At 66.0% G+C, this 56,452-nt stretch carries 53 protein-coding genes and 1 tRNA gene (1 of these 54 cut by a window edge); 35 read left to right on the top strand and 19 right to left on the bottom strand.

What is annotated here, in order from left to right; translation table 11 throughout:
* The 3 genes in view from D6860_RS21650 to D6860_RS21640 are tightly spaced (at most 20 nt apart) and all read right to left on the bottom strand, a layout consistent with a single transcriptional unit that may run on beyond the window.
* Positions 1-1,212 carry the 5' portion of a sensor histidine kinase gene (locus tag D6860_RS21650; protein ID WP_076623375.1) on the bottom strand. Its footprint begins 171 nt before the window's first position, so 1,212 of the gene's 1,383 nt are visible here — the first part of the coding sequence; the start codon lies at positions 1,210-1,212; its stop codon lies beyond the left edge, outside the window.
* A gap of 20 nt (positions 1,213-1,232) precedes the next feature.
* The gene (locus D6860_RS21645; RefSeq protein WP_076623374.1) at positions 1,233-2,651 is read right to left on the bottom strand and encodes a dihydrolipoyl dehydrogenase family protein; all 1,419 of its coding nucleotides are present in this window, start codon (positions 2,649-2,651) and stop codon (positions 1,233-1,235) included.
* 3 nt (positions 2,652-2,654) lie between these two features.
* Positions 2,655-3,425 carry a TVP38/TMEM64 family protein gene (locus tag D6860_RS21640; protein ID WP_076623373.1) on the bottom strand — a complete coding sequence of 257 codons (771 nt, stop codon included), beginning with the start codon at positions 3,423-3,425 and terminating at the stop codon, positions 2,655-2,657.
* A 271-nt stretch (positions 3,426-3,696) separates the two neighbouring features.
* Here D6860_RS21640 and rpmH point away from each other — a divergent pair, with 271 nt between their 5' ends.
* From rpmH to yidD, 3 genes are all read left to right on the top strand, one after another.
* Entirely contained in the window at positions 3,697-3,831 is a 135-nt protein-coding gene (gene rpmH, locus D6860_RS21635; protein WP_076623372.1) for a 50S ribosomal protein L34, read from the top strand.
* Between the two features lie 94 nt (positions 3,832-3,925).
* Complete coding sequence (gene rnpA / locus D6860_RS21630; RefSeq protein WP_076623371.1) at positions 3,926-4,276, top strand: ribonuclease P protein component; 351 nt, start codon at positions 3,926-3,928, stop codon at positions 4,274-4,276.
* A complete protein-coding gene (gene yidD / locus D6860_RS21625) occupies positions 4,273-4,515 on the top strand; it encodes a membrane protein insertion efficiency factor YidD (RefSeq protein WP_076623370.1) in 243 nt (80 codons plus the stop codon). Before rnpA ends, yidD begins: the two co-directional genes overlap by 4 nt.
* 16 nt (positions 4,516-4,531) lie before the next feature.
* Here the strand turns inward: yidD and D6860_RS21620 are convergent, their stop codons facing one another.
* Positions 4,532-5,065, bottom strand: coding sequence for a superoxide dismutase family protein (locus D6860_RS21620; RefSeq protein ID WP_076623369.1), 534 nt, complete (start codon positions 5,063-5,065; stop codon positions 4,532-4,534).
* Between the two features lie 99 nt (positions 5,066-5,164).
* On the opposite strand from D6860_RS21620, the gene ttcA reads away from it, so the two are divergent.
* From ttcA to D6860_RS21580, 8 genes are all read left to right on the top strand, one after another.
* Positions 5,165-6,040, top strand: coding sequence for a tRNA 2-thiocytidine(32) synthetase TtcA (gene ttcA, locus D6860_RS21615; RefSeq protein ID WP_076623368.1), 876 nt, complete (start codon positions 5,165-5,167; stop codon positions 6,038-6,040).
* A gap of 63 nt (positions 6,041-6,103) precedes the next feature.
* Complete coding sequence (locus tag D6860_RS21610; RefSeq protein ID WP_076623367.1) at positions 6,104-7,645, top strand: putative bifunctional diguanylate cyclase/phosphodiesterase; 1,542 nt, start codon at positions 6,104-6,106, stop codon at positions 7,643-7,645.
* 126 nt (positions 7,646-7,771) lie between these two features.
* On the top strand, positions 7,772-9,592 hold the full coding sequence (yidC, locus tag D6860_RS21605; RefSeq protein WP_076623366.1) for a membrane protein insertase YidC: 1,821 nt from the start codon (positions 7,772-7,774) through the stop codon (positions 9,590-9,592).
* Entirely contained in the window at positions 9,589-10,329 is a 741-nt protein-coding gene (locus D6860_RS21600; protein WP_076623365.1) for an MOSC domain-containing protein, read from the top strand. The genes yidC and D6860_RS21600 overlap by 4 nt, the downstream gene beginning before the upstream one ends.
* Complete coding sequence (gene yihA, locus D6860_RS21595; protein WP_076623364.1) at positions 10,326-10,979, top strand: ribosome biogenesis GTP-binding protein YihA/YsxC; 654 nt, start codon at positions 10,326-10,328, stop codon at positions 10,977-10,979. The genes D6860_RS21600 and yihA overlap by 4 nt, the downstream gene beginning before the upstream one ends.
* 131 nt (positions 10,980-11,110) lie before the next feature.
* On the top strand, positions 11,111-11,998 hold the full coding sequence (gene argB, locus D6860_RS21590) for an acetylglutamate kinase (RefSeq protein ID WP_017468541.1): 888 nt from the start codon (positions 11,111-11,113) through the stop codon (positions 11,996-11,998).
* A gap of 3 nt (positions 11,999-12,001) precedes the next feature.
* Positions 12,002-12,685 (top strand): ferredoxin, encoded by a 684-nt coding sequence (locus D6860_RS21585; protein ID WP_076623363.1) that lies wholly within the window; start codon positions 12,002-12,004, stop codon positions 12,683-12,685.
* The gene (locus D6860_RS21580; protein WP_076623362.1) at positions 12,682-13,182 is read left to right on the top strand and encodes a SixA phosphatase family protein; all 501 of its coding nucleotides are present in this window, start codon (positions 12,682-12,684) and stop codon (positions 13,180-13,182) included. Before D6860_RS21585 ends, D6860_RS21580 begins: the two co-directional genes overlap by 4 nt.
* Before the next feature lie 11 nt (positions 13,183-13,193).
* On the opposite strand, the gene D6860_RS21575 is transcribed toward D6860_RS21580, so the two are convergent.
* Genes D6860_RS21575 through D6860_RS21550 form a run of 6 tightly spaced genes read right to left on the bottom strand, consistent with a single transcriptional unit; the run spans position 13,194 to position 19,171 of the window.
* Positions 13,194-13,580: a Na+/H+ antiporter subunit G gene (locus D6860_RS21575; protein ID WP_076623361.1), complete on the bottom strand. Its 387-nt coding sequence runs from the start codon at positions 13,578-13,580 to the stop codon at positions 13,194-13,196.
* 12 nt (positions 13,581-13,592) lie between these two features.
* A complete protein-coding gene (locus tag D6860_RS21570) occupies positions 13,593-13,862 on the bottom strand; it encodes a K+/H+ antiporter subunit F (protein ID WP_076623360.1) in 270 nt (89 codons plus the stop codon).
* Entirely contained in the window at positions 13,859-14,350 is a 492-nt protein-coding gene (locus tag D6860_RS21565) for a Na+/H+ antiporter subunit E (protein ID WP_076623359.1), read from the bottom strand. The genes D6860_RS21570 and D6860_RS21565 overlap by 4 nt, the downstream gene beginning before the upstream one ends.
* 3 nt (positions 14,351-14,353) lie before the next feature.
* On the bottom strand, positions 14,354-15,937 hold the full coding sequence (locus D6860_RS21560) for a monovalent cation/H+ antiporter subunit D (protein WP_076623358.1): 1,584 nt from the start codon (positions 15,935-15,937) through the stop codon (positions 14,354-14,356).
* Positions 15,934-16,281, bottom strand: coding sequence for a Na+/H+ antiporter subunit C (locus D6860_RS21555; protein WP_076623357.1), 348 nt, complete (start codon positions 16,279-16,281; stop codon positions 15,934-15,936). The genes D6860_RS21560 and D6860_RS21555 overlap by 4 nt, the downstream gene beginning before the upstream one ends.
* Before the next feature lies 1 nt (position 16,282).
* Positions 16,283-19,171 (bottom strand): monovalent cation/H+ antiporter subunit A, encoded by a 2,889-nt coding sequence (locus D6860_RS21550; RefSeq protein ID WP_076623356.1) that lies wholly within the window; start codon positions 19,169-19,171, stop codon positions 16,283-16,285.
* A gap of 230 nt (positions 19,172-19,401) precedes the next feature.
* On the opposite strand from D6860_RS21550, the gene D6860_RS21545 reads away from it, so the two are divergent.
* The 9 genes from D6860_RS21545 (at position 19,402) to D6860_RS21505 (ending at position 30,785) form a co-directional block, all read left to right on the top strand.
* Positions 19,402-20,292 (top strand): LysR family transcriptional regulator, encoded by an 891-nt coding sequence (locus D6860_RS21545; RefSeq protein ID WP_076623355.1) that lies wholly within the window; start codon positions 19,402-19,404, stop codon positions 20,290-20,292.
* A gap of 93 nt (positions 20,293-20,385) precedes the next feature.
* Positions 20,386-20,853 (top strand): formate dehydrogenase subunit gamma, encoded by a 468-nt coding sequence (locus tag D6860_RS21540; protein ID WP_076623354.1) that lies wholly within the window; start codon positions 20,386-20,388, stop codon positions 20,851-20,853.
* Complete coding sequence (locus tag D6860_RS21535) at positions 20,850-22,370, top strand: formate dehydrogenase beta subunit (RefSeq protein WP_076623353.1); 1,521 nt, start codon at positions 20,850-20,852, stop codon at positions 22,368-22,370. Before D6860_RS21540 ends, D6860_RS21535 begins: the two co-directional genes overlap by 4 nt.
* A 96-nt stretch (positions 22,371-22,466) precedes the next feature.
* Entirely contained in the window at positions 22,467-25,388 is a 2,922-nt protein-coding gene (gene fdhF / locus D6860_RS21530) for a formate dehydrogenase subunit alpha (protein WP_076623352.1), read from the top strand.
* Entirely contained in the window at positions 25,385-26,212 is an 828-nt protein-coding gene (gene fdhD / locus D6860_RS21525) for a formate dehydrogenase accessory sulfurtransferase FdhD (RefSeq protein WP_076623351.1), read from the top strand. Before fdhF ends, fdhD begins: the two co-directional genes overlap by 4 nt.
* Positions 26,202-26,423, top strand: a complete 222-nt coding sequence (locus D6860_RS21520; RefSeq protein ID WP_076625338.1) for a formate dehydrogenase subunit delta — start codon at positions 26,202-26,204, stop codon at positions 26,421-26,423. Before fdhD ends, D6860_RS21520 begins: the two co-directional genes overlap by 11 nt.
* 60 nt (positions 26,424-26,483) lie before the next feature.
* The gene (locus D6860_RS21515; protein WP_076623350.1) at positions 26,484-27,191 is read left to right on the top strand and encodes an ABC transporter ATP-binding protein; all 708 of its coding nucleotides are present in this window, start codon (positions 26,484-26,486) and stop codon (positions 27,189-27,191) included.
* Positions 27,185-29,548, top strand: coding sequence for an ABC transporter permease (locus tag D6860_RS21510; protein ID WP_076623349.1), 2,364 nt, complete (start codon positions 27,185-27,187; stop codon positions 29,546-29,548). The genes D6860_RS21515 and D6860_RS21510 overlap by 7 nt, the downstream gene beginning before the upstream one ends.
* A gap of 4 nt (positions 29,549-29,552) precedes the next feature.
* Entirely contained in the window at positions 29,553-30,785 is a 1,233-nt protein-coding gene (locus tag D6860_RS21505; RefSeq protein WP_076623348.1) for an efflux RND transporter periplasmic adaptor subunit, read from the top strand.
* Positions 30,786-30,787: 2 nt separating this feature from the next.
* Here D6860_RS21505 and D6860_RS21500 read toward each other — a convergent pair whose 3' ends face one another.
* Together D6860_RS21500 and D6860_RS21495 are read right to left on the bottom strand one after the other, a co-directional pair.
* On the bottom strand, positions 30,788-31,438 hold the full coding sequence (locus D6860_RS21500) for a GntR family transcriptional regulator (RefSeq protein WP_076623347.1): 651 nt from the start codon (positions 31,436-31,438) through the stop codon (positions 30,788-30,790).
* Positions 31,439-31,471: 33 nt separating this feature from the next.
* Entirely contained in the window at positions 31,472-32,164 is a 693-nt protein-coding gene (locus D6860_RS21495) for a M48 family metallopeptidase (RefSeq protein WP_076623346.1), read from the bottom strand.
* A 106-nt stretch (positions 32,165-32,270) separates the two neighbouring features.
* On the opposite strand from D6860_RS21495, the gene D6860_RS21490 reads away from it, so the two are divergent.
* Positions 32,271-32,591 (top strand): TIGR02300 family protein, encoded by a 321-nt coding sequence (locus D6860_RS21490; RefSeq protein WP_076623345.1) that lies wholly within the window; start codon positions 32,271-32,273, stop codon positions 32,589-32,591.
* 99 nt (positions 32,592-32,690) lie between these two features.
* Positions 32,691-32,766: transfer RNA gene (locus D6860_RS21485), tRNA-Ala, on the top strand.
* A 396-nt stretch (positions 32,767-33,162) separates the two neighbouring features.
* Here the strand turns inward: D6860_RS21485 and D6860_RS21480 are convergent.
* The 3 genes from D6860_RS21480 to D6860_RS21470 are packed head-to-tail and all read right to left on the bottom strand — an operon-like array spanning position 33,163 to position 37,488.
* Positions 33,163-34,203 (bottom strand): siderophore-interacting protein, encoded by a 1,041-nt coding sequence (locus D6860_RS21480; protein WP_076623344.1) that lies wholly within the window; start codon positions 34,201-34,203, stop codon positions 33,163-33,165.
* Complete coding sequence (locus D6860_RS21475) at positions 34,196-35,416, bottom strand: MFS transporter (protein WP_076623343.1); 1,221 nt, start codon at positions 35,414-35,416, stop codon at positions 34,196-34,198. The genes D6860_RS21480 and D6860_RS21475 overlap by 8 nt, the downstream gene beginning before the upstream one ends.
* A complete protein-coding gene (locus tag D6860_RS21470; protein WP_076623342.1) occupies positions 35,416-37,488 on the bottom strand; it encodes a TonB-dependent siderophore receptor in 2,073 nt (690 codons plus the stop codon). Before D6860_RS21470 ends, D6860_RS21475 begins: the two co-directional genes overlap by 1 nt.
* Before the next feature lie 219 nt (positions 37,489-37,707).
* Between D6860_RS21470 and D6860_RS21465 the strand changes: the two genes are divergently transcribed.
* The 13 genes from D6860_RS21465 (at position 37,708) to D6860_RS21405 (ending at position 53,772) form a co-directional block, all read left to right on the top strand.
* Positions 37,708-38,541: an arsenate reductase/protein-tyrosine-phosphatase family protein gene (locus tag D6860_RS21465; protein WP_076623341.1), complete on the top strand. Its 834-nt coding sequence runs from the start codon at positions 37,708-37,710 to the stop codon at positions 38,539-38,541.
* Positions 38,538-39,536, top strand: a complete 999-nt coding sequence (locus D6860_RS21460; protein ID WP_076623340.1) for an ArsJ-associated glyceraldehyde-3-phosphate dehydrogenase — start codon at positions 38,538-38,540, stop codon at positions 39,534-39,536. Before D6860_RS21465 ends, D6860_RS21460 begins: the two co-directional genes overlap by 4 nt.
* Complete coding sequence (gene arsJ, locus D6860_RS21455; protein ID WP_017468236.1) at positions 39,533-40,798, top strand: organoarsenical effux MFS transporter ArsJ; 1,266 nt, start codon at positions 39,533-39,535, stop codon at positions 40,796-40,798. Before D6860_RS21460 ends, arsJ begins: the two co-directional genes overlap by 4 nt.
* Complete coding sequence (gene arsB, locus D6860_RS21450) at positions 40,795-41,811, top strand: ACR3 family arsenite efflux transporter (protein WP_076623339.1); 1,017 nt, start codon at positions 40,795-40,797, stop codon at positions 41,809-41,811. Before arsJ ends, arsB begins: the two co-directional genes overlap by 4 nt.
* Positions 41,812-42,393: 582 nt before the next feature.
* Positions 42,394-43,296: an AEC family transporter gene (locus D6860_RS21445; protein WP_076623338.1), complete on the top strand. Its 903-nt coding sequence runs from the start codon at positions 42,394-42,396 to the stop codon at positions 43,294-43,296.
* A gap of 331 nt (positions 43,297-43,627) precedes the next feature.
* Positions 43,628-44,083: a hypothetical protein gene (locus D6860_RS21440; protein ID WP_131815005.1), complete on the top strand. Its 456-nt coding sequence runs from the start codon at positions 43,628-43,630 to the stop codon at positions 44,081-44,083.
* A 219-nt stretch (positions 44,084-44,302) separates the two neighbouring features.
* A complete protein-coding gene (locus tag D6860_RS21435) occupies positions 44,303-44,797 on the top strand; it encodes a hypothetical protein (RefSeq protein ID WP_076623337.1) in 495 nt (164 codons plus the stop codon).
* Complete coding sequence (locus tag D6860_RS21430; protein ID WP_076623336.1) at positions 44,794-45,696, top strand: MBL fold metallo-hydrolase; 903 nt, start codon at positions 44,794-44,796, stop codon at positions 45,694-45,696. The genes D6860_RS21435 and D6860_RS21430 overlap by 4 nt, the downstream gene beginning before the upstream one ends.
* A gap of 555 nt (positions 45,697-46,251) precedes the next feature.
* The gene (locus D6860_RS21425) at positions 46,252-47,772 is read left to right on the top strand and encodes a type I restriction-modification system subunit M (RefSeq protein WP_076623335.1); all 1,521 of its coding nucleotides are present in this window, start codon (positions 46,252-46,254) and stop codon (positions 47,770-47,772) included.
* Between the two features lie 38 nt (positions 47,773-47,810).
* Positions 47,811-49,076: a restriction endonuclease subunit S gene (locus D6860_RS21420; protein WP_083697788.1), complete on the top strand. Its 1,266-nt coding sequence runs from the start codon at positions 47,811-47,813 to the stop codon at positions 49,074-49,076.
* The gene (locus tag D6860_RS21415; protein WP_076623334.1) at positions 49,073-49,519 is read left to right on the top strand and encodes a hypothetical protein; all 447 of its coding nucleotides are present in this window, start codon (positions 49,073-49,075) and stop codon (positions 49,517-49,519) included. The genes D6860_RS21420 and D6860_RS21415 overlap by 4 nt, the downstream gene beginning before the upstream one ends.
* Before the next feature lie 9 nt (positions 49,520-49,528).
* Positions 49,529-50,680, top strand: coding sequence for a DUF4268 domain-containing protein (locus D6860_RS21410; protein ID WP_076623333.1), 1,152 nt, complete (start codon positions 49,529-49,531; stop codon positions 50,678-50,680).
* Complete coding sequence (locus D6860_RS21405; RefSeq protein WP_076623332.1) at positions 50,680-53,772, top strand: type I restriction endonuclease subunit R; 3,093 nt, start codon at positions 50,680-50,682, stop codon at positions 53,770-53,772. Before D6860_RS21410 ends, D6860_RS21405 begins: the two co-directional genes overlap by 1 nt.
* A gap of 254 nt (positions 53,773-54,026) precedes the next feature.
* Here D6860_RS21405 and D6860_RS21400 read toward each other — a convergent pair whose 3' ends face one another.
* From D6860_RS21400 to D6860_RS21385, 4 genes are all read right to left on the bottom strand, one after another.
* Positions 54,027-54,233, bottom strand: a complete 207-nt coding sequence (locus D6860_RS21400; protein ID WP_076623331.1) for a hypothetical protein — start codon at positions 54,231-54,233, stop codon at positions 54,027-54,029.
* A 77-nt stretch (positions 54,234-54,310) separates the two neighbouring features.
* Entirely contained in the window at positions 54,311-55,108 is a 798-nt protein-coding gene (locus tag D6860_RS21395; RefSeq protein WP_076623330.1) for a hypothetical protein, read from the bottom strand.
* A 178-nt stretch (positions 55,109-55,286) separates the two neighbouring features.
* Positions 55,287-55,727, bottom strand: coding sequence for a hypothetical protein (locus D6860_RS21390; RefSeq protein ID WP_076623329.1), 441 nt, complete (start codon positions 55,725-55,727; stop codon positions 55,287-55,289).
* Positions 55,724-56,041: a hypothetical protein gene (locus tag D6860_RS21385; protein ID WP_076622277.1), complete on the bottom strand. Its 318-nt coding sequence runs from the start codon at positions 56,039-56,041 to the stop codon at positions 55,724-55,726. Before D6860_RS21385 ends, D6860_RS21390 begins: the two co-directional genes overlap by 4 nt.
* Positions 56,042-56,452 lie beyond the last annotated feature (411 nt).

Here is a 56,452-nt window from a genome sequence, read left to right as displayed (position 1 = left end):
GCGCGCCTTGGGCGGCAGACCGGGCCCGGTGTCGGTCACGTCGATCACCCAGTCGTCGTCCTCGATACGGGCCGAGACACTGATTTCTCCCGCTTCGCCCGAGCCGATGATCGCCTGCCGCGCGTTGCGCACGAGATTCCCGATCATCCGGTAGATCTGTTCCGGATCGCCGCGAATCTGCATGCCGCCCGGGATGTCCTCGGACAGGCTGAGATCGTGGTCGCCGATTGCCAGCCGCTCAGCATCGAGCACTTCCCCGACGAGCGCTGCGAGGTTGAACTGGGTCAGCACCGGCGCCGGCTCCTCGGCGCGGCCGAACGCCAGCGTGTTCTCGCAGAGCGACACCGCGCGGGTGATCGAGCCGACCAGCTTCGGCGCCATGCGCTTCACGGCCGGATCCTCGGACACCTCGATGCGGTCGGTGAAGAGCTGCGCCGAGGTGAGGATGTTGCGCAGGTCGTGGCTGACCCGCGCCACTGCCCCCCCCAGCTGCGCAAGGCGCTCCTTCTGCCGCAGCGAGGCGGAGAGCTGCGTCTCGAGCGACTGCAGCGCCTCCTCGGCCTCGCGCAGCTCGCGCACGCCGGCAGAGGGCTTGATGATGCGCCGGGCGTCCTCGGGAGCCTCGGCGTAGCGCTGCATCTGCCCGACCACGCGCTTGATCGGCTTCACCAGCAGGCGGCGGACGGCGAGAAAGAGCAGCAGCGCGGTGATGACAGAGATCACCGCCGACAGCAGGAACACACGCAGCCCGTATTCCAGCATGGCATTGCGCAGCGGGGCGCTGTCCATGGTGACCTCGATGAGCTGCCCGGCCTCGCGCGACGGATAGCCGAGCACCCGGATGGTGCGCGGCTCCGGATCGAGCAGCCGACGAAGCGCGTCGTGGATCAGGGTCACCGGCCCGGCCTCGCGCAGATCGAAGCTGTGCGACACCTGCCCCGGCACCGGAGAGGACAGCATGAGCTCGCGCGCGGCGTTGCGCTGCAGTGCGACGTTGTAGACGCCCGCGTTGGCCAGCAGCTCGCGCTCCAGATCGGGGTCGATCATGTCATCGGCCAGAAGCGCCAGCGAGGCAATCTGCGCCCGTTCGAGACGGTCGTTCAGGTAGTCGGCACGGAACCGCGCGACGGAGGGCACGAAGATCAACACCTCGGCCAGCATCACGAAGACGGTCGTGAGGATGAGGAAACGGCCGGATAGCGAGTTGAGCATTCGGATTCAGTCTTGTCCCGTCAGGGCAGCCAGCGCTGCACCACTCTTACAATTCTCTTCACTGTTTCGTTTTCAAACAGACGTGGACTGAAATAGGTTCCCGCAACGCGTTTGTTAAGTTCTGCAATCGTCGGATACGGCACGACCATGCCGGCGATCTGGCTCATTTTCAGGCCAGCCGACAGGGCAAGCGCCCATGTCGCGATCAATTCGCCCGCCTGCGCGCCGACGATCGACGCCCCCACGGGCCGCCCGCGCACCACCATCACCTTGAGCAACCCGGTGGTCGCCCGCTGCGCAACGGCGCGGTCATTGTGCTGCCAGGGCTGGCGGATGACCTCGAGCCGGTCGCCGTGAACCTGTCGGGCCTCGGCCTCGGTCAGGCCGACCTGTGCCAGTTCCGGCGCGGTGTAGGTCGCCCTCGGCAGGATCTGCGGCTTCACCCGCACCGGCAGCCCGAAGAGCGCGTTCCGCACCACCAGCCCCGCGTGATAGCCCGCGACATGTGTGAACTGCGGCCCGCCCGCCACGTCGCCGATGGCATAGACCCGGCGGTTGCTCGTGCGCAGCCCCGCGTCGACGGTGATGCCCTGCCCGGTCGCGGCGATGCCCCCGGCCTCGAGCCCGAGACCGTCCGTGTTCGCGCGCCGCCCGACCGCCACGAGAAGATGCGTGCCGCGATGACAGCGGCCATCCGCCGTCTCGATCTCGATGGCTCCAGCGGTGCCGCGCACAGCGCGGGCGGGCGTGTCCTCGTGGATCTCGACGCCCTCGGTTCGCAGATCCTCGAGCACGATGGCCGCCATCTCGGGATCCTCGCGGCCAAGCGCGCGCTCTGCCTCGATCACCGTCACCCTGCTGCCGAGCCTCCGGTGCGCCTGCGCCATCTCGAGCCCGATGGGACCGCCGCCGACGATCAGCAGATGCTCGGGCCGCTCGCGCAGATCCCAGAGCGTTTCGTTGGTGAGATAGGGCACCTCGCTCAGCCCCGGAATCAGCGGCACGAAGGGCGACGAGCCGGTTGCCACCACGATTCGCCGCGCCCTGATGACATGAGCACCGGCCTGCACCTCGCGCGCAGAGATGAAGCGGCCCGCCTCGCGGATGACGGTCACGCCGAAGCCCTCGAAGCGCTCGGGGCTGTCCATCGGGGCGATGCGGGCGATGGTCTCGGCGACGTGGTCCTGCGCCGCCGCGTAGTCGACCTGCGGCGCGTTCGGGCCAACGCCGAAGGCTGCCGCCCCCGTCATGCCGTGCGCCCGCTCTCCCGCCGCGATCAGCGCCTTCGACGGCACGCAGCCATGGTTGAGGCAATCGCCGCCCATCTCTCCGGGTTCGAGCAGCACCACGCGGGCGCCCATCTGCGCCGCTCCGGCCGCGACCGACAGCCCGCCGGAGCCCGCACCGATCACGAGAAGATCCGTCTTGAGGGTCTGCATGGCTCAGATCTCCCGCCGGCCACGGATCGCGCGAATGACCATCGGCAGAGCGGCAAGCGCCGCGAGGCCGAGCAACGGCCCCAGCACCTGCGGCGCCCAGAGCAGGCTCAAGTCGGGCGTTTCGCCCCGGTCGAAGACCTCGCCGACACCGACGCCGATCGAGGTGAACACCAGTGCGCCCGGGATGATTCCCAGCGCGGTCGTCCAGAGGAAGCTGCGCAGCTTCACGCCCACCAGCGCCGGCAGCAGATTCGCCACGAAGAACGGCACCACGGGCACGAGCCGCAGCAGAAGCAGCACGCTGACTTCGTTCTCGCGCAGCCCGGCCTTGAGCTTGCCCAGCCGCCCCTCCGAGGCGTCCATGCGCGTCGCAAGCGTCTGGCCGAGACCGGCACGCGCGGCAAGGAAGATAAGCAGCGCCCCCACGGTGGCCGCCACCACGTTGAACACCGTGCCGGCGGCAAGACCGAAGAGAAAGCCCCCGGTCACCGAGGTCACGGCGGCACCGGGCAGCGAGAAGGCGACGATGGCGACATAGATCAGCAGGAAGGCGCCCGCGATCAGCACGTAGTGCGCGTCTCGCAACGCCAGCAGCGCCTCGCGGTGCTCGGCAAGCGTCTCGAAGCTGATGTAGTCGCGCAGGGTCACGAACCCCGCGACGGCTGCCAGCAGGATGACGGCAAGCGGCAGATGCCGGACGATGCCGCGACCGGGCCGGTCGGTCGGCTGGCCCGTCTCGCGCGGGCGGGAAAGATCGTGGTGCGTATCGGTCATGTCTTCCAAGATGCGCGAGCGCGCGGCATCGCAACAGCCCTATCACGCGGCCTTGATCCGAGGTGACGCGTTCGGGCCGCATTGCCCTTCCGGCAAGGCCTCCTGTAACAATGCGCCCGCAAACCTGCCCGGAAATGTTGCAGCGGGGCACGACAGCCTTTCCTACGACAAGAGGTTTGACATGAGGCCCATGCCTCCCTATAGGACGGGCTTCGAATGACACCGGCCCGGCGAATCCGTCCCGGGCTGCCCGAAAACGGAGTAGAGCGCGATGAAACGCACCTTTCAGCCGTCGAACCTGGTTCGCAAGCGCCGTCACGGCTTCCGCGCCCGCATGGCGACCAAAGCGGGCCGCAAGGTCCTGAACGCGCGCCGCGCCCGCGGCCGCAAGCAGCTCAGCGCCTGAGCTGCGCGCTTCGCCCATGGCGGAGCGGGACACGCATACCCATGAAAAGGCCGCCCCGGATACGTCCGAGGCGGCCTTTCCTCATGGCCGTCCGATGCCCGTGACCCTGCGCAAGCGCAAGGATTTCCTCGCAGCCGCCCGCGCGCGCCGACAGCCCGCGGGCTCTATGCTCGTGCAGGCGCGGCGGCGCGATGACGACGATCCGACGATTCGCGTGGGCTTCACCTGTTCGAAAAAGGTGGGCAATGCGGTTGCGCGCAATCGTGCCAAGCGCCGCCTGCGCGAGGTCGCGCGGCTCAGCCTGCAGGGCCTTGGCCGGCCGGGCTGGGATTACGTGCTGATCGGTCGCCGGGATGAAACCGCCGCGCGACCCTTCGAACTTCTGCGGGAAGACTTCGAGACCGCGCTGCGCAAGATCCACGCGCCCCGGAAACCCCGGACATGAGCCCGCTCGCGCATGTCGTGGCCTTGCCGGTGCGTGCCTACCGGCTCTTGGGATCTGCGTGGGTGGGGCACGGCTGCCGCTTCCAGCCGACCTGCTCGGCCTATGCGCTTGAGGCGCTGGAAAAACACGGTGCTTTGAGGGGCAGCTGGCTGGCCGCCCGCAGGATACTCCGCTGCCACCCCTGGGGCGGCAGCGGCATAGACAACGTCCCGGAGCACAAGAGGCGCTCCCGGGACTGAGGCTTCAAGGCCGTTATCAGGATGCGGCCTCGACCACGCCGCAGGCGATGCGCGGGCCCGCGCCGGCCTCTTCACCGTAGCTGTCGGGGCCCTGGTGGATGATGAAGGCCGAGCCGTCGTCGTCCATCATCGGCGCCGCATCTCCATCAACGGTCAGCGCAACACTCGTCACGTCAGCGGCAACTTTGCCCTCGGCATCCGCATGAACGTTCGGCAGGTCACCGGCATGGGGCGCGTTGTCCGTCAGCGTGCCGTGCGCCTTGCCGTCCGGCGCGTAGTGGCTTCCTGCCGACGAGAAATCGACAGCCGAGCAGTCGCCGGTCTCATGCAGATGGAAGCCGTGCCAGCCCTCGTCGATACCTTCGGCGGTGACGCGGATCAGCACGCCCTCGGCCGCCTCGAAGACCTTCACTTCGCCAACGTTCTGCCCATCCGAGTTGGCCAGCGTGGCGGTTGCGGCAGGATTCTCCGTCATGTCCGACTGCGCGAGCGCGGGTCCGGCGAGACATGCTGCGGACACGGCGGCGATGAGAGCGGTTGCCTGTTTCATGGGTATCTCCTCTATCAATCTCCCGTCAAACGTGCGGCCACGGCATCACGTTCCTGCCGGCTCTTGCCGATTCCGTGATCCGCGCGTATTGCGCAGCCCATGCTCGACGACAGCGACGACATCCATCCGCTCTTTCACGGCGCTCCCAAGAGCACCGAGTTCAAGAAGCTGCGCAAACGCATCGTGCAGAACGCGCGCGAGGCGGTGGAGCAGTATGGCATGGTGGAACGTCGCGAGGATGGCAGCATGCCGAAGTGGCTCGTCTGCCTGTCCGGCGGCAAGGACAGCTACACGCTGCTCGCGGTGCTGCACGAGCTGAAGTGGCGCGGGCTGCTGCCGGTCGAGCTTCTGGCGTGCAACCTCGACCAGGGCCAGCCGGGGTTTCCGGCAACGGTTCTGCCCGAGTTCTTGGAGCGGATGCAGGTGCCCCACCGCATCGAGTATCAGGACACCTATTCCGTCGTCGTCGACAAGGTGCCGCAGGGGCGCACCTTCTGCGCGCTCTGTTCACGCCTGCGCCGCGGCAATCTCTACCGCATCGCACGCGAGGAAGGCTGTTCGGCGGTCGTGCTGGGGCATCACCGCGACGACATCCTCGAGACCTTCTTCATGAACCTCTTCCACGGCGGACGCCTCGCGACCATGCCCCCGAAGCTGGTCAACGAAGAGGGCGACCTTTTTCTCTACCGTCCGCTTGCCCATGTGGCCGAGGTCGACTGCGATAAATTCGCGCGTGCGATGAACTACCCGATCATTCCCTGCGATCTCTGCGGATCGCAGGACGGGCTGCAGCGCCAGCAGGTGAAGCAGATCCTCGACCAGTGGGAAAAGAACAGCCCCGGCCGCCGTCAGGTGATGTTCCGGTCGCTGATGAACATCAGGCCCTCGCACATGCTCGATCCGAAGCTTTTCGATTTCGTCGGCCTGATGCGCGAGGCAGCGGGCGAGAAGTCCGATATTCCCGACCTGCGTTAAGTTTCGGGTTACCTCCATGTTCTAGTCCTGTTCCCGTCTGCAACGGCAGCATGGGGGCGGACGATGACATCACGGATACGGGCTGATCTCATCCGCCAGCGGGCACGCCTTTCGCGCTGGCTGCACGGGCCCCACATGATCGCCTTCCTGCCGGCAATAACGCTCTCCGGCTTCTGGATCGGTGGCGAACTGGCTCTGGTCGCCATCGCGCTCGGGATACCAGTGCTCTACGCGCTGGGCTCGGCCCCGGGGGGCGGGTTGCTTGACCTCGATCGGCCCCTTCCCGACCTCATCGACGGCGCCACTGCCGGGGATCTCGCCCAGAAGATGCTGGAGAACGCGGCAGACGCGAAACTTGCCACCGCCTGCGTCATGGTCGAGGCGGAAGGCCTGAACGACCTCCGCCGCCGCACCGGCGATGACGTGATCGAAGCCCTTCGGGCGGTCATGTTGCACCGCCTGCAGGGTCTGCTGCGCCGCGGCGACCGTGTTGCCCGGCTGGGAGACGCAAGGTTCATGGTGCTTCTCGGCCCCTCCGTACGGCTTGATCTCGAGGCGCTGCTTACGCTCTCGGACCGGATTCAGCGCGCGCTCGAGGAACCCGTCGAGACTGACGCCGGCACCCAGTTCGTATCGGTCGCCATCGGGTTCTGTGGTTCGAACCGCCTGCGTGGCAAGGCCAGCGGGGATGCCCTCACGGAAGCCGCCCGCACCGCGCTCACCGAGGCGCTCGGCAACGGTCCTTCGTCGATTCGGGCGTGGTCGGACACCATGCAGGCGGAACGCAACGCGCGGAAATCCCTGATGAGCGAGGTCGAGCGCGCGATGGCCAAGGGCCAGATCCGACCGTGGTTCCAGCCGCAGCTCTGCACCTCCACCGGTGCAATCAGCGGCGTAGAGGCGCTGGCCCGCTGGCTGCACCCGGAACGGGGAATCGTCCCCCCGCTCGAGTTCCTGACCGCGCTCGAGGACGCCGGCCAGATGGACCGGCTGAGCGAAGTGATCCTCGAACACAGCCTGACTGCCCTGCGCGAGTGGGACCGGCAGGGCCTCGAGATCCCCAGGGTCAGCATGAACCTGTCGGACGTGGAGCTGCGCAGCGCAAAGCTGGTGGACCGGATCCGGTGGGAGCTCGACCGCTTCGACATGCCGGCTGAGCGCCTCGGCGTCGAAGTGCTCGAAACGGTCATCGCGGACTCGCCGGCGGGCCGCGTCGCCCAGAATATTACCGCACTGTCCCGGCTTGGCTGCCAGATCGACCTTGACGACTTCGGCACCGGGCATGCTTCCATCACGGCGCTCAGGCGCTTCACGGTCCACCGGCTCAAGATCGACCGAAGCTTCGTGACCCGCGTCGACCGCGACGAGGAACAGCGCAGAATGCTCGCCGCGGTGCTCGGTCTGGCGGACAGACTGGGGCTCGAGACGGTCGCAGAGGGTGTCGAAAGCGTGGCCGAGCATGCACTTCTGGCACAGCTCGGCTGCGACCACGTCCAAGGCTTCGGCATCGCGCGCCCGATGCCGCAGGAGCAGCTCGTCGACTGGGCGCACCGCCATGCTGAACGGATCGCCTCTGCACAGAACATCGGCCGCGGCGCCGGCTGACGAAAGCCCGCAAAACCCTGCGCAGCATGGTCACAAAAGCCCGATTCACCCGGAATCGGCTTGACCTTTGCAGGCCCTGCCTGTTGAACCCGCGGTGACTTTCCAAGGACAGGGCGGCGGTCACGCATGGACGATCAGAACAAGAACCTGCTCATCGCAACCGGGCTGAGCTTCGTGGTGATCCTCATCTGGTTCGTACTCTTCCCTCCACCGGAAGAGCCGGCCCAGGATCAGGCCGACCCTGCCGCCATCACGCAGACCGAGGGCCAGCCCGCGACGACCCCGTCAACGGCGCCCGGCTCGGCGTCCGGCGACACAGCCAGCCCGGCGCCAGACACCGCCGCGACCGACACACCGCGCGTGCCGATCGACACGCCGCGCCTCGAGGGCTCGATCGCCCTCGCCGGCGGCCGGATCGACGCGCTCACCCTCAAGGACTACACCGTCGACATCGACGAGGACTCGCCCAATGTCGAGATCCTCGAGCCGGTCGGGACGGGCCATGCCTATTACACGCTGTTCGGCTGGGCCCCCGGCTCGGGCCTGTCGGCCTCCGACGTGCCGGGCCCGAACACCGAGTGGCAGGTCGCCGAGGGCGACACGCTGACCAGCGACAGCCCCGTCACGCTCAGCTGGGAAAGCCCCGCGGGGCTCGTCTTCCGTCGCACCGTCTCGGTCGATGAAGACTTCATGTTCACCGTCACCCAGTCGGTCGAGAACACCGGCGAGAGCGAGATTTCGGCGGCACCCTACGGCATCATCGCGCGCCATGGCGAACCGGTCGACCTCAAGAATTTCTTCGTCCTGCACGAAGGCGTGGTTGCCATGGCCGACGGCAAGCTGAACGAGATCGACTACTCCGACATGCCCGACATGGACATGCTCCCGAGCGAGGGCGCGCGCGCCGAGGTGACGCAGGTCTCCGAGACCGGCTGGATCGGCTTCACCGACCACTACTGGATGACCACGCTGATCCCCGGCGACACCGGCTTCAAGCAGGTCTCGAAGTATGACGACAGCCGCGACATCTACCAGACCGAGGCCGTGATGCCGACCATGTCGCTGGCCCCGGGCGAAAGCCGCGAGGTCACCACGCAGGTCTTTGCCGGCGCCAAGGAATACGAGACGATCCGCGACTACCAGCAGCAGGGCGTCGACCGCTTCATCGACAGCATCGACTGGGGCTGGTTCTTCTTCCTGACCAAGCCGATCTTCTGGCTGCTGCATCAACTGCACCAGCTGATCGGCAACATGGGTTGGTCGATCATCGCGCTGACCGTGATCCTGAAGGCAATCCTCTTCCCGCTGGCGTTCAAGTCCTACGTCTCCATGGCGAAGATGAAGGAACTCCAGCCGGAGATGGAAAAGCTCAAGGAGCGCGCCGGCGATGACCGTCAGAAGCTCCAGCAGGAGATGATGGCGCTCTACAAGAAGGAAAAGGTGAACCCGGCCTCCGGCTGTCTGCCCATCCTTCTGCAGATCCCGATCTTCTTCTCGCTCTACAAGGTGATCTTCGTCGCGTTCGAGCTGCGCCAGGCACCGTGGTTCGGCCCCTTCCAGGATCTCTCCACGCCCGACCCGACGTCGATCTACAACCTGTTCGGCCTGCTGCCCTGGGCGGCACCGGACCCGGGCAGCACGCTGGCGCTGGTCTTCGTGGGCATCCTTCCGATCCTGCTGGGCATCTCGATGTTCCTGCAGCAGAAGCTGAACCCCGCCCCGGCGGACCCGACCCAGAAGATGATCTTTGCCTGGATGCCCTGGGTGTTCATGTTCATGCTCGGCGGCTTCGCCAGCGGCCTCGTGGTCTACTGGATCACCAACAACACGATCACCTTCACGCAGCAGTACCTGATCATGCGCAGCCAGGGCTACAAGCCGGACGTGTTCGGCAACATCAGGTCGGGCTTCAAGCGCACGCCCAAGGACGACAAGCCCGCCAAATGACGGTGCGGCTTGCCCAGATAAGACGGCACCCGATCAAGGGGATCGGCAGCGAACCCCTTGACGAGGTGATCCTGGATCAGGACGCGCCCATGCCCGGAGACCGGGCATGGGCGCTCCAGCATGAGAACGCCGAAGCGGCACCGACCTGGCAATCACGGGGAAACTTCCTCGTGGTGGCGAACGGCCCGAAACTCGCGCCGGTGCGCGCGACGACCGGGCGTGACGGCCGGATCACCCTGACCCATCCCGAGCGTGCCGATCTCGTCATTTCGCCCGGCACCGACGGACCGGCGCTGATCGACTGGGTGAAACCGCTCTGGCCCGAGACGAGCCCCGCCCCCCGCGCGCTCGTGCCCGCGCCACCGCAGGGCATGGCCGACAACGGCCGCGCCGAACTGTCGATCCTGAACCTCGCCAGCCTGCGTGCGCTGTCCGAGGCCATCGGAAAGCCGCTGGAGATCGAGCGCTTCCGCGGAAACCTGATCCTGGACGGGCTCGAGCCGTGGCAGGAATTCGACTGGATCGGACAAACGCTGCAAATCGGCCGGACGACACTCGAGGTCACGCAGCGGATCCAGCGCTGCCGCGCCACCGAGGCCAATCCGGATACCGGCGAGCGCGACGCGAACGTCCTGCGCGCGCTGCACACGGGTTTCGGTCACCGCGATTTCGGGGTCTACGCGAAGGTCACCCACGGCGGACTGGTCGCCACCGGTTACGAGGTCACGACACCATGACATCCCTTCCCTTTCCCCTTGCGCCCGAACCCGACGACGCCACCCGCGAGAAGGGCCGGAAACTCTTCGCCGGCGAGGTCGACTTCCTCAAGGGCGTCGTCGCCATGTCGGGCCTGCCGCCGGATGATCGCGCCGAGGTCTGCTTTGCCGGGCGCTCGAACGTCGGAAAATCGACGCTGATCAACGCGCTCACCGGGCGCAAGGCGATCGCCCGCGCGTCGAACACCCCCGGCCGCACGCAGGAGATCAACTATTTCACCCTCGGAGACGAACGGTATCTCGTCGACCTCCCCGGCTACGGCTATGCCAACGCGCCGCTGAGCGTGGTGGAGAAGTGGCAGGCCCTGCTGAAACAGTATCTGTCCGGTCGCGCCTCGCTGCGCCGGGCCTTCGTCCTGATCGACGCGCGCCACGGTGTGAAGAGCGTCGACGAAGAGATCATGAGCCTGCTCGACCGTTCCGCCGTCACCTTCCAGGCGGTGCTGACCAAGGCCGACAAGGTCAAGGAGAAGGACCGCGAAAAGGTGCTCGCGCAGGTCCGCAGCCGGCTGGCCACCCACCCCGCGGCCTACCCCGAGATCGTCCTGACGAGTTCAGAGAAGGGCGACGGCATCGCCACCCTCCGCGCGATCATCGCCGGGCTCGACTGAAAAATCTTCGACCGAAGATTTTTCGGCCCCTCCACCCGCGTGAAGATTTTTCGTACGAAAAATCTTGCGTCCCGCGCAGGCATTGCCGACAGAAGGACACGCCCGTTCGCATCGGAAGGATGCCTCACAGAATGAAGCAGCAGAAGATGAATCGAGACTGGATCGCCACCGCCCGCACGCTGAACGAAGCGCTTCCCTACATGCAGCGCTACACCGGCGCCGTCGTCGTCGTGAAATTCGGCGGCAATGCCATGGGCGACGACGAGGCCATGGCCGAGTTCGCCCGTGACATCGTCCTCATGCGTCAGGTCGGCGTGAATCCCGTCGTCGTGCACGGCGGCGGGCCGATGATCAACGACATGCTCAAGCGTCTCAACATCGAAAGCCGTTTCGTGCGCGGCAAGCGCGTTACCGACAAGGCCACCGTCGAGGTCGTCGAGATGGTTCTGACCGGGCTCGTCAACAAGCGCATCGTGCAGGCGATCATGGACGAGGGCGGCCGCGCCGTGGGGCTTTCCGGCAAGGACGACGATCTCATCGTCTGCGAGGCGGACGACCCCGAGCTGGGCTTCGTCGGCCGTCCGACCGAGCTCAACGTGCAGGTGCTGCGCGATCTCTTCTCCGCCGGCATCATCCCGGTGGTCGCTCCCGTCGCCACCGGCACCGAGGCGACCGAGACCTACAACGTCAACGGCGACACCGCCGCCGGCGCCATCGCGGGGGCGCTCAAGGCCGACCGCCTGCTGCTTCTGACCGACGTGTCGGGCGTGAAGAACGCCGAGGGCGAGGTCGTCACCGCGATGACCCCCGAGGACGTTCGCCAGATGACCTCCGACGGCGTCATCGCCGGCGGCATGATCCCCAAGACCGAAACCGCGCTCAAGGCCATTGAGGAGGGCGTGCGCGCCGTCGTCATCCTTGACGGGCGGGTGCCCAATGCCTGTCTGCTCGAACTCTTCACCGAGCACGGGGCCGGCTCGCTCATCCGCTCGGCCGAACTGCCGCCGGTGCGGACCTAGCGCATGCCCCTGGCTGCGCTGGAGGCCCGGGCGGCAGACCACGGGCTCATCCTGCGCGGCGCCTTCCATCCGCGGCCCGGCGATGCCCTGCCCGAGGGAACGGGCACGCTGCTGCTCTTTGGTCCCGACGAGCCTGGTTTCTGGCCGATCTTCGCCGCATCCGATGAATACGCGGACGAGGCTCCGGATCCGCTCGACCGCTGGTCCGCCCGCGTGCTTGGCGATCTCGCTACCCGATGGGGCGGCACCGCGATCCTGCCGTCGGACGGTCCGCCGTGGCCGCCGTTCCTGACCTGGGCGCGCCGCTCGGGGCGCGCCTTCCCCTCGCCGATCGGCCTTTTCGTGCATGACCGCGTCGGCCTGATGATCAGCTATCGCGGTGCCATCGCCCTGCCCCAGCGGCTCGCGCTTCCCACGACTGGCCCAGCCCCATGCCCCGGTTGCATCGACCGCCCCTGCGCCTCGGCCTGCCCGGTGGGTGCACTGCGCGAGGGCGCGGCCTACGACGTCCCGGCCTGCCAGCACCATCTCCGCCGCCCCGAGGGCCGCGAGTGTCGTCTGCGCGGCTGCCTGGCCCAGCGGGCCTGTCCGCTTTCGGCAAACCTTCATCGCGACGCCGCACAGGCATCTTTTCACATGGCCGCCTTCATGGAAGACTGGCCCGGGACCGAGGGAGGGAACGGATGAAACGGCTTATCCTGATGCGACACGCCAAGTCGGACTGGTCGAGGGGCATGGTCGACCACGAGCGCCCGCTCAACAAGCGGGGACAGGCCAGCGCGGCGGCGCTCGGAGACTGGCTGCGCCGCCAGGACCTGCTGCCGGACCAGGCGCTCTGCTCGACCGCCACGCGCACCCGCGAGACGCTTGAGCGGCTGGGTCTCGACATCCCGACGCGCTACGAAGAGCGGCTGTACCACGCCGGCCCCGTCGCCATGCTGAAATGCCTGAGCGAGGCCGAGGGCGAGACCGTGCTGGTGGTGGGGCACAACCCCGGGATCGGCGCCTTCGCGCAGGAGGTGCTTGCCGACCCGGTTGGGCATGCGCGCTTCGCGGACTATCCGACAGGGGCCACGCTGGTGGCCGAGTTCGACATATCCGACTGGTCGGAGCTGCGTGAAGGCACCGGTATCGCCCGCGGTTTCGTCATTCCACGGGAACTGCTCGAGGAAAACGCCGACTGAGCGCGTCGTCTTCAGTTGATGTTGTCCTCGTTCGGCGGATCGTCGTAGACCGCCCAACCGTATCGGCGGCCTGTCTCCGGCAGGTCGCTATTGCGCACGAACGCCTGCATGTAGGTCTTGGCGATGAAGTTCGCCGTGATCGGAGCCGTGAGGAACAGGAACAGCGTTATCAGCAGCTCGTGAAAGGAAATCTCGCCCTCGATCATGTTGAAATAGAGCATCGACCCGATCAGGGCCCCCCCTACCCCGAGCGTCGTCGCCTTGGTCGGAGCGTGCAGGCGCTGCATCAGGTCCGGCAGGCGGATCATGCCGATCGCGCCCACCAGTCCGAAGATGCCGCCGATCACGAGAAAGGCCGAGACCAGGAGTTCGGGAAGCATCGTCAGCTCTTGTTCCATCTCGGTCCCTCCTTATTCGATGATGTCGCCGCGCAGGATGAAGCGGCAGAAGGCAACGGTCGAAACGAAGCCGACCATCGCGATCAGCATCGAGGCCTCGAAGTAGATCGCGGTCCCCCGCCACACGCCGTAGAGGATCAGCAGCGCGATGAAGTTGATGACCATCGTGTCCAGCGCAAGGATCCGGTCCGCCGGCGACGGCCCCGCGAGCAGCCGCCAGAGCGTCACCAGCAGCCCGAAGCCGAAGCAGCCGAAGGCAAAGATCAGCGCGTATGTGATCATTTGAAAATCTCCATCAAGCGGCGCTCGTAACGGGACTTGATCTCGTCCCGCACCCCGTCCGGGTCATCGGTGTGCAGGCAGTGCACGAGGATCGCGGCGCCATCGGCGGACAGCGTCGCCGACACGGTGCCGGGGGTCATGGTGATCGTGCCGGCCAGCACGGTGATCGCCTCGGGCGACGTCAGCTCGAGCGGCACGACGACCCATTGCGAGTGGATCCGGCTCCTGGGTTTGAAAAGCACGATGCCCGCCACGACGACGTTCGCGACGATGATGTCCCAGAGCACGATCAGCGCATATTCCGCCGCCCGCAGCGGCGCGCCGACCTTCGGCCGGTTCGGCCAGTAGGGCGCGGTCATGTAGGGGATGATCACCCCGAGCACCGCACCGAGAAACAGGTTGCCGAGCGTCACGGTGTTGACCAGCGCCAGCCAGACGATGGTGAGCGTGACGCTGAGGATCGGGTGTGGAAGCAGGCGTCTCAGCATGGCTCAGTGGTGCTCCTCGAGGTCCTTGGTCATCGGCTGGTCGACGAGCACCGCCTCGATGTAGGCGCTCGGATCGAAAAGCTGGCTGGCCGTGGCGTTCATGTGGCGCGAGATCGGACCGGCAAAGATCGTCAGGGCTGCCAGCCCCGCGAGCAGCACCATGGTCGGCGCGACCTGCAGCGGGCCGAGACGATCGGTGGGCGCCGCCGGAGCGAGCGCGGGGTCGGGGGCGAGCCCGGCCTCGGCCTTGGGCGCAGGATCGACCGAGGTCGACTTCCAGAACAGCTGGCTGCCGGCGCGCACGAAGCCCACGATGACAAGCAGCGATCCGGCGAGAACCACGGTCCAGATCAGCGGGGTGTATTCCGCAACGCGCAGCGCATCGAGCACCAACAGCTTGCCGAGGAAGCCCGACAGCGGTGGCATCCCCGCGATGGCGATAGCCGCCATGAAGAACAGCGCCGCGAGCAGCCCGTTCTGTTGCGTCGCGGGTGCGGCGGCCAGCGCGTCTCCGCCAGCGCGCCGGGCGAGCACCAGGTCCGCGACAAGGAACAGCGCCGCCGTCGCAAGCGTCGAATGCACGAGGTAGTAGAGGCCGGCCTCGGCGGCGTAGGGCGTGAAGGCGGCGATGGCCAGCATCAGCGTCCCGGTCGAGTTGAGCGTTGCGAAGGACACGAGCGGCAGCAGCCGGCGCGCCCCGATGACGCCGAAAGCGCCGATCGCGACGGTAATGAGCGCCGCGGGCTTCAGCCAGTCGCCGGAAAGCGCCCCGATCGCCGCGGCATCGGGCCCGAAGACCACCGTGTGCATCCGCAGGATCGCGTAGGCACCGACCTTGGTCATGATCGCGAAGAGTGCCGCGACCGGAGCGGGGGCGCTCGCATAGGTGCCGGGCAGCCAGAACTGAACCGGGAAGAGCGCCGCCTTCACCGCGAAGACGATCATCATCAGCATCGCCGCCACGCGCACCAGTGCTGCATCCTCGACAGGGATCTCGCGGACCTTTTCGGAGAGGTCGGCGATGTTGAGCGTGCCGGTGGTGGCGTAGATCGTGCCGAGCGCGATCAGGAACAGCGAAGAGCCGGCGAGGTTCATGATGACGTATTGCAGGCCGGCCTTCAGTCTGGCCTTGCCGCCGCCGTGGATCGCCAGCCCGTAGGAGGCGATCAGCAGGATCTCGAACAGCACGAAGAGGTTGAAGGCGTCGCCGGTCAGGAAGGCACCGCTGATCCCCATGATCTGGAAGTGCATCAGCGCATGGAAATGACGGCCGCTTCGGTCCCAGCCCGTTGCCGAGGCGTGCACCAGCACCACGAGCCCCAGCACCGCGGTCAGCAGAACCAGCATCGCCGACAGCCGGTCGAGCACCAGCACGATGCCGAAGGGCGCGGGCCAGTCGCCGAGACGGTAGACCTCGACGCTGCCGTCGGCGGTCAGCATGAACAGCCCGGCCGCGATGACGGTCAGCAGGACCGCACCGGTGATCGAGGCGGCGCGCTGCAGCGGGATGTCGAACCGCATGACATACGCAAGGATCGGCGCCAGCATGGCCGGCAGCACGACGGGGGCGATGATCCAGTGGTTCACGCGTCGCCCTCCCCGGTCGTCTTGTCCTCGACGTTGACCTGATCGTCTCCCGACTCGAGGAACGCCCCGAGCGCGATCAGCACCAGCACCGCCGTCATCCCGAACGAGATCACGATGGCGGTCAGCACCAGCGCCTGCGGCAGCGGGTCGGTATAGGTCGACGCGCTGTCGTTGAGCACCGGCGGGACGCCCACGGCCAGCCGCCCCGACGAGAAGACGAAGACGTTGGTCGCGTAGGACAGAAGCGTCAGCCCGACGATGACCGGGAACGCCCGCAGGCGCAGGACCAGGTAGGTCCCGGCGGCGGTCAGCACCCCGATGGAAAGAGCTACCACAAGTTCCATGTCAGGCCTCGTCCTTCTTTTCCTGTTCCTCGATCCGCGCGACTTCCACGCGGCGGGACGGGTCGTAATCCATGGGCTCCTCGTTGACGGTTTCCCCGGCGTAGCGGGCCAGCCGTGACAGGCTGTAGAGCATGAGCATCACCGCCCCGAGCACGGTCAGGAAGACGCCGAAGTCGAAGAGCGACGCGGTTGCCAGCTCGAATTCCTCGAAGGGCGGCACCTTGAAGTAGCCGAACGCACTGGTGAGGAACGGCTCGCCGGCGAGCCACGCCCCGGCGCCGGTCAGCCCGGCGATCACCACGCCCCAGCCGATCATCGCGTGATAGGCAAAGCGCTTGCGCTCCTGTGCCCAGGCGAAGCCCGAGGCCATGTACTGCATGAGCAGCGCGATCGAGATCACCAGCCCCGCGACGAAGCCGCCGCCCGGCAGGTTGTGGCCCCGGATGAAGATGTAGACCCCCACCATCGCCGCGATCGGCATCATCACCCGCGTCGCGATCACCATCATCAGCGGGTGCCGGTCGCGCGAGCGGTCGGGCGGGAAGGTGAAGTTGCGCAGCCGGCGCGAGGCAGGCCCGTTCAGAAGCGCCTCCATCAGCGCGAAAAGCGTGAGGCCGGCGATGCCCAGAACGATGATCTCGCCGTAGGTGTCGTAACCCCGGAAGTCGACGAGGATCACGTTGACCACGTTGGTGCCGCCACCGCCCTTGTAGGAGTTCTCGAGGTGGTAGTCGGAGATCGTGCTCACGTCGCGCAGCAGGAAGGTGAAGGACAGCGCCGCGACGCCCGCGCCCGCGCCCAGCGCCACGATCCCGTCGCGGATCCGCAGGCCCATCGGGCTTTCGCGCGGGGTTTCCTTGGGCAGGAAGTGCAGTGCCAGCAGCATCAGCATGACGGTAACCGTGTCGACGGTGATCTGCGTAAGCGCGAGGTCGGGCGCCGACAGGTAGACGAAGCCGAAAGAGACCATCAGGCCCACGACGCTGGTCAGGATCAGCGCGAGGAAGCGGTTGCGGTGGATCAGCACGGTTGCGCCCGTGGCGACGACCAGCAGCACGAAGCCGATGCCGACGAGCGGCGGCACGGGCAGCATCTCGCGCGTCGGCGCCGCCAGCCCGCCGCCCCGGTAGGCGGCAAGCCCCAGCAGGATCGTCGCGGCGGTGAAGATGGCAAGGTAGCGGCTGATGGCGCCATTGTGCGCGACCTCGGTCAGCCGGCGCGAACCCAGCGCCACGCGGCTCACCAGCCCGTCGAAGATCGGCTTGGCCTCGGGCCGCGGCGTCGCGATCCAGGCACGGTCGAGCCGCTTGTGCTGCCAAAGGAACAGCGCCCCGCCCAGAACGGCGACGATCGACATGAAGAGCGCCGGGGTCACGCCGTGCCACAGCTTGAGGTGGAACTCGGGCAGCTCTCCGCCGATCACTGCGGCGCTCGCGACGCGAACGATCGGCTCGGCCAGAAGCCCCGGCGCGAGGCCGATGGCCACCACCATCACCGTCAGCAGCGCCGGCGAGATGAGCATGCCGACCGGCGGATCATGCGGGTGATGCGGGTAGTCGTCGCGAACCGGCCCGAAGAACGTGTGGCCGATGAAGCGGAAGGAATAGGCGACCGAGAACAGCGCCCCCACGGTGGCGAGGATGATGATCGGCCATTCGCCCCCGAACCAGTCGGCGTGGGCGACTTCCTCGAGCATCATCTCCTTGGACATGAAGCCGTTGAGCGGCGGGATACCCGCCATCGACAGCGCCGCCACCACGGCGATGGTCGCCGTCGCGGGCATCAGGCTCGCGAGCCCGCCGAGCCGTTTGATGTCGCGGGTGTGGGCCTCGTGGTCGACGATACCAGCCGACATGAAGAGCGCCGCCTTGAAGGTCAGGTGGTTGATGATGTGAAACACCGCCACCACCGCCGCGAGCCTGGTCCCGAGACCGAGCAGCATGGTCAGCAGGCCAAGGTGACTGACCGTCGAATAGGCCAGCAGCGCCTTCAGGTCGTCCTTGAACAGCGCGATCAGCGCGCCGATCACCATGGTGATGAGGCCCACGGTCGATACGATGTAGAACCACGCCTCGGTGCCCGCCAGCACCGGCCACATGCGGGCCATCAGGAAGACACCCGCCTTCACCATCGTCGCCGAGTGCAGGTAGGCCGACACCGGTGTCGGCGCCGCCATCGCGTGTGGCAGCCAGAAGTGGAACGGGAACTGCGCCGACTTGGCGAAGGCCCCCAGCAGGATCAGGATCAGCGCGGTGAGGTAGTGATCCGAGGCGCGGATCTCGTCGCCATGCTGCAGGATCACCGAAAGATCGTAGCTGCCGGCGATATTGCCGAGGATCAGCATCCCCGCGATCATCGCAAGCCCCCCTGCCCCGGTCACGGCAAGCGCCATCCGCGCGCCCTGTCGGCCCTCGGGCAGGTGCTTCCAGTAGCCGATCAGCAGGAACGACGAGAGCGAGGTCAGCTCCCAGAAGACCAGCAACAGCAGGATGTTGTCCGACACCACGATGCCCAGCATCGCGCCCTGGAACAGCAGCAGGTAGGTGAAGAACTGCCCCATCGGATCGTCACCCGACAGGTAGAACCGGGCATAGATGATCACGAGCAGCCCGACGCCGAGGATCATGCCGGCGAACAGCAGCCCCAGACCGTCGAGGAAGAAATTGGCGTTCAGCCCGAGCTGCGGCAGCCAGGAAAACTGCGCGGTGACGGTGTTGCCGGCCATCACGTCGGGCGCCATCACGCCAAGGAACACGAGCGCCAGGATCGTCGGCACTGCGGCAAAGGTCGCGCATGCGTTGCGCCCCGCGCGGATCATCAGCCCCGGCGCCAAGGCACCGATAAAGGGCAACAGAACCATGACGGGCAGAAGTCCGCTGGCTGAAACCATCCCTGTTCCTTCGTCCTGTCCGCTGGCGCCTCTTGTCGGGGCCATCGCGGAGGTTTCCAGTTTTCGTTGTAAGCAATTTAGTATGATTTTTGCAGAGATTTTCAATGTTTCGCGAGCGGAAAACCTGCCCCGCGAATGCCGCTTCGGCCCCGGACAAGGAAGGCCGCTCTTATTGTTATACGCGCGCGAGTCCTGCTATCGATTTTCCATGATTTTTTTCGGTGCCTCCCATGATCGCCAAGCTTGAGATGCTCATCGCGCTGGCACGCGAGCGCCATTTCGGGCGCGCGGCCGAGAGTCTCGGCATCACCCAGCCCAGCCTTTCGGCCGGGATTCGGCAGCTTGAAGAACAACTTGGAGTAAAGCTCGTCAGTCGCGGGTCTCGGTTTGGGGGGCTCACGCCCGAGGGCCAGAGGGCCCTGATAAGGGCCCGGCAGATCGTTGGTGACACGCGCCGCCTGCGCGAGGAGATGCGCGCCTCGCGCGAGGGGCTTGCCGGTCACCTGCGGCTGGCGGTGATCCCCACTGCGCTGACATGGGCCTCGCGACTGGTCACCGGCTTCACCGCCCGGCATCCGAATGTCAGCTTCACGGTGCTCTCGCGCGCGTCCGCGGAGATTCTGTCGATGCTCGACGACCTCGAGATCGACGCCGGCATCTCGTATCTCGACAACGAGCCGCTCGGCAGGGTCACCACGCGCCCGCTCTACCGCGAAGCCTACACGCTGGTCTGTCGCCCCGAGCATCCACTGGCGCAGGGCGGCCCGCTCAGCTGGGATGCGCTCGGCGACGCGCGGCTCTGCCTGCTGACCCCGGACATGCAGAACCGGCGGATCATAAACCGCCAGTTCATGGAGGCCGGGGTGGCCCCCACGGCGCTGATCGAATCGAGTTCGACCGTGGTGCTGGTGTCCAATGTCCTGCACGGCGACTGGGTGACGATCCTGCCCACCGACCTGGCCCGCTTCCTGTGCGAGGGAAAGCCGCTGGCCGTCGTGCCGCTGGCGGAACGCGGCGCGGCGCCGGCTGTGGGCCTCATCGCCCCGCACCAGGAGCCCTATACCCCCGTTCTGCAAGCGCTTCTCGGCGAGGCGGAGGGGCTGACGCGCCCGCTCTCTTGATAGGATATTCCTATCAATTGACGGAACAACGATATTGAATGAGCAATCGCCGATCTGGCACAAACGGGCAACTTCAAGGGAGGAGAAGCCCGCATGCGCCACTCGCACCCGACGGCCGACGACATCCAGGCGCTCATCGACGCGGAAACGCATCGCGAGGGGCCCCTGTTGCCCATCCTGCACGCCATCCAGGCGGCCTATGATCACGTCCCCGAAGAGGCGCTGCCGCTGATCGCCAGCAGCCTGAACCTGACCACCGCCGAGGTGCACGGCGTGATGTCCTTCTACCACGATTTCCGCAAGGCGCCGGCCGGGCGCCACGTGCTTAGGATCTGCCGGGCCGAGGCCTGCCAGTCGATGGGTGCGAATGCCCTGTCGCAGGCGGTGCTGGACCAGCTCGGGCTGGACTGGGGCGGCACCACGCCGGACGGCCGCGTGACCGTCGAGCCGGTCTATTGCCTCGGGCTCTGCGCCTGCGCCCCTGCCGCGATGATCAACGGACGGCTCATCGGCCGCGCCGACGCCGCACGGCTCTCGACCGAGCTGGAGGGCGTGGCGTGAAGATCTGGGTTCCCATGGACAGCGCCGCAAAGGCGCTTGGCGCCGAAGAGGTCGTCACCGCGATCCGTGCCGAGGCCGAACGGCGCGGGGTCGAGATCGAGATCGCCCGCAACGGCACCCGTGGCATGATCTGGCTCGAGCCGCTGGTCGAGGTCGAGACCGAGGCCGGCCGCATCGGCTTCGGCCCGATGACCCCCGGCGACGTGGGCGCGCTCTTCGAGGAAGGCCACGAAAAGGCGCTCGGCCCGGTCGACGCGCTTGACTGGATGAAGCGCCAGACGCGGCTGACCTTTGCCCGCTGCGGCGTGATCGACCCGCTGTCGCTTGCCGACTACGAGGCGCACGGCGGACTCGCGGGGCTGCGCCGGGCGATCGCCATGAGCGGCGAGCAGATCATCGACGAGGTCAAGTACTCGGGCCTGCGCGGGCGCGGCGGTGCGGGGTTCCCGACCGGCATCAAGTGGGACACGGTGCGGCTGGCCCATGCCGACCGGAAATACATCGTCTGCAACGCCGACGAAGGCGACAGCGGCACCTTTGCCGACCGGATGATCATGGAGGGCGACCCCTTCTGCCTGATCGAGGGCATGGCGATCGCCGGCCTCGGTGTCGGCGCAACGCAGGGCTATGTCTATCTGCGCTCGGAGTATCCCGACGCCATCGCGGTGATGACCCGCGCCATCGAGCTGGCCCGGCGGGCAGGCGTTCTGGGGCCTGACGTTCTGGGCTCGGGGCGCGGCTTCGACATGGAGGTGCGCGTGGGCGCAGGGGCCTACGTCTGCGGCGAGGAGACCTCGCTGCTGAACTCGCTCGAGGGCAAGCGCGGCGTGGTGCGCGCCAAGCCGCCGCTGCCGGCGCTCGAGGGCGCCTTCGGCAAGCCCACGGTGGTCAACAACGTGATCTCGCTCGCCACCGTGCCGGTGATCTTCGAGAAGGGCGCCGAGCACTACGCCAACTTCGGGCTCGGCCGGTCGAAGGGCACGATCCCGCTGCAGATCGCCGGGAACGTGAAACACGGCGGGCTGTTCGAGACCGCCTTCGGCATGCCGCTGGGGCAGATCGTCGAGGATCTCGGCGGCGGCACCGCCTCGGGGCGGCCGGTGAAGGCGGTGCAGGTTGGCGGCCCCCTCGGTGCCTACATGGGACCGGGGCAGTTCGACACCCCCTTCGGCTACGAGGAATTCGACGGCGCCGGGGGGCTGATCGGCCACGCCGGGCTGGTGGTCTTCGACGACACGGCGGACATGCTCGGCATGGCGCGCTTCGCGATGGAATTCTGCGCGGTGGAGAGCTGCGGCAAGTGCACGCCCTGCCGGATCGGCGCGGTGCGCGGCGTCGAGACGCTGGACCGGATCGCGGCGGGCGACGCGGCGGCGATCCCGCTGCTGACCGATCTCTGCGAGACCATGCAGGACGGCTCGCTCTGCGCGCTCGGCGGCTTCACGCCCTACCCCGTCATGTCGGCGCTGACACTGTTCCCCGAGGAGTTCGGGGCGGTGCAGGACGCCGCGGAATGAGCGGCTTCGCCTTGCTGGCGCGAGGCGACCGGTCGGGGGCCAGCCCCCGAACCCCCGAGGTATTTGCGAACCGAAGAAGATGCGGGAGGAGTTGAGATGAAGGACTTCATCATTCCCTGGGACGACCGGGACAAGGGCACGCCCGCGGCATCGGGCAAGCCGGTTCACCTGACCATCGACGGCATCCGGGTGACGGTGCCTGCCGGCACCTCGGTGATGCGGGCGGCGGCTGAGGCCGGGATCACCGTCCCGAAGCTCTGCGCGACCGACAGCCTCGACGCGTTCGGCTCGTGCCGGCTCTGCGTCGTGGAGATCGAGGGGCGGCGCGGCACGCCGGCCTCCTGCACCACGCCGGTGCACGAGGGGATGAAGGTGCACACCCAGTCCTCGAAGGTGAAGAAGATCCGCAAGGGGGTGATGGAGCTCTACGTCTCGGACCATCCGCTGGATTGCCTGACCTGCGCGGCGAACGGCGACTGCGAGCTGCAGGACATGGCGGGCATGGTCGGCCTGCGCGACGTGCGCTACACGCCCGGCGAGAACCACTACGACCCGTCGGGCACCGGCGCCCGGTCGCAGGCGGAGGCGCGGCTGCGGATGCCCGAGGGCGAGGCCAACCCGCGCTACATGCCGAAGGACGAGAGCAACCCCTATTTCACCTACGATCCGTCGAAGTGCATCGTCTGCTCGCGCTGCGTGCGCGCCTGCGAGGAGGTTCAGGGCACCTTTGCGTTGACGATTCAGGGCCGCGGCTTCGAGAGCCGGGTCTCGGCCGGGGCTTCCGGCGACGACTTCCTGGCCTCGGACTGCGTGAGCTGCGGCGCCTGCGTGCAGGCCTGCCCCACCGCCACCCTGCAGGAGAAGAGCGTGGCCGAACTGGGCACGCCCGATCGCGAGGTGGTGACGACCTGCGCCTATTGCGGGGTCGGATGCTCGTTCAAGGCCGAGCTCAACGGCGACCAGCTGGTGCGCATGACGCCGTGGAAGCACGGCAAGGCGAACCGGGGCCACAGCTGCGTGAAGGGGCGCTTTGCCTACGGCTACGCCGAGCATCCGGACCGCATCCTGAACCCGATGATCCGCGACAGCATCGACGAGCCGTGGCGCGAGGTGAGCTGGGACGAGGCGCTGGACTTCGCGGCCGGGCGGCTGAAGCGCATCCAGGAGACGCACGGACGGCGCAGCGTCGGTGTGATCACCTCAAGCCGCTGCACCAACGAGGAAACCTACCTCGTGCAGAAGCTGACGCGGGCGGTGTTCCGCAACAACAACACCGACACCTGCGCGCGGGTGTGCCATTCGCCCACCGGTTACGGTCTGGGGCAGACTTTCGGCACCTCGGCGGGCACGCAGGATTTCGACAGCGTCGAGAAGGTCGACGTGGCAGTGGTCATCGGCGCCAACCCGACCGACGGGCACCCGGTGTTCGCCTCGCGACTGAAGAAACGGCTGCGGCAGGGCGCGAAGCTCATCGTCATCGACCCGCGTCGCATCGACCTGGTGAAATCGGCACACATCGAGGCGGCGCATCACCTGCCGCTGACCCCGGGCACCAACGTCGCCGTCGTGACCGCGCTGGCGCATGTGATCGTGACCGAGGGGCTCTACGACGAGGCCTTCATCCGCGAGCGTTGCGACTGGGACGAGTTCCAGGCCTTTGCCGAGTTCGTCTCGGACCGGCGCCACGCCCCCGAGAGCACCGCCCTGCTGACCGGCGTCAACGCGGCCGAGCTGCGCGCCGCCGCGCGGCTCTTTGCGACCGGCGGCAACGGGGCGATCTACTACGGGCTGGGCGTGACCGAGCACAGCCAGGGCTCGACCACGGTGATGGCGCTTGCCAACCTTGCCATGATGACCGGCAACATCGGCCGCGAGGGCGTGGGCGTGAACCCGCTGCGGGGGCAGAACAACGTGCAGGGCTCCTGCGACATGGGCTCTTTCCCGCACGAGCTGCCGGGCTACCGGCACGTGAAGCTGCCCGAGGTCCGCAAGGTCTTCGAGGATGCCTGGGGCGTGGAGATCGACCCAGAGCCGGGGCTGCGCATCCCGAACATGCTCGATGCCGCCGTCGAGGGCAGCTTCAAGGGGCTCTACTGCCAGGGCGAGGACATCCTGCAGTCGGACCCGGACACGCATCACGTGGCCGCCGGCCTGCGCGCGATGGACTGCGTGATCGTGCACGACCTGTTCCTCAACGAGACGGCCAACTACGCGCATGTCTTCCTGCCCGGCTCGTCCTTCCTCGAGAAGAACGGAACCTTCACCAACGCCGAGCGTCGTATCAACAGGGTCCGCAAGGTGATGGCCCCGAAGAACGGCTACGAGGATTGGGAGGTGACGCAGTTGCTGGCAAACGCGATGGGCGCGGGGTGGAGTTACACCGATCCGGCGCAGATCATGGCCGAGATCGCGGCGACCACGCCGAGCTTTGCCGGGGTGAGCTATGGCCTGCTCGAGGAGAAGGGCTCGGTCCAGTGGCCCTGCAACGAGGACCACCCCGAGGGCACGCCGATGATGCATGTCGACGGCTTCGTGCGCGGCAAGGGGCGGTTCATCGTGACCGAGTATGTCGCCACCGACGAGAAGACCGGCCCGCGCTTCCCGCTGCTGCTGACCACCGGGCGCATCCTGTCGCAATACAACGTCGGTGCGCAGACGAGGCGCACCGCCAACAGCGTCTGGCACGAGGCCGACCTGCTCGAGGTGCACCCGCATGATGCCGAGAACCGCGGCCTGCGCGACGGCGACTGGGTGCGGCTGGCCAGCCGCTCGGGCGAGACGACGCTGCGGGTGAAGATCACCGACCGGGTGAGCCCCGGCGTGGTCTACACCACCTTCCACCACCCCGACACGCAGGCCAACGTGGTCACCACCGACTTCTCGGACTGGGCGACGAACTGCCCGGAATACAAGGTGACGGCGGTGCAGGTCTCGCCGAGCAACGGGCCGACGGACTGGCAGGAGGATTACGCCGCGCAGGCCGCGCGCTCCCGCCGCATCCTGCCGGCGGCGGAATGATGGCGGTGCGGGCGCGCAGCCTCAGCCGGCCCGGCGTGGCGATGCACCGCGAGGGCACGCGCTCGGTGGTGCGCTCGCTCCCCGAGGAAGTGCCCGTCGCGCTCACCTTCAACGGCAGCACCCAGGCGGTGATGATGGCGACACCGGCGGACATCGCCGATTTCGCCCACGGCTTCGCGCTCAGCGAGGGGCTGATTTCCCACCCCTCCGAGGTCGAGGAATTCGAGGCCGTGACGCATGAGCGCGGCATTGAGGCCCGGTTCTGGCTGCGCGAGGATCGTGCCGCCGCCCTCAGGGAGCGGCAGCGCAACATGATGGGCCCGACCGGCTGCGGGCTGTGCGGTATCGACAGCCTCGACCAGGCACTGCGTCCGCTCGACGCGCTGCCGGAGGGCGGCCCCGTCCTCGAACGGGCCGAGGTTGCCCGTGCGACCGACGCGCTGCGCGCGCACCAGCCGCTGCACGACCAGACCCGGGCGGTGCACGCGGCGGGCTTCCTGCTGCCCGGGCGCGGCATCGTCATGGCCCGCGAGGATGTCGGCCGTCACAACGCGCTCGACAAGCTGATCGGGGCCCTGGTCCGGCAGGACGTGAACCCTGCCGAGGGGGCCTTCGTGCTCACCAGCCGGGTGTCGGTGGACATGGTCCAGAAGACCGTCATGGCCCGCTGCCCGATCCTCATCGCCGTGTCCGCGCCGACCGCGCTGGCGCTGCGGATGGCCGAGGAGGCGCGGCTCACGCTGGCCGCCTTCGCCCGCTCCGGCGGGTTCGATCTTTACGCCGCGCCCGAGCGGATCGTCGATGGAGATGCGCATGTCGCCTGAAAAGATGGTCACCATGGCGAACCAGATCGCCACCTTCTTCGCCAGCCAGCCCGGCGACGGGAGCGAGGGCGTCGCGATTCACATCAACGACTTCTGGGAGCCCCGCATGCGGGCGCAGCTGCTGTCCTACATCGAGGACGGCGGCAAGGGGCTGCACCCGCTGGTGATCGACGCCGCCGGCAGGATCCGCGCCCCCGCCGCCGAGGCTTGATCCGGCGCAAGTCGCGGACCCGCGAAAGGCAGTAAAGTTGCCGCCATGGAGGGATCATCCATGGCGACACCCGCCTACCGGGCCGAAGGGCTCACACGCACCTACGGCGAAGGCGCCTCGGCAGTTCATGCGCTGCGCGGGGTCGATCTGTCGTTGCCCACGGGCGAGATCGTGGTGCTGCTCGGGCCCTCGGGCAGCGGCAAGTCGACGCTGCTGAACATCCTCGGCGGGCTCGACCGGCCGAGTTCCGGTCGCGCGTGGTTCCGCGATGCCGAGCTCACGGCGATGACCGACCGGCAGCTCACGCGCTACCGGCGCGACCACCTCGGCTTCATCTTCCAGTTCTACAACCTCATGCCCTCGCTCACCGCCGAGGAGAACGTCGAGCTGGTCACCGAGATCGCCCGCGACCCGATGACCCCCTCCGAGGCGCTCGAGCTGGTCGGCCTCGAGAAACGGCGCGGGCATTTCCCCAGCCAGCTGTCGGGCGGCGAGCAGCAGCGCGTCGCCATCGCCCGCGCGGTCGCCAAGCAGCCCGACGTGCTGCTCTGCGACGAGCCCACCGGGGCGCTCGACAGCACCACCGGCCGCGAGGTGCTGGGCGTTCTCCAGCATCTCAACGAGACGCTCGGCACCACCGTGCTGATCGTGACCCACGCCGCCGCCACCGCCGCCATGGCCGACCGGGTGATCCGCTTCGCAGACGGCGCCATCCGCACGGTCGACCGCAACCCCGGGAAGCGCCCCGCGCGGGAGATCGAATGGTGAGCCCCCTCGACCGCAAACTCGCCCGCGACCTGTGGCACATGAAGGGACAGGGGCTCGCCATCGCCGTGGTGATGGGGCTCGGTGTGATGATGCAGGTGATGATGTCGGGGCTCGTCTCGTCGCTCGACGAGACCCGGCGCGGCTACTACGAACGCTACCGGCTGGCCGACGCGATCGCCCCGGTGGAACGTGCCCCCGACAACGTGCTGCACCGGCTGGCGGCCCTGCCCGGCGTGGGCTCGGTCGAGGGCCGCACCAGCGGCGCCGCGCTGATCGACCTGCCCGACCGGGCCGTGCCGCTTCAGGCGCAGGCCTTGTCGCTGCCCTACGACGGAACTCCGCGGCTCAACGCCATCCGCCTCGAGGCCGGGCGGCTGTTCGAGCGCGGACACACCGACGAGGCGGTGCTGCTCGACAGTTTCGCCATCGCACATGGCCTGCGGCCGGGCGACCGGCTGCCCGCCACCATGAACGGCGCGCGGCGGGTGTTCCGCATCGTCGGCCTCGCCCGGGCGCCGGAGTTCCTCTATTCCGCCGCCCCCGGCGAGATGGTCCCCGACGACAGTCGCTTCGGCGTGCTGTGGCTGTCGCCCGAGACCATGGCCGCGGCCTACGACATGGAGGGGGCCTTCAACCAGGCGCTGATCGGCTTCGCGCGCGGCGCGCGGGAAGAGGCGGTGCTCGACGCGGTCGACAGGGCGCTCGCACCCTACGGCTCGACCGGCGCCTACGGCCGCGAGGACATGTTCTCGAACCGTTTCGTCTCGGAAGAGATCGACGGGCTGCGCGATACCGCCCGCGCCATCCCGCCGATCTTCATGGCGGTCGCGGCGTTCCTGCTGAACATCGTGATCGCCCGAATGGTCCAGGCCGAACGCGAGGAGATCGGCCTGCTCAAGGCCTTCGGCTACCGCTCGGCCGAGATCGGCGCGCACTACCTGAAGCTGGTGCTGGCCATAGCGCTGCTGGGCGCGCTACTGGGCTGCCTTGCCGGGATCGCCGCGGGGCGGGCGATGGTCCAGCTCTACCTGCAGTTCTTCAAGTTCCCCTTCCTCGTGTTCCGGCTGGAGCCCGCGGCCTTTGCCACCGGCATCGCGGTCAGCGTGCTGGCGGCGACGGCGGGCGGCGCCATCGTGCTGCGGCGGATCTTCGCGCTCGCGCCCGCCGAGGCCATGCGCCCGCCCACCCCGCCGGATTACTCGGGCTCCGGGCGCTGGCGTGGGCTGATGCGGCTCTTCGACCAGCCCACGCGCATGGTTCTGCGGCGCTTCACCCGCACACCGTTCCGCATGGCCGGCGCCGTCGTGGGCATCACCTGCGGCATGGCGCTGTCGGTCGGCATGATCACCATCCACGCCGGTTTCGCGCAGGCCATCGCGCTCAGCTTCGACGTGATGGACCGCTCCGAGGCCACGGTGAGCTTCACCCACGCGGTGTCCGACAAGACGCTCTTCGAGCTGGCCCGGCATCCCGGCATCACCCGGGTCGAGGGGCGGCGCGACGTGCCGGTGATCCTCCGCAACGGGCTGCAGAGCCACCGGGGCAGCATAACCGCGCTACCCGAGGGCCCCGAGCTGTTCCGGGCGCTCACCCCGGACCTGCACCCCATCGCCATGCGCGGCGAGGGGCTGGTGCTGTCCCGGGCGCTGGCCTCGAAGCTGAAGCTCGAGGTCGGCGAGCGGATGACCGTGGACGTCCGCGAAGGCGCGCAGCCGGTGCTGTCGCTGCCGGTCCTGGCGATCTCGGAAACCCTGCTGGGCGCCCCGGCCTACATGTCGCTTGCCGGGCTCAACCGCGTGCTGGGCGAACCGGGCCGCGTCTCGGGCGCGGCGCTGCTGATCGACGAGGCAGAGGCTGCCGAGGTCTATGCCTGGCTCAAGGGGCTGCCGACGGTCGCGGGCGTCACCCTCAAGCAGGAGGCGCGGGACTCCTTCGAGCGGATCATGAACGAGGGCGCGGGCTGGTCGCGCTTCGTGATGTCGGCGGTGGCCTTCGTCATCACCTTCGGCATCGTCTACAACGCCGCGCGCATCGCGCTGGCCGAACGCAGCCGCGACCTTGCCTCGCTGCGGGTCATCGGCTTCTCGCGTGGCGAGGCCGCCTACGTGCTGCTCGGCGAGCTCGGGCTCGTCACGCTGCTGGCGCTGCCGCTCGGCGCCGGGCTCGGGGCGGCCTTCGCCTACCTGCTCGCAACCGCCTATTCCTCCGACCTCTACACGATCCCGGTCGTCTTCCACCCCGCCACCTTCGGCGCTGCGGCGCTGGTGGTGATCGGCGGGGCGGTGGTGTCGGGATTGCTGGTCAAACGCGACGTCGACCGGGCCGACCTGGTCACGGCGCTCAAGACAGTGGACTGATGCCATGGCAAACCCGCGCAACCGCACCCGCCTGATCCTCTGGAGCCTGCTCGCGCTGCTGCTGGGCAGCGCCCTGCTGGCCGCGTTCTGGCCGCGCCCGGTGCTGGTCGATCTCGGCACGGTGACGCGCGGCCCGCTGACGGTCACCATCGACGAAGAGGGCCGCACCCGCGTGCACGACGTCTACGTCGTCTCGACCCCGGTGGCCGGGCGGCTGCTGCGGGTGCAGGCCATCGCCGGCGACGCGGTCGAACAGGGGCGCCCCGTCGCCCACATGCGCCCCACCAACCCCGACGCGCTCGACATCCGCACCCGCGAGCAGGCCACCGCCGCGGTCGCCGCCGCGCAGGCCGCGCTCAAGGTCGCCGAGGCCGAGGTGAACGCAGCAGACGCGGACGCCGAGCTTGCCGCCTCGGAATACGACCGCAGCCAGACGCTTGCCGCGCGCGGCACGATCAGCACGGCGGCGCTCGACCGCGCCCGATCCGAGACGCGCGCCGCCACCGCACGGCTCGAGACCGCCAAGGCCGCCGTGTCGATGCGCGAGGCCGAGCTCGCCAACGCCCGCGCCCAGCTCATCAGTTTCGACGACCTCGGGCTGGCCGCTGCCGTGGCCGGCAATGCCGCCTCGGACATCGCGCTGGTCGCGCCCGTCTCGGGGCGTATCCTGCGGGTGCTGCAACAGTCCGAGACGATCCTGCCCGCCGGCGCTGCCGTGCTCGAGATCGGCGACATCGCAGGCGACCTCGAAGTGACGGTCGAACTGATCTCGTCGGACGCGGTGCAGGTCGGGCTGGGGGATCGCGTCATCATCGACGACTGGGGCGGCGCCACCCCGCTTGCCGGCGAAGTGACCCGCATCGCGCCGCTCGGCGTGACCAAGACCTCGGCGCTCGGGGTCGAGGAGCAGCGCGTCGGCGTGACCGTGCGCTTCGTCGGAGACGCCGAGGCCCGCGCCGCGCTGGGGCACGGCTACAGGGTCGTGGTGCGCATCGTCACCTGGGAGAACGCCGAGGCGCTCCGGGTGCCGCAGAGCGCGCTGTTCCGCAATGCCGAGGGCTGGGCCGCCTTCCGGGTCGAGGGCGGCCGCGCGGTGCAGGTGCCGGTGACGCTCGGGCCGGGCAACGACACGGCGGCAGAGGTGCGCTCGGGGCTCTCCGACGGCGATACGGTCGTGCTCTACCCCGCCGCTGACATGATGGACGGGGCACGCATCGCGCCGCGCACCTCCGACTAGGCTCAGCTGGTGAGCATCCGCAGGCCCTGCGTCACGTCCGAGCGCACCGCCAGCCGCAGGCCGGGCTCGTCGCCGGCCTTGAGCGCGGCGATCATCAGGCGGTGGAACTGCGGCGCTTCCGAGCGTCGCAGCCGCCCGTAAAGCGCACGCATCGTAGGGCCGAGCTGAAGCCAGACGGTCTCTGCCATCGCCAGCATCGCCGGGGCCTGTGCCCGCAGATAGAGCGTGCGGTGGAACTCGAGGTTCGAGCGGATGTAGCCCACCGCGTCGCGGTTCCGGACGACCTCGGCAATCGTGCCGTTGATGGTCTGGAGCCGGTCGATCAGCGCCATGTGCGCGCGCGGCAGCGCCCGCGAGGCCAGCTCGACCTCGATCAGCGCCCGCAGCGCGGCCAGCTCCTCGATCCGTTCGTTCGACAGCTCGGGGGTCTGCACCCGCCCCGAAGACGACATGCTGAGCGCGCCCTCGGCGACCAGCCGGCGCACGGCTTCCCGCGCCGGGGTCATCGAGACCTCGAACTCCTTGCCGATGCCGCGCAGCGTCAGCGCCTCGCCCGGGGCGATCTGGCCCAGCATGATTCGGCTGCGCAGACCGCGGTAGACACGGTCATGGGCAGAGGAGACGATTTCGACGGGACGGACAGCGGCGCTCATGGTGCGCTGATGTGATCACAAATCACGAGCCTGTCAATCCGAGAAACGGTAGCGGTGCAGCCCGCCGCCTTCGTCGCGCAGCCAGTTCCGGGCCGGGCGCCAGTCGCCGTAGAGCCGTTCCACCACCGCCCAGAAGGCGCCGCTGTGGTTCATCTCGGCCAGGTGCGCCACCTCGTGGGCCGCGACGTAGTCGAGCACCTCGGGCGGGGCGAGCACCAGCCGCCAGGAATACATCAGCGCGCCGTCGGCGGTGCAGGACCCCCAGCGCGACCGCGTGTCCCGCAGCGTGAGCTTGGTATAGGGCCGCCCGAGCGCCGCGGCATGGCGGTCCGAGGCCTCTGCCAGCCGGTCGCGGGCCAGCGTGCGCAGCCAGCCCTGCACCCGCGCCGGCACGCGCTCGGCCGCGCCCGGCACCTCGATCGCGTCCGTACCAAGCGTCACCGCACGCCCCTGCCCGGGTTTCAGCAGCCGCGCCACGCCCTCGACAGGCAGCACCGCACCAAGCCCCACCGCCACATCGGCACCGCGCGCCTCGAGGTGGCCGCGCAGCCAGGCCTCCTTTTCGCGCAGGAAGCCCAGGGCCTCGCGCTCGGGCAGCCGGCGCGGCATGGTCAGCGTGACCCGCCCGTCGATCTGGCTGAGCCGCAGCGACAGCCGCCGCGCTTGCGCCGAGCGGCGCAGCACGACCGCGATCGGCGGGTTGCCAGGAAGCGTGATCTGCCCCATATCCTCAGCCTCGAACCAAGATGACTTATGCCTTTGACAGCGTGCCCGTGATATGGCAGAGGGCGCGGATTGTCGACATGACCGGACAAGCGGAAGGGGATCACCCATGCCCAAGGAAGAATGGGGTACGAAGCGCGTCTGCCCGACGACGGGCAAGCGCTTTTATGACCTGAACAAGGATCCGATCGTCAGCCCCTACACGGGCGAGGTTCTGGAGCTGGACACCGGCAAGCGCGCGATGCTCGTCGCGGACGCGGCCGACGGCGCGAAGCGCAAGGCCTCGAAAGAGGACACCGAGGAATCGGAAGTTCTGGAAGACGACGTCGACGTCGATCTCGAAGATGACGATGTCCTCGAGGACGATGACGACGACAACGTTTCGCTCGACGAGATCGCCGATGTCTCGAACGAGGACGACGAGAGCTGAGCTCTCGGAATTTCTGTCGCGGGCGGTGAAATTTCCTCTTGAACCCGCCCGCGGCTTTGCGTAGATCACGCCGCACGACGCCGGAGACGGCAACATGATGGGGCCTTAGCTCAGCTGGGAGAGCGCTTGCATGGCATGCAAGAGGTCAGGGGTTCGATCCCCCTAGGCTCCACCATTACTCCAATGAAAAGCACCAGATAGCTCTGCCCTCTTCGTCAGAGGATTTGCTTCTACAGCGCAGGCGGGTGCTGTTTTCCCTTACAAATCTCGTGCTGCCGCGGCCCAAGCCATTGGTGCACTGAGGGCCTCGCCGCCCTTATCCCATGTCAAACCCGAGGATGGCCGGTAAGCGGCCAGCGCAGTCATGGGTGGGACCCATTCCGCGCCGGGATACGCGATCACCGAGCTCCCACCAATCGACATCGCACAGCGTGCGGAGGTCACCGCCGCGGCCCGGCACGGGTGGACGGCACTTCCCACCTTGAGGCATCTCGGCAGGACGGCCCGGGACAGCCGGGCATCGCGCCGATCGATTCGAGAGCTTCCGGCGCCAGCAAGAAGCAAAGCCCTTCTAAAGAGGCCTGTTGTCCTGCCAGTAGGCCGCCACGTAAGCGCGCCCCGTATCGCCGCCGCGCTGTTTCCAGGCCTTGCGCACGCTGTCCGCCTGCCTGCGTTCGCCCGCGAACCAGAGGAACATGTCGTCGCCTGCCTCCATCCCGGCACAGGCGTCTTCGGCCATGGCCTCCCGGCGCGACGGGGCGTGCATCTCCATCGCAACCCCGGGATGCGCCGGGAATGCATAGTCCCGGCTCTCCGGCCCGCTCGGATACAGGCGAATTTTACCGGAAAGGTCTGGGTTGTCTTCGAGGATGCGGGCGACGGCCGGAAACGCCGTGTCGTCGGCATAACCGTCGATCGGCCCTGTCACCGTCGAGCCGCCTCCGCCGGGGCCGACGGCAACAACCTCCTCGCCGGGGCCGGCCGAGGACGCCCATTCGGTCGCGCGCCCTCCCTCGTGCTTGAAGATGTCGATCTCGAGCAGCCCTGTGTCCTTGCTGACTTTGCGGGCGGTGTAGACCGGCAGGTGCAGGGCCTGCTCGCCTTTCGGCCAGACCGTTGCCCCGTTCGCTCCAACCTGTGGCCAGACCGGGCGATGCGCGCCGGAGGGCGGCAGGCCGAGCCGAAAATGGATCGAATCTTCGGAAAAGCGCGAGACGTCGCCGGAAAGCGTCACCCGGAGAAAGCCGCAGCCGAGGTCGGACACATCGTGCACGGTCATCAGGCGGGCATTTGCCGGCAGCGCCCCCTCTCCTGCACCGTCGGACCAGCGCAGGGCACGCGCGGCCCCCGGGCAGGCCGCGTCGAGCTGACCGACGAGACTGTCCTTCAGCGTCTGCAGGAAATCTGCCCGCTCCGCGATGATCTCGGCGGCGCAGGCGCCCCGACGGTCGACGCGCAGGGTCATGCGTCCGTAGACGCTCTGCACCGAAACGCCCGAGGCATCATCGTGAAGCACGGGCAGATCGAAGGACTGCGCCTGCTCTAGCGCGGCCTGGCGAAGCGGCGCGAAGGCTGCGCTGTCAATCGGGGTAGAGGTCTTGAGTTCAGGCAAGCGAAGCCTCCGTCGTGGAATGTCTGGCGGTTGCGCGCCAGATCGCGGGGAGAACGGCCAGTGAGAGGCCACAGGAGATGCCGAAAAATGCCGCGTAGCCGAGATGCTCGGCGACGACCCCGGCCGAAAGCCCGGCCACCATGCTCACCCCGGCGTCCATGCATTGGAACAGGGTGAAGTCGACCCCGCCCTGGCGCGGATCGGACCAGGACATGAACTGGCCGTAGAGCGCCACGAACCCGAGCGCCATGACCGCCGCGCTCAGGACCATCGCCACCGGGGCGACGGTGGCGGGTTGCAGCCAGACGGCTCCGGCTGAAAGGGCGACCACGAGCAGCAGCAGGGCCTGCGCGATCACCGCCCCAACGAGCACCGGCCGTGCCGAGAAGCGTCGCACCAGCGCGCCGCCGCCCAGCGCCCCCACCAGGCCGAGCGTCAGACTGCCGAGCCCGCTCAGCAGGCCGAGCGCGCCCAGATCGTAGCCGGCATCTATGAAGAACGGGCCGAATAGCCCCATGGCGGTCTTCTGCGCCACCACGTAGAGCGCCGCGATGACGAGGCCGCGCCGAACCTCGGGGCGGGCAAGCGCGCTGCGAAGTCGCGGCACGTGGCTGCGCCGCGCCGGGGTCGCACGGCTCGCGACAAAGACGAAGGGCAGGCAGATGGCGAGAATGGTCGCGGCCATTGCCCATGTCCCGACCGTCCAGCCGGCATGGTCGACGAGGATCAGGAAGACCCCGCCGCCGATGGCGGAGCCCAGATAGGCACCGCCCACCTGCGCGGCGTTGCCCCAGCCGTAGCGCGTGCCCGAGAGCGCGGCGACCACGTAGCCGTCGCAGGCGATATCCACCGTCGCCGTGGCGAAGGCGGCAACCATCAGCACCGCCAGGACCGGCAGCACCGGCGACGGCCCGACAAGGCCCGCGACGACGAGCATGGCGATCACAACCGCCACGCCCAGCAGCACGATGGCCCCCGACCGGTCACGCCCCATCGCCGGCAGCCGGAAGCGTTCGACCGCGGGCGCCCAGAGGAACTTGAGCGCCCAGGGCAGCACCAGCAGCGACACCAGCCCGATCCGGTCGAGCGGAAGCTCCTGCGACCGCAGGACGCCGGGAAGCCCGGTCCAGGTCACGCCGCCCAGGACGCTCTGGGCGACGTAGACACCGCCGATCGCGCCGACGGTGCCGAGGGTCTGGCGCCGCTCCGTCATCAGAAGCGGTAGCGCACGCTGGCCGTCGCCGTGCGGCCTTCGTAACGGTAGCAGTAGCCGGCGCTGCAGGTCTGTCCGGTTTCGTCGAAGACGTTCTTGACGTTGACCTGGAGCTGCACCCCGTCAAAGCCCTGCTGTCCGAAGTCGTAGGACATGGCGAGATCGGTGAACACGTAGGCGTCGTTCTCGAACGTGTTCGTGTCGTCGCCCCAGCTTTCGCCGACGTAGCGCAGGCCGCCGCCGAAGCCGAAGCCTTCGAGCGGGCCGGTCTGCGGCTCCCAGAAGCCCCAGAGCGAGGCCGTATGGTTGGGTGTGGCCGACAGCGTGTTGCCATCGGTGCCCGCCGCGCCCTCCTCGATCTCCATGTCGAGATAGGTGTAGGAGCCGACGACCCGCAGGCCGTGCGCGAAGTTGAACTGCCCCTCGATCTCGACCCCGCGCGAGCGCAGGTCGAGCTGGCGCTGCTTGTTGATGCCGGTCGAGGTGTCGAACACAACCCCGTCTTCCTGGGCGATGTCGAAGAGCGACGCGGTGATCAGGCTTTCGGTGCCGGGAACCTCGTACTTGACGCCGATCTCCTTCTGCAGGGCACGCGTCGGTTCGGCCGGACGGCTCTCGTCCGAGGTCACGTCGTCATAGACCACGCCGACGTTCGGCGAGAACGAGCTCGACAGGTTTGCGAAGACGCTGAGCTGCGGGTTGATCCGGTAGGAGGCACCGATACGGCCCGAGAAGGCCTCGTCCGAGGTGTCGGTCTCGTCGCCGGAGGCCGCGCGCGAGGTGATGTCGACCCAGTCGTAGCGGCCGCTGAGGAACACCGTCCACGGCCCCGCCACCATCTGGTCATGCAGGTAGACCCCAAGCTGGTCGGTTTCCTGGCCATCGGAATAGGGCACGTCCATCGCGTCGGTCTCGGCCGCCGACCCGTATCCCACGACCGAGTAGGCGTCGTAGTCGGAATGCGAATAGTCGATCCCCGCAACAAGCGTGTGATCCACCGCGCCGGTGGCAAAGACCGCCTCGGCCATCGTGTCGACGGCAAGAACCTCCATGTCCTCGAGGTAGTGCCCCCAGTAGCGCAGCAGCCCGGCGGACCCGCCATCATAGAAGCCGCTGTATTCGAGATCGGCGTCGATCTCGGAATAGCGCAGGTTCTGGCGCAGGGTGATCGTGTCGGTGAGCTCGTGTTCGATCTCGTAGCCGAGGCGGTACTGCTCCTGGTCGAAATCGTTGTAGTCCGGATCGCCGTTGTAGATCTCGGACGCCTCGCCGTAGCTCGGGTTGTAGTAGGAGGCCGTGCCGCCCACGGTGGACTTGGAATATTCCCCGAGGAAGGTGACGCGGGTGCGGTCCGTCATCTGCCAGCTCAGCGCCGGCGCGATCAGCGTCTTGTCGTCCTTGTAGCCGTCGAGCGGCGTATCTGCATCGCGTAGCAGGCCCGTGAGCCGGTATTGCAGCCGACCGTCGTCGTCGAGCGGTCCGGTGAAGTCAAAGGCCAGTTCTGCCCGGTCGTCGGTGCCGGTGGTGAGCTTCAGCTCGCGGAACTGCTCTTCCTTCGGTCGTTTCGAGACGATGTTGACGATCCCGCCGGGGCCGCTCACACCGTAGAGCGAGGACGCCGGCCCCTTCATCACGGAGACGCCCTCGAAGGTGTAGGGCTCGTTGCGATACCACGCCGAGGGCCCGTTGACCTGCCGCAGCCCGTCCCGGAACAGGCCGGTGTAATAGGCCGGGAAACCGCGCAGGTAGATCGCGTCATAGCGCGTGTCGAAGGCGAAGTTCGTCACGCTCGCACCCGAGGAGTAGCTCAGCGACTCGAGCAGCGTGCGCGGCTGCTGGTCCTCGGCCTGATCCTGGGTGATGGTGCTGATCGCCTGCGGGATGTCGGCGATGGGCGTGTCGACCTTCGTGGCATCCCGGCCGGCTTCGGCGACGTAGCCGTCCTGAAGCAGGGTCGTGTCGCTTTCCGCCTCCAGGACAAGTGTGCCCAGAGCCAGCCCGTCAGCCTGTTGCGCGCCCGCAGGCACAGCGCTGCCGAGCGCGATGGCCATGGCCAAACGCGATACATGCATTTCAATGTCTCCTTAACTGTCCCGCTTCGCTTCTTTCACAGCGCCGAAACAGAATCAAACTAATTTTGTCAGGTTTTGCGAGCGCCCTGAAAAGTCGCATTCCGATGCCGCCTCATGCGGCACTCGTGAGAGAAAAAGCCCGGCCAGGCCGGTGCTCCCGGCCGGGCTGTTACAGAACATTCACTTGCGCCGGACGATTATTTCAAAAATACATGAAATATGGAAAAAGAGATTCCTGACCAGCTGGCCACCCTGGGCCACCCGCAGCGCCTCGCGCTGTTCCGCCTGCTCATGCGCCGGTATCCCGACCACGTGCCGGCCGGCGAGCTTGCGGCGACGCTGGACATCAAGGCAAGCACCATGTCCACCTATCTTGCGGCGCTTCAGCGGGCCGGGCTGGTCGGACAGGAGCGCGCGGGAACCTCGCTTCTCTACGCCATCGACATGGCCAACGTGCAACGGATGTTCAGCCACCTGCTCACCGATTGCTGCCGTGGCCGCCCCGAGCTCTGCATGCCTCTCAGCACAGGACCTGCCCCCATGCCTGATCGCAAGTTCAACGTCCTCTTCATCTGCACCGGCAATTCCGCACGGTCGATCTTTGCCGAGTCCATCCTGCGCGACATTGCCGGAGACCGGTTCAACGTGCACTCCGCCGGCACCCGCCCCTCCTCCGAGCTGAACCCCTTCGCGCTGAAGGTGCTGCAGGACAAGGGCCACGACATCTCGGCGCTGCGGGCCAAGAACGTCTCGGAATTCTCCGGCCCCGAAGCGCCCGGGCTCGACTTCGTGTTCACCGTCTGCAACCAGGCGGCCAACGAGGACTGCCCGGCCTGGGAGGGCCAGCCCGTCAGCGGCCACTGGGGCATGCCTGACCCGGTGAAGGCCGAGGGCACCGACGCCGAGAAGGCGCTTGCCTTCCAGCATGCCTATGGCGCGCTCAGGCGCCGGATCGAGGCCTTCGTCGCACTGCCGGTGGAAAGCCTCGACCGCATCGCGCTGCAATCCGCGGTCGACGAGATCGGACGCACCACCCCGGAGGCACTTGCATGACCACCTACGCGCTCAACGGCCTTGGCCGCATCGGAAAGCTCGCGCTGAAACCGCTGCTCGACCGCGGCGCCGAGATCGCGTGGATCAACGACGCCGTGGGCGACCCGGAGATGCACGCCCACCTGCTGGAGTTCGACACGGTGCACGGTCGTTGGCAGGCGGATTTCGCGCATGACAGGGACAGCGTCACCATCGACGGCACCCGCCTGCCCTTCGTCGGCACACGCGACATCGGGGCACTGCCGCTCGAGGGCGTCGACGTGGTCATCGACTGCACCGGCGTCTTCAAGACCGAGGCGGCACTGGCACCCTACTTCGCGGCGGGCGTGAAGAAGGTGGTGGTCTCGGCACCGGTCAAGGACGGTCCGACGGCCAACATCGTCTACGGTGTCAACGACGGCACCTACGACCCCGCCGCACATGACATCGTCACCGCCGCGTCCTGCACGACCAACTGCCTCGCGCCGGTGGTCAAGGTGATCCACGAGACCTTCGGCATCCGTCACGGCGCGATCACCACGATCCACGACGTGACCAACACGCAGACCATCGTCGACCGGCCCGCCAAGGACCTGCGCCGCGCCCGCTCGGCGCTGAACTCGCTGATCCCGACGACGACCGGCTCGGCCACTGCGATCACCCTGATCTACCCCGAGCTCGCGGGGCGACTCAACGGTCACGCCGTGCGGGTCCCGCTGCTCAACGCCTCGCTCACCGACTGCGTGTTCGAGGTCGCCCGCGAAACCACCGCCGAAGAGGTCAACGCCGCCTTCGAGGCCGCCGCCAACGGCCCGCTCGCCGGCATCCTCGGTTACGAGACCCGGCCGCTGGTATCGACGGATTACACCAACGACGCCCGCTCCTCGATCATCGACGCGCCCTCGACCATGGTCGTGGACGGCACGCAGGTGAAGGTCTACGCGTGGTATGACAACGAGTTCGGCTACGCCAATCGGCTGGTGGACGTGGCGCTGATGGTCGGAGCCGCGCTTTGACCCACCGCCCCGAGGGTCTCTCGGCCTATATCGCCGTAACCGCCGCCTACTGGGCCTTCATGCTGACCGACGGCGCGCTGCGGATGCTGGTGCTGCTGCACTTCCACACGCTCGGCTTCTCGCCGGTGCAGCTGGCCTATCTCTTCGTCCTCTACGAGATCGCCGGCATGGTCACCAACCTCGCCGCCGGATGGATCGCCGCGCGCTTCGGGCTGACCTCGACACTCTACGCAGGGCTCGGGCTGCAGGTGGTGGCGCTGCTGGCGCTGGCGCAGCTCGATCCCTCCTGGGCGGTTGGCGCCTCGGTGGCCTTCGTGATGTGCGTGCAGGGCGCAAGCGGCGTCGCCAAGGACCTTGCCAAGATGTCCTCGAAATCGGCGGTGAAGCTGCTGGCGCCCACCGGTCACGGCGGGCTGTTCCGCTGGGTCGCGGTGCTGACCGGCTCGAAGAACGCGGTGAAGGGCTTTGGCTTCCTGCTCGGGGCGCTGCTGCTCGGCACGCTCGGCTTCAGCTGGGCGGTGCTCGCGATGGCAGCGGTGCTTGCCGCGATCCTTCTCGCCGTTGCGCTCTTCATGCCCTCGGGGCTGCCCCGGGGGCGCAAGGGCGCGAAATTCTCCGAAGTCTTCTCGAAGTCGCCGAACGTGAACTGGCTGTCGCTGGCGCGGGTCTTCCTGTTCGGCGCGCGCGACGTCTGGTTCGTCGTCGGCATCCCGATCTACTTCTACGCCGTGCTGTCGGACGGCAGCGAGACGGGCAACCGCGCCGCCTTCTTCCTGATCGGCACCTTCATGGCGGTCTGGATCATCCTCTACGGCATGGTGCAGGCCGGCGCGCCCCGGATCCTGCGCGCGGCGACCCGCCCCGAGAGCGCGCTGATCCACGCCGCCCGAGGCTGGGCGGGTGCGCTCTTCGTCATCCCTGCCGCGCTCACCCTGGCCGTACTGTTCGCCCCCGGACCCGAGCCCTGGCTGACCGCAACGCTGGTGGCGGGGCTGCTGGTCTTCGGCGCGATCTTCGCGGTGAACTCGTCACTGCACTCCTACCTGATCCTGGCCTTCACCCGCTCCGAGCGGGTCACGATGGACGTGGGTTTCTACTACATGGCCAACGCCGGCGGTCGCCTGATGGGCACGCTGCTGTCGGGGCTCACCTACCAGCTCGGCGGCCTGCCCCTCGTGCTGGGCACCGCCTCGGCGATGGTCGGCGTGGCGGCGCTGACCTCGGGCCGCCTCACCACCGACACAGGGGAGATTGCCACATGAGCACCTTCGAACGCCTTCTGAGCCTCTGGGTCGCGCTCGCGATGGTCTCGGGTATCGCCATCGGCACCATGGGACCCGGCCTGATGCAGGCCATCGCCGGGCTCGAGGTGGCCTCGATCAACCTCGTCGTCGCGGTGCTGATCTGGGCGATGGTCTACCCGATGATGGTCAACGTCGACTTCGGCGCGGTGGCCGGGGTCGCCCGCCAGCCCAAGGGGCTGCTGGTGACGCTGGTGGTCAACTGGCTGGTGAAGCCATTCACCATGGCACTGCTGGCAGTGCTGTTCTTCCAGCATGTCTTCGCGCCGCTGATCTCGCCCGAGGACGCCGCGCAATACACCGCCGGCCTCATCCTGCTGGGCGCGGCACCCTGCACCGCGATGGTTTTCGTCTGGTCGCAGCTCACCCGTGGAGACGCCACCTACACACTGGTGCAGGTTTCGGTGAACGATCTCATCATGGTGGTGGCCTTCGCCCCGATCGTCGCCCTGCTGCTTGGCGTGACCGACATCGCCGTGCCGTGGGAGACGCTGGTGCTGGCCACCGTGCTCTACGTGGCGCTGCCGCTCGGGGCCGGGCTGCTCACCCGGCGCGCGCTTGGCAACGACGCCGCGATCGAGGCCTTCTCGGCGCGGATCAAGCCGCTGTCGATGATCGGCCTCGTGGCCACCGTGGCGATTCTCTTCGGGCTACAGGGCGACGTGATCCTCGCCCGACCCATGGTCATCGCGCTGATCGCCGTGCCGATCCTGATCCAGAGCTACGGCATCTTCGCGCTGGCCTACGGCGCAGCCTGGGCGCTGCGCGTGCCGCACCGCATCGCCGCCCCCTGCGCGATGATCGGCACGTCGAACTTCTTCGAACTGGCCGTCGCGGTGGCGATCAGCCTCTTCGGCCTGAACTCGGGCGCGGCGCTCGCGACGGTCGTCGGCGTGCTGGTGGAAGTGCCAGTCATGCTTTCGCTTGTCGCCTTCGCCAACCGCACCCGCGCGCGGTTCCCGGGACCCCCCTGACGCGTCCAGCTCGGAGCGGAGGCTGGCGATCCCGGCAGGATTCGAACCTGCAACCTGCCCCTTAGGAGGGACTGGCACCCCGCGCAGGGCAAGCAAAGCTGCGCGAAAGAGCAACCCCTACGCAGGCACGTTCACGATTTGTGCAGATAAATCCGGCTCTCGCAGGTTCGCTGAACCAAAGAGCATACCCCACTTCCGAACCTCCTGCACTGCTTCCACAAGACAACGCCAACACCGACGTCAGAGCTGGTCTCTGACCTGTTACCGAATACCCAGATGCTCTTCATACGTTCCGCAGGCGCATGCACAAACCCATCCTTCCCGACGACGCCGCACTGTTCACTATCTGGGCCCAAGACCAATGGGGTAGACGTTCGCTGGCGGCAGGAACGTTCGTCGCGATCAATGCCACATGGAACGCGCTGCAGGAAGAGGAGCCAGCCGCTACCCTCAGGATTCAGCAAGGCGCGTGTCATGCAGACCAGGGAACCGCTTCGCTCCACCGGTCCTGCTAGACAGCAGCGATCGAGTAGACGAAAAGTCGGTGGAAGACAGGGGCTTTAGGATACAGCCGACGCGGACATGCTGACATCGATCTGGCCGATATTCGCCTTGATCTGGCTGGGCTTTGGCCTCGCACGCTGGCGTGTGCCCTCCACCGAGTTCTGGCCCGCGGCCGAGCGGTTGAACTACTTCGTGCTGTTTCCCGCATTGCTCATCTCCAGCCTCGCAGACGCGCCCTTGCGGGACCCTGAGGTGCTTCGGCTTGGCGGAGCGGCGGTGTCCACGATCCTGATTGCAGCGATCGCGCTTGGTCTGTTGCGGCGGCTCCGGCCGTTTCCGTCGCACCGCTACGGGCCGGTCCTCCAAGGGGTGATCCGTTTCAACACCTACCTCGCCTTGTCGCTCATCTCGACGCTTTCAGGACCGGACGGCTTGGAAAAGGCGGCGTTCTACCTCGCCCTCGCTGTGCCGCTCGTGAATCTGCTCTCCATCCTGGCGCTCAGCGACGCAGGCGCGGCGACAGCGCCTCGAGCCCTGATGCGATCGGTCCTGACCAACCCCTTGATCCTGGCCTGCCTAGCCGGTCTGGCGCTCGCCATCTCGGGTGTCGGCCTGTCTTTCGGCCTGGACCGGGTGGCAGCGCTGCTGGGCCAGGGTAGCCTTCCCCTGGGTCTGCTGTGCATCGGGGCTGCGCTCCGGCCCAGATCCCTTCGGACCAATGCCGCAACCTTGATGACCACAAGCGCTGCCCGCCTGGTGGCGATGCCCGTTCTCGGACTTTCCATAGCGCATGTTTTCGGCCTGGAAGGGACCGAGGCAATTACCATGGTCGTCTTCTGCACCGTTCCAACCGCCCCGACCGCCTATGTGCTGACGCAGCAAATGAGGGGGGACGGACAACTCATGGCTGGAATCGTCACGTTTCAGACCATGGCTGCGGTCCTGTCGATCCCAGTGATGTTGACGCTTTTCGCGATTTGACTGGCGTCGCGACGGGTGCGGCAAGCTGCGTTTCGTCAGGGACGTTTGGACGTTGCCCGTCTCGACGGGCGCCGGAGATCTCGGCCCGAGCGCCGCGCTCGCACAGGCGCCGCAAGGCTCTCTGCCGATACACGATTTAAGTTGGACCGCTCCCGGCCCGAAACCGACCTACGCGCCTGGCTGGATGCATGGAAAGTGTCGGTACAAAGCCACACCCATGAGCGATGATGGCAATTGCTGACGAGCTGATGTCAACATCTACCGAAGCTTTTCTTTAATTTTGCGTTTTTCTAGTGCAGAGTTCACAAAGGCACTCAAGGGAGATCACTCTTTGGCTATAGATCCAGTTCCAAATGAGATGGACGATGTGGAAGCCGTTCGCAGGTTGCTGGCGAACGCAGTTCGCTTGAAGCGAGAGGATATCGCAAATGCGTGTCGAATTCGCATCTATGAGTTGTCTGGGCGTGACTACGAGGACCCTATTGAAAGACGATTGTGGCAAGCGGTAACCGCTTATGAAGAAACGCTTAGGGAGAAGCATGGTCGCAAACAACAGGCCAGCTACACGCGTCGGAAGATCGTGGACAAGGGGGCTTTGCAAACATTGACTGATTGGGCCCTAGATCCAAAAGTAACTCCGGGCTTCGAGGCTTTGGTGGCAGCCGATGCAGCTAAATTTACTGGAGAATACATCGTAGTCGAACATGCCGAAAGATTTCCGGCCGCAGCCGTGCGAGCCGCTCAATCTAAGCTAGAATCCTATGGTGTTCAAGTCACGAAATCTTAACGCAATCCGAGCCTGAGCAGACCTTCGCACCAAGCGCGATAGATGATCGCACCGCAGGCCAACGCGGTTACGACGATGACTGGGCGTTTTACGGAACACACATTAAAGCTTAGGGTATACTTGCGCCAGGAGCATAGCTATCGCGTTTGACCCGCACAAAATGTTGCGAACCACCCTCACGCACATTGACAGAAAGGCGCAGCATCTTGGGATACCGACATGAACGATATTTTTAACAAGCTTTCGTCATACAATATCCTAAACTACCTTATTCCGGGGGCTGTATTTTCCGTTATTGCAGAGCGGTTGTCTCTATTGACCCCCCCGAATGAAATCATGGAGCAGCTAGTCTGGTTTTATTTTCTTGGCATGGTGATCAGCCGTTTGGGCTCCACCATTGTTGAGCCGATTCTTAAGTGCTTGGGGTTCGTAGTTTACTCCAACTATTTTGATTACCTCGCGGCTTGCAAGGCTGATGAGAAAATGGAAGTGATGGTTGAGACTTCGAACACCTACAGAACTATCGCTACTGTTTTTATTTCACTTCTAGCTCTCATTTTTCTTGATTCGACCTCCGAACGGATCGGTTTTAATTCGGCACTCCAAGGGGAAATCGCCATCGGCCTTCTGTCCATTCTATTTATCTTATCCTTCCGCAAGCAGGTAAAATTTGTCGCCAACAGAGTAAACCACCACAAAAAGGAAAGTGAATGACAATTATCAAGAGCATGTCCGTCGGGCACGGAGACCTCTGCTATATCAGACACAACAGCGATAACTTCACTATCATTGACTGCAATCTGACCGGCGATCGGGACGAGGAAATTATTGACGAAATCAAGGAGGAGGTTAAACGCAAAGGTGTAAGTCGCTTCATCTCCACTCATCCAGACCAAGATCACTTCGCCGGGATAGAGAAACTTGACAAGGTATGTCCTATTTGCAATTTCTATGTCGTAAAAAATAACGCTATCAAAGCAGATGAAACGGTTTCATTTAAGCATTACCGCCAGCTTCGAGATGGAGACAAAGCGTACTACATCTCGAAAGGGTGTAAAAGAAAGTGGATGAACGAAGGTGATGATACTCGTGGCCCCGCCGGCATCTCCATCTTGTGGCCCGACACAGAGAACGAGCATTTCCAAAAGGCGTTGGCGGAGTGCAATGCGGGCGAAAGCTACAACAACGTTTCCGCCGTGATCAAATACTCCCTGAAAGATGGCGCAACTGTAATGTGGCTAGGAGATCTGGAAACTGAGTTTATGAAAAGCATCGAGGATAGCGTCACCCTCGAGAAGACGACCATCGTATACGCTGCGCACCATGGGCGTAAATCAGGAAAGATCCCTGACTCTTGGCTAAAAAAGCTCGACCCACAGATTATCATTATCGGGGAGGCTCCTTCTCGGGACCTCAACTATTACACTGGCTATGTTACGGTCACGCAGAGCAAGGCAGGAGACATTACGATGGACTTGGTGGACGACAAAGTTCATTTTTACTCCTCAAATCCGGAATATTTTCACAAAAAAATGTCCAATGAGGGGCAGTCGAGGTTCCCAAATTACGTTGGAAGTATCACGGTTGAGACCGAATATACGCTGGATGGGTGATCCCTGTTGTGTTCACGGATAACATTACAAAAGAATCCGACTGGTGAGCAACGTGCTACTTCGGCATCCCACCCCTCCCCTAAGGGTGTGTATTAATGGAACACAAGCCGCTCTTGATTTCTGGATAGGGAGAGGGATTACAACAATCTCAAACGGCCGCTTCGACACCAATAGCTGCCGTTTGTCCAGAAAGCAACTTACGCCCGCGTCCCCGCCCATCGCTGCCCTGCGCCCAAAACGCAGCGAGTGTCTGCTGTTCGCCCTTCGTGCGGTGTCTGACGTCACGCTGCGTCTTCCAGGGATGTCGTAGAACGGCTGGAGAGCGGTCGTCTTCTGCACGGTCAAATCCTTTACGGAAGAAAGCACAAAGCCGACCTTTCATCGGATGAAGCGCTTGGTTGCACCTTGGGGCGGGAAAGTGGGAAAACTGGCGGAAGCCCCGAATTGGTGTTTGCGTCAGCGCACAGGGAGAATTGATCCCCACCCATTTTCCGACGATAAAAGGCGCAAGCAAATCAACCGACTGGCGAGCCAACGCCAGGAAAGGGACGGCAGATGACCATCGAAAAGACGCTCTTCGCAGCGGCCGACAAGATGCGCGGGTCCATGGACCCGGGCGAATACAAGCACGTGGCACTGGGCCTGCTCTTCCTGCGCTACATCGGAACCGCCTTCCAGCGGAAGTACGACGAGCTCCTCCCCGAGGGCGAGGAGGTTGCCGAGGACGTCGACGAATACCTCGCCGATGGTATCTTCTGGGTGCCCGAGGCCGCGCGCTGGAGCACGTTGGCCGCGAACGCCAAGGACAAGGGCATCGGGGTCAAGGTCGACAATGCCATGCGCGCAATCGAGGCCGACAACGAGCAGCTCAAGGGCGCGCTCCCGAAGGTCTTCGGGCGCGAGTCCCTCGATCCCACCATCGTCACCGGCCTGATCGATCTCTTCTCGAACATAAAGTTCGACGGCACGCCCAAGGACTTCGACCTGATCGGGCGCATTTACGAATATTTCATCTCGGAGTTCGCCAGCAACGAGGGCAAGCGCGGCGGCGACTTCCACACCCCTAAGCCCGTTGTCGAACTGATCGTCGACATGATCGAGCCGATGAAGGGCCGCCTCTATGAGCCCTGCTGCGGCTCCGGCTCCTTCATGGTCCAGTCCGAACGCTTCCTCGAACACCACAAGGGCCGCCGGGCCGACCTGGCCGTCTATGGGCAAGAGCGGAACCATACGACCTACGGCCTCGCCCGGATGAACCTCGCCATCCGGGGAATCGTGGCGAACATCCAATGGAACGCCGAAGGCACGCTGCTGCGCGACGCCTTCCCGGACGAGAAGTTTGACTTCGTCATGGCGAACCCGCCCTTCAACATCTCGGACTGGAACGGCGACATCCTGGCCGAGGATCGGCGCTGGAAATTCGGCACGCCCCCGGTCGGCAACGCGAACTTCGCCTGGATGCAGCACATCTACGACAAGCTGGGCAGCACCGGCATCGCGGGCGTGGTCATGGCCAACGGCTCCATGTCGTCCATGTCATCGGGCGAGGGCGACATCCGCCGGGCCATGGTCGAAGCCGAGGCGGTGGACGCCATGATCGCCCTGCCGGGTCAGCTCTTCTACGGCACCCAAATCCCGGCCTGCATCTGGATCCTGGCCAAGGACAAGTCGAACGGCGTGGCCAAGGACGCCAAGCTGCGCGACCGGCGTGGTGAGGTGCTGTTCATCGACGCCCGCAAGATGGGCGCGCTGGTGCCGGGATCGCGCAAGCAGAAGGAGCTGTCGCGGGACGAGATCGCGCGCATCGCCACCGCCTACCACGCCTGGCGTGGAGAGCCGGACGCGGGTGCCTATGCCGACGAGCCCGGCTTCTGCAAGGCGGCCTCCATAGAGGAGATCGCGAAGCACAACTACGTCCTGACCCCCGGGCGCTATGTCGGCGCCGGTGCGGCCGAGGAGGACGGCGAACCCTTCGAGGAGAAGTTCGACCGCCTGACGGCTGAGCTTCGGGCACAGTTCGCCGAGGGTCGCTGGCTGGAGAAGGAGATCGAGGCGCGGCTGGAGGCGCTGTCGTGAGGCGTCACACATTCGCAGAATTGATCGAAGACGGTATCATGAAAGTCGGCGACGGGTATCGCGCAAAGAACAGCGAACTCGGCGGCAACGGCTTGGTTTTCCTACGCAGTGCATACCTACAGGACTCTGGGTTTCGGCTGGATGACCCCGATCGTTTTCAAGTCGCCGAACCCGGCAAATTCGGTGACAAGATCGCTTGTCGTGGTGACAGCGTCATTACGACCAAAGGCAACAGCACCGGCCGCGTAGGATACGTTAAAGGATCTGTTGAAGGTGCAGTTTACTCGCCGCATCTTTCCTACTGGCGGTCGATGGACCATCGGCGGATCGAACCTCGGTTTCTATACTACTGGTCTCGCAGTGCGGAATTTCTTGATCAGCTTGGCGGTATGGCCTTCTCGACCGACATGGCCCCATATCTCAGCCTGAGAGACCAGTTGCGGCTGGAGATTTCTCTTCCAGAGATCGGAATACAGCAAGGAATTGCGGCGACGCTCGGTGCTCTTGACGACAAGATCGAGCTGAACCGCCGGATGAGCGCGACGCTGGAGGAGATGGCGCGGGCGCTCTATCGATCCTGGTTCGTGGATTTCGCCCCCGTCCACGCCCGCGCCCTCGGCCAGACCCCCGCCCACATGGACGCCACCACCGTCGCCCTTTTCCCCGACAGCTTCGGCCCCGACGGCCTGCCGAGGGGATGGGAGGCTGGGACGCTCGCTGACCTCATCGAATTCAATCCGAAAGAGAGCCTGCCGAAGGGGACAGCCGCGCCATATCTGGAAATGAAGGCGCTGCCGACATCGGGAATGTCGGCGGACGCGCCATATCTCCGCGAATTTACCTCGGGCACCAAATTCAGAGAACGGGATACTCTTCTGGCGCGGATCACGCCTTGCCTCGAGAACGGGAAAACCGCTGTGGTCGACGATCTCCTCGGGTCCGAGATTGGCTGGGGTTCAACCGAGTTCATCGTGATGCGAGCGAAGCCAGGAATCTCGGTGGCACTTCCATATTGCATCGCGAGAGACCCCGACTTCCGGGCAGAGGCGATCCAGACCATGACAGGATCGTCGGGACGCCAACGGGCCGACGCGAAAAGAATTTCCGAGCTCAACATGGCGATCGCACTTGCGCCGGTCCACACCGCATTTTCCGATATTGTTTCTCCGATGCTCGATCGAGTGGTCGCGGCCGGTCAGGAAGCACGCAACCTCGCCTCTCTCCGCGACGCCCTTCTCCCCCGCCTCATGTCCGGCGAACTTCGCATCCGCGAGGCCGAGAAACAGGTCGAGGAGGTCGTATGAGCGGAGTGGCCCATTGTTGGGGTTTGGCCGAGGAAGACCGGGGCTTGATTTCATTGATCCGCCAAGAGCTTTGGGAGTGGCGCTCGGTTTGTCAGACACCCGAGCACCTCCTCGCTTTAGGCTCGGCCATCTCAGGCTTGGATGCGCTCTTGGAGGGAGAGTGCCCGGGAACGGCGGTGGTGGTGTCTCTCGACCGAGTTGTCGGGCACGAAAGCCGATCACTGTCCGTCACGCTGGATGAAGACGCCTTGGAACTCGGTCAATCCGCCTATTTCTACGCCCCCGACGTTGGCGGGGACGGCGAAAACAGTGTTGATGCACGGTTCGCCGCGGGCGAGGCGCCAAGCGAATATGGCGTTTTCGAATGGTTGAACCGGTGTTCCGATCTGCGCTCGCTGGCGACTGGCCTTGAGGTGGAAATCAACCAGCTTCCGGAGGTGTAAGACCCCGCCATGTTCCAGATTGACCGTTCCGCCAATCGCCTGCGCAAGCTCGAGCGCACCAGTTTCTCCGAGGTCGGGTTCCGGGAGCGGGAGCATCTTCAGGAGTGGCTGGCCACCATGCCGGACGCGCTTTGCGAGGCGATGAGCGAGGGCGAGGACGGCCTGTTGATCATACAGAAGGAGTTCGACGGGTTCGACGGCACCCGGGAACGCCTCGACCTCTTGGCGCTGGATCGCGCCGGGCAGCTTGTCGTCATCGAGAACAAGCTCGACGATTCCGGCCGGGATGTCGTCTGGCAGGCCCTGAAATACGCCGCCTACTGCTCGAGCCTGAAGAAGGCCGAGATCGTGGGCATTTTCCAGCAGTATCTCGACCGCCAAGGCGGCGGCGACGCGGCCGGGCTGATCTGCGAGTTCTTGAGAGAGGACACGCTGGACGAGGTCGTGCTGAACGACGGCACCAACCAGCGTGTCGTCTTCATCGCCGCGAATTTCCGCCGGGAAGTCACGGCGACGGTGCTCTGGCTGCGCGAGCATCAGATCGACGCACGCTGCGTGAAGGTCGTGCCATATCGGTTCGGCGAGGAGATCTTCGTCGACCTCCAGCAGGTGATCCCGACGCCCGAGGCAGCCGATTACATGATCCGCATGGCCGAGAAGGACAGTGAGGAGAAGTCAGCCAAGGGCGCGCAGAAGTGGAGCCACCAGATGCGCCTTGAATTCTGGGAGCAAGCCTTGGAGGCGCTCCGCGCAGCGGGCCTCGAGCGATGGCAGAACATCAGTCCTTCGAGAGAAAGTTGGCTTTCATCGAGTACCGGTGTGTCCGGAATCAGCTTGAACTTGAGCTTCCTGCGTCATGAGATCCGATCTGAACTCGTGATTGCTCGACCGAATGAGGCTGAAAACAAGTGGATATTCGATCAACTTAGTGAACGCCGAAAAGAGCTATCCCCCAAAGTCGGCGATTATCTCGAGTGGCACCGAATGGACGACAAGAAGATGAGCTGGATCGGTGCGCGAGCATCATTCCAAGGCTACAGCAAGGAAAACTGGCCGAAAATGATCGGCTGGCTGGTCGACCACTATCGGAAGATGGACGAGGCCTTCTCCGAACCCGTACGGGGGCTGGCGGCGCGCATGAAGCAGGGTGGAGGTTCCTGATGGCCTGGAACTCGGAATCCGACCTCGAAGACTGGATGATGGAGAAGCTGGCCGGGCTGGGCTATGTCGCCGTCTCTGGCGCCGAGATCTCGCCCGAGAAACGGGACCCGGAGCGCCGCAGCTTCCACGAGGCAATCCTGCGGAAGGTCTTCGAGAAGGCCGTCCGGCGCCTCAATCCCGGGTTGCCCGACGGCGCCGTGCAGGAGGTGATGGCCCGCGTAACCGACGAGGTCTTCGTCGGCGACCTGATGGCCGAAAACCGCCGCCTGCATGGCCTGATGACGGGCGGCGTCCCGATCACCTACTTCAACCAGGGGGAGGAGCGCCACGAGCGGGCGCGCCTCGTCGACTGGGGCGATCAGGACAACGCATGGCATGCCTTCAACCAGGTCGACATGGTCGGGCGGAACCCGCGGATTCCGGACATCGTGATCTATCTGAATGGTCTACCTCTGGTCGTCGTGGAGCTGAAGGGCACCGAGGGAGCCGATATCGAGGCGGCCTTCAACCAAATCGAGACCTACAAGGCGGACATCCCGAACCTGTTCCGGACCTCGGTCTTCTCAGTGATCTCCGACGGGCTAAACGCACGATATGGCACGCTCTCGGCCGGGCTCGACCGGTTCATGCGATGGCGGACCGTCGACGGCGAGACCATCCTGTCGGAGCGTGAGGGCCTGGCGCTGAACACGCTGACGGAGGGCCTGCTGAACCGGTCCGTTCTGCTCGACATGCTGCGCTGGTTCACAGTGTTCGAGGACGAGGGCAAGGGACCGATCAAGAAGGCGGCTGGCTATCACCAATTTCACGCGGTGCGGAAGGCCATGGAGTCAATCCTCGGGGCTCGAGGTGACGACGGCAAGGGTGGCGTAATTTGGCACACTCAGGGCTCGGGAAAGTCGCTCCTCATGACCTTTCTCGCCGGGCGAGCGATGCACCTGTCTGACTTGGAGAACCCGACGGTTTTGGTGCTCACCGATCGCAACGACCTCGACAACCAGCTCTTCGCCACGTTCGGTCGATGCAAGGATCTACTGGGCGAGACGCCGGTGCAGGCGGACAGTATCGAGGAGCTAAAGACGCTGCTGAACCGGCAGGTCGGCGGCATCGTTTTCTCGACGATCCAGAAATTCCGGCCAGAGCGCGGCCAGACCTTCCCGGAGCTCACCGACCGCTCCAACGTCATCGTCATGGTCGACGAAGCGCACCGGACACAATACGGGTTCGAGGCCAAGATGGACCAGAAGACCGGCGAGGTTCGCCATGGTCTGGCCCACCACCTGCGCAACGCCTTGCCGAGGGCGATCTACGTCGCATTGACGGGCACCCCGGTTGAATTGGTCGGCGCGAACACGCGGTCGGTATTCGGTGACTACATTGACGTCTACGACATTGCTCAGGCCGTCGAGGACGGCGCGACCGTGCCAATCTATTACGAGGGACGTGTGGCCCGCGTAGAGATCGCGAAGGATCTACGCGACAGCCTCGACGAGGAGTTCGACGAGGCGACCGAGGCACTGCCCGAGGATGAGACAGGGGCCGCCGCCAAGAAGTGGTCGCAGATCGAGAAACTGGTCGGCGCCGGTCCGCGCCTTGACGCGGTCGTTGCCGATATCCTTGAGCATTTTGACGCTCGCCTCGAGGCCATTGACGGCAAGGCGATGATCGTCTGCATGAGCCGGCGGATCTGTGTCGAGGTCTACGAGCGCATCGTCGCTGCCCGACCTGAGTGGCATTCAGAAACTGACGAGACCGGCGCGGTGAAGATCGTCATGACCGGAAGCGCCACCGATCCGCAGAATTTTCAACCCCACATTCGCAGCAAGACGAAGCTGGAAGCACTCAGGAAAAGATACAAGGACACGAGCGACCCGCTGAAGCTGGTGATTGTCCGTGACATGTGGCTCACCGGCTTCGACGCGCCCTGCATGCACACCCTCTACGTTGACAAGCCCATGAAGGGGCATGGATTGATGCAGGCGATTGCCCGAGTGAACCGGGTCTTTGCCGGAAAGCCCGCTGGTCTTGTTGTCGATTATATTGGCCTTGCGGCCGATCTGAAGAAGGCCCTCGCGCATTACTCACAAGGAGACCAGGCCCAGACGGGCGTCGACGAGCGCGAGGCTGTCGCGGCCTTCCTGAGTGCATTGGATGTCGCGCGTGGATTGTTCCACGGCTTCGACTATTCTCGGGTGCTTGGAGGAACGGCAGCGGATCGCATTGAGATCCTGCCGACGGCGGCAGACCATGTTCTCAAACAAGCACGAGACGAGGGCCAGGAAGATCACGTTGACTTCGGCAAGCGGTTTCTGGATGCCGTTGCAGCACTTGCCAAGGCCTTCAAGCTGGCGGCCGGATCCCCGGAAACCAAGGAACATGCCGAAGAGGTGGCGTTCTTCCTGGCGGTGAGATCCGCCCTCCAGAAGCTCGACGTAACGGGCGGCGGGGGGCGAAACTCCTCACCGGACTTCGCGATCCAGCAATTGCTGAACCGGGCTGTCGCCTCGACCGAAGTCGTGGACATCCTCGAGGCGTGCGGTTTCGACCGCCCTGATATCAGCGTTCTGTCGGAGGAATTTCTCCTCGAGATCCAGCACATGCAGCACAAGAATCTCGCCGTGGAAGCCCTGAAGAAGCTTCTGAACGGGGAGATCAAGGCGCGAACGCGGGGCAATGTCGTGCAGAACCAGAAGTTCTCCGAGCGCCTCACGAACGCCATCGCACGCTATCACAACCGCAGCGTCGATGCCCTGCAGGTAATCCAGGAACTCATCGGCATGGCGAAGGACCTGAGGGCCGAGCCCGAGGACGACATGTCGGAGACAGAACGGAGCTTCTACGACGCCTTGGCGCAGAACGAGAGCGCCATCGACGTGATGGACAACGACCAGCTCAAGATCATCGCGGCAGAGCTCGTAGCCTCTATCAGGGAAAATTCCGGCGTGGATTGGTGGCAGAGGGATGACGTGCGGGCGAGGATGCGCGTTGCCGTGAAACGGATCCTAAGGCGCTACGGTTACCCACCAGACCTGCAAGCCGATGCGGTGAAGCTGGTCATCAAGCAGGCCGAAGCAATGGCACGCAGCATGTAAGCCTTGCGGCTGCGTGGCGTCGCGCCTTTACCAACTATCGTTAGACTTCGCATTTCGCACGGCCTTGAAACGCGCCTTGGCTACACGGTAACAGTGATCCAGCGGAGGACGTGGGAAGCGGCACGCTAGGCGTGGCGTTCGCTTCCTGCGCATAGCTGATTAGCGGACAATTACGAAGGCAGGACAGCCCGGACCGCCCTGCGCTACCGCCGGCGCCACCCCGCGCCACAACCGACGCGGAGCAGCCGCTTGTCTCACACCCTGAGCGCCGTCTTCGCCGTCACGCGCCCGTAGATCGCGACGAGGCCGCCGACGGCCGAGACGATGGCGTCGAGGTGTCCGACGATGCCCTGGGCGTCCTGCGGCGAGAGATCGAGACCGACGAGCGACATGGCCGGGGGCAGGATGGCGATGATGCCGCCCCAGATGCCTTTCGAGGCGAATATCGATTTCGTTTCCATGGTGAGTTCCTTTCGGGGATGAGCGGCGCGCAGCCGCGGAGAAGACCGACGCCAGGCGCCGGCCGGTGGTGGGGATGTCAGAGGGTCGCCCGCTGGAAGTGCATGGCGTCGCCGCCCCAGAGGCGGATCGCCGGCAGCCACTGGTGGGCCTCCATGATGTCGAGGAAGGCCTGGTAGTCCGGGCCGCAGAACAGCGCCTCGGGACAGCCCATCCGCAGCGCGTTCGGTCCTGCGTAGAAGTCGATCGCGCAGCCGTAGGCATGCATCGACCAGCTTGAGCCGCCGCGCATCCGGCGGTGGTTGTAGCAGCCTGCGAAGCGGTCGATGCCGAGATCCTGCATCCGGTCGATGCCATAGTGCTCATGCACCGCCACCAGCGCGGCGTAGAGCTGCTGCGCCGCCTTCTCGTGCACGCGGATCCGCTGGACGGTCTGCGAGAGGTTCCAGTCCAGGCGAAGAGAGAACGGCAGCTGGATGTAGGTCAGCTGCCGCTGCACGTCGGGCCCGGGCGAACCGTAGTAGGCCGCGCAGTTGCCCTGCCGGGGGATGTCGGCCGGCCAGGTTGTCTCGGTGATCGGTGCCCGGTCGACCTCGGCGCTGACGCCGGCCTGCGCGCTGAGCCAGGCGGTCAAAGCCTCGCCGGTGTTGTGGCCGTCCCAGCCGTCGACGGCGCGGGCCTCGAAGCCCTGCGCGTTGAGCACCCGCTGCCCCGCCGCCACGAGCCGCCGCGCGGTCGACCAGCCGCCCGAGCCGTCGCCGGCGTGGGCTTCGGTGATCTCGACGGCCGTCATGGTCTCCGGCCCGGCGATGCCGTCGATGGCGCCGGCGTAGTAGCCGGCCGAGGCCAGCAACATCTGGACATGCGTTCGATCCATGGTGATCTCCCATGCAAAAAGACCCGGACCGCGATGGCCGGGCAGTGAAGGTGATGGTTGCGCTTTGTGGGGGCACCTGCTTAATCGACCGCGCGGGCGCGGCCATGCAGGCCGGATCTGGAAGCCTATGCCGTTACGGCGCTGCACCTACTGGCGCTGCGCTCGCACCCCACGCCGTTCAGCTACCGCCCGTGCCCTCGGAGCAGAACGGCCCGAATATCCGGCGCCGGCCGCGCAGGTCTTCCATGACGTAATCGACGCAGACGCGGTGCGCGCCCGAGGGCTGCGGACAGCCGCCGGTGAAGCGATCGAAGGTCATGCTGAGCGTGCCCGAGGTCTCGGGGCGGTAGGTCCACGCGCCGCTGTCATCGCAGACCGTGCGCCAGCCCTCCCCGGTCGAGATCTGCACGCGGGCCGTCCAGTCGCCGCGCAGGACGCGCTTGATCATCCGGGTATAGAGGACATGGTCGCCGTCGAGTTGTAGCGACACGTCGATCCACGGCCGCTGCGAGGGCCGGTCGTCCCAGGCCTCGGTCAGCGGCTGGAACAGCAGCAGCGCCAGCCAGCTGACGATCAGCATGACGCCGAGGGTGCGGTTGGAGACGTCAGGACGGGTCATTTCTTCCTCCCGATCACGATGGCGACCCATTCTGCGAGCTGGCGCCCGGTAAGGCCGGCAAGGCTCTTGGCGATCGCGTAGCCGGTCATCGCCAGCAGCCCTGCCACCGCATTGCCGTAGACCGCCGGATCTCGGCCCAGCACGTCGAGCACCGGGCCCGGGAACACGGTGGCACAGAAGAGGCCCGAGATGACCCGCGCCACCGCCATCCGGAAAGTCTGTTCTTCGCTGGTGAGGATCGAGACGAGGATGCCGCCGATCACCGCAGCGAGCATCCAGACGTTCTCGCCCAGCCAGGTTGTCAGGTGCTTCATCCTGCCCCCATGCAAAAAAGCCCGCCGAAGCGGGTCAGAACTTGAGCAGCGCGGAGGTTTTCCCGCGCTGCAATCGGGCGATGTCTTGAGAGTGTCGTCCGACTACGCCATGCGTTGCAGCAGGTCAGCGCGGCTTACGCATTGCGCGCTGATCAGCCGTCCGGCCCTTCGCCCGGTCGGGCGGCATCCTCTTACGAGTGATGCGTTGTGTGGCCTCCGCCCGGTCCACACGCTGGGCGGAGGCAATTGCTCGTCAGATCGGGATCGACTGATTGTCACGCAAGCATCTTCTCGGAATCCCACCATGTCCGAACGACGAAGTCGGACTGGACCGCCATCGGCATCACCTCCGGGCCCACGACCATCGCGTCCGGGCATAGTTGGAGCCAGCGCCAGATCTCGACCTTCAAC

Source organism: Salipiger sp. D13, assembly GCF_003703915.1.
Lineage (GTDB): Bacteria > Pseudomonadota > Alphaproteobacteria > Rhodobacterales > Rhodobacteraceae > Salipiger > Salipiger profundus.
This window is presented reverse-complemented; position numbering and strand designations above follow the sequence as displayed.

Coding starts and splice junctions, on each gene's coding strand:
- D6860_RS21415 (WP_076623334.1), top strand. CDS start 49,073: ATGAGCGGAGTGGCCCATTGTTGGGGTTTGGCCGAGGAAGACCGGGGC.
- D6860_RS21585 (WP_076623363.1), top strand. CDS start 12,002: ATGCCCCTGGCTGCGCTGGAGGCCCGGGCGGCAGACCACGGGCTCATC.
- yidD (WP_076623370.1), top strand. CDS start 4,273: ATGAGCCCGCTCGCGCATGTCGTGGCCTTGCCGGTGCGTGCCTACCGG.
- D6860_RS21570 (WP_076623360.1), bottom strand. CDS start 13,862: ATGATCACATACGCGCTGATCTTTGCCTTCGGCTGCTTCGGCTTCGGG.
- D6860_RS21515 (WP_076623350.1), top strand. CDS start 26,484: ATGGCGACACCCGCCTACCGGGCCGAAGGGCTCACACGCACCTACGGC.
- D6860_RS21540 (WP_076623354.1), top strand. CDS start 20,386: ATGCGCCACTCGCACCCGACGGCCGACGACATCCAGGCGCTCATCGAC.
- yihA (WP_076623364.1), top strand. CDS start 10,326: ATGACATCCCTTCCCTTTCCCCTTGCGCCCGAACCCGACGACGCCACC.
- D6860_RS21435 (WP_076623337.1), top strand. CDS start 44,303: ATGAACGATATTTTTAACAAGCTTTCGTCATACAATATCCTAAACTAC.
- D6860_RS21505 (WP_076623348.1), top strand. CDS start 29,553: ATGGCAAACCCGCGCAACCGCACCCGCCTGATCCTCTGGAGCCTGCTC.
- rpmH (WP_076623372.1), top strand. CDS start 3,697: ATGAAACGCACCTTTCAGCCGTCGAACCTGGTTCGCAAGCGCCGTCAC.
- yidC (WP_076623366.1), top strand. CDS start 7,772: ATGGACGATCAGAACAAGAACCTGCTCATCGCAACCGGGCTGAGCTTC.
- D6860_RS21470 (WP_076623342.1), bottom strand. CDS start 37,488: ATGCATGTATCGCGTTTGGCCATGGCCATCGCGCTCGGCAGCGCTGTG.
- D6860_RS21430 (WP_076623336.1), top strand. CDS start 44,794: ATGACAATTATCAAGAGCATGTCCGTCGGGCACGGAGACCTCTGCTAT.
- D6860_RS21420 (WP_083697788.1), top strand. CDS start 47,811: ATGAAAGTCGGCGACGGGTATCGCGCAAAGAACAGCGAACTCGGCGGC.
- D6860_RS21385 (WP_076622277.1), bottom strand. CDS start 56,041: ATGAAGCACCTGACAACCTGGCTGGGCGAGAACGTCTGGATGCTCGCT.
- D6860_RS21620 (WP_076623369.1), bottom strand. CDS start 5,065: ATGAAACAGGCAACCGCTCTCATCGCCGCCGTGTCCGCAGCATGTCTC.
- D6860_RS21510 (WP_076623349.1), top strand. CDS start 27,185: ATGGTGAGCCCCCTCGACCGCAAACTCGCCCGCGACCTGTGGCACATG.
- ttcA (WP_076623368.1), top strand. CDS start 5,165: ATGCTCGACGACAGCGACGACATCCATCCGCTCTTTCACGGCGCTCCC.
- D6860_RS21390 (WP_076623329.1), bottom strand. CDS start 55,727: ATGACCCGTCCTGACGTCTCCAACCGCACCCTCGGCGTCATGCTGATC.
- D6860_RS21495 (WP_076623346.1), bottom strand. CDS start 32,164: ATGGGGCAGATCACGCTTCCTGGCAACCCGCCGATCGCGGTCGTGCTG.
- D6860_RS21550 (WP_076623356.1), bottom strand. CDS start 19,171: ATGGTTTCAGCCAGCGGACTTCTGCCCGTCATGGTTCTGTTGCCCTTT.
- D6860_RS21490 (WP_076623345.1), top strand. CDS start 32,271: ATGCCCAAGGAAGAATGGGGTACGAAGCGCGTCTGCCCGACGACGGGC.
- fdhF (WP_076623352.1), top strand. CDS start 22,467: ATGAAGGACTTCATCATTCCCTGGGACGACCGGGACAAGGGCACGCCC.
- D6860_RS21400 (WP_076623331.1), bottom strand. CDS start 54,233: ATGGAAACGAAATCGATATTCGCCTCGAAAGGCATCTGGGGCGGCATC.
- D6860_RS21410 (WP_076623333.1), top strand. CDS start 49,529: ATGTTCCAGATTGACCGTTCCGCCAATCGCCTGCGCAAGCTCGAGCGC.
- D6860_RS21520 (WP_076625338.1), top strand. CDS start 26,202: ATGTCGCCTGAAAAGATGGTCACCATGGCGAACCAGATCGCCACCTTC.
- D6860_RS21395 (WP_076623330.1), bottom strand. CDS start 55,108: ATGGATCGAACGCATGTCCAGATGTTGCTGGCCTCGGCCGGCTACTAC.
- D6860_RS21600 (WP_076623365.1), top strand. CDS start 9,589: ATGACGGTGCGGCTTGCCCAGATAAGACGGCACCCGATCAAGGGGATC.
- D6860_RS21645 (WP_076623374.1), bottom strand. CDS start 2,651: ATGCAGACCCTCAAGACGGATCTTCTCGTGATCGGTGCGGGCTCCGGC.
- D6860_RS21610 (WP_076623367.1), top strand. CDS start 6,104: ATGACATCACGGATACGGGCTGATCTCATCCGCCAGCGGGCACGCCTT.
- D6860_RS21475 (WP_076623343.1), bottom strand. CDS start 35,416: ATGACGGAGCGGCGCCAGACCCTCGGCACCGTCGGCGCGATCGGCGGT.
- D6860_RS21445 (WP_076623338.1), top strand. CDS start 42,394: ATGCTGACATCGATCTGGCCGATATTCGCCTTGATCTGGCTGGGCTTT.
- D6860_RS21425 (WP_076623335.1), top strand. CDS start 46,252: ATGACCATCGAAAAGACGCTCTTCGCAGCGGCCGACAAGATGCGCGGG.
- fdhD (WP_076623351.1), top strand. CDS start 25,385: ATGATGGCGGTGCGGGCGCGCAGCCTCAGCCGGCCCGGCGTGGCGATG.
- arsB (WP_076623339.1), top strand. CDS start 40,795: ATGAGCACCTTCGAACGCCTTCTGAGCCTCTGGGTCGCGCTCGCGATG.
- D6860_RS21575 (WP_076623361.1), bottom strand. CDS start 13,580: ATGGAACAAGAGCTGACGATGCTTCCCGAACTCCTGGTCTCGGCCTTT.
- D6860_RS21565 (WP_076623359.1), bottom strand. CDS start 14,350: ATGCTGAGACGCCTGCTTCCACACCCGATCCTCAGCGTCACGCTCACC.
- D6860_RS21580 (WP_076623362.1), top strand. CDS start 12,682: ATGAAACGGCTTATCCTGATGCGACACGCCAAGTCGGACTGGTCGAGG.
- D6860_RS21555 (WP_076623357.1), bottom strand. CDS start 16,281: ATGGAACTTGTGGTAGCTCTTTCCATCGGGGTGCTGACCGCCGCCGGG.
- D6860_RS21405 (WP_076623332.1), top strand. CDS start 50,680: ATGGCCTGGAACTCGGAATCCGACCTCGAAGACTGGATGATGGAGAAG.
- D6860_RS21640 (WP_076623373.1), bottom strand. CDS start 3,425: ATGACCGATACGCACCACGATCTTTCCCGCCCGCGCGAGACGGGCCAG.
- D6860_RS21460 (WP_076623340.1), top strand. CDS start 38,538: ATGACCACCTACGCGCTCAACGGCCTTGGCCGCATCGGAAAGCTCGCG.
- argB (WP_017468541.1), top strand. CDS start 11,111: ATGAAGCAGCAGAAGATGAATCGAGACTGGATCGCCACCGCCCGCACG.
- D6860_RS21500 (WP_076623347.1), bottom strand. CDS start 31,438: ATGAGCGCCGCTGTCCGTCCCGTCGAAATCGTCTCCTCTGCCCATGAC.
- D6860_RS21545 (WP_076623355.1), top strand. CDS start 19,402: ATGATCGCCAAGCTTGAGATGCTCATCGCGCTGGCACGCGAGCGCCAT.
- rnpA (WP_076623371.1), top strand. CDS start 3,926: ATGCCCGTGACCCTGCGCAAGCGCAAGGATTTCCTCGCAGCCGCCCGC.
- D6860_RS21465 (WP_076623341.1), top strand. CDS start 37,708: ATGGAAAAAGAGATTCCTGACCAGCTGGCCACCCTGGGCCACCCGCAG.